We start from the raw sequence: 57,671 nt of genomic DNA on the forward strand, positions 1-57,671 counted from the left end.
TGAAAGTGGCGGACAGCAAAGTGCCGTTAACCCGCCGTGTCAACGACAAAGAGCTGGTCAATGACATTAAATTGGTGGCGGCTGATGTCGACGCCTACAACAAAGAAGAAACTTGCCAGCTTATTGATAATATTCATGGGCTAGTAAATTCTGCCAATAACAATGCTGATAGCAAAGTGCCAATGACTCGTACAGTAAATAATAAAGCACTGTTAACAGACATTACACTTACTGCATCTGATATAGATACCTATACTAGAGGAGAAATCGATCAACAAATTCATACAGTCAGGAAGTTAGCAAATGATGCCAATAATAATGTAAACGGCAAAGTTCCATTAACTCGTACAGTGAATAGTAAGGCACTATTAACAGATATTGTACTTACTGCATCCGATGTAGGCGCCTATAGCAAAAACGAAGTAGATTCTCGTATAGGGAAAGTAAACACGAATGCCAATAGTCGGTTGGCAAAAAATGAGAATGGAGCTGATATTCCAGACAAAAATGCTTTTGTAAGAAATCTTGGTTTAGCTAATCTGGTTGGATTAAATATTGAATCTCGTTTAATCGGACAAGACGCCACTGTCATCAGACTTGGTGATATTATCCAGATAAACGGGATTGCCGTAGCCAGTGGCTCAATTCAAGAAGTTAATATATCAGTTTTCGGTGGAATAACGTATTACACCAATTACTACAAGGTACAATTACCAATCAGCTTGTCAAATGGCATCATTTCATGTCATGCCAGTATTGTCGGAGATAATTTCGATAGCCAAAACCCTAGCTACCCGGCTGATGTTAAAATACAGCGCAATAATCCGGATGGAATGGGAATATCGAAAGATACCTTAACTATATCGGTCACTACTCCACAATTAGGCTGGACTCCACAATTTTATTATGAGGTTATGGGGTATTAACAGAAACAGGAGATGAAAAACCCATCTGTTATTTGAGCTATAAGTTGATAGTGGTGTAACACCACTATCAACCCGCTATCAATTTTTTCACCTGTTTACTTTATCAATTATCATAAATTCAACTAGTTATTCAGCAGTCTTTTTCTTACTTCACTATTATCGTCATTCTCAAGCCAGTTTTTGAGGGATTGTTTGACTTTTTGCTGTAATTCATCACGCAATATTGGTTCTACATTCAAGGTATATTGCAGATTGTCCCAATTACCATAAACCCGCAGTGGTATTTTTAGTTTTTCTAAACGACTAACTAATTCGCTTTCTTGCCCCCACCCACTGGTTAACTGAACCGCCAATGCAACATCGACATTCTGTTTCAATAAATTTGCCTCACCCTGCCCTTCAATTCTCGAAATACCAGATATTGCAGAAAGGTTATTAATTTTAATCTTACCTTTATTCAATTGAGCTTTTACTGATAGATTTTGTGCATCAGTAAAGTTCTGAATATTCGTCGGCTGTTGAATCAAATCAGTCATTCTCGAAAAAGATTGTTGAATAAGCAAAGGAATATTCAACCCGTCCAAACGTGCATTTCTCAGGCCAATATTTAGATCTCCCCGCCAGTAATGGGTGACTGCATATTCATCGTAGCCATCTCCCAAAAGATCTCCATCCAGAGTAAGTTGTCCACTAAACACCGATGGCAGAGCCAAAGCTTTCAGCAATGGTTGTAAGTCAATATCTCGCAGCAGAGGTTTCGCATGTAATTTAGCTGGATTAACTGTTGCATCAATGGTGGCAGGCAGTGCAAAACGACCACCAAATATGTTACCACTCAATTTCGAAATCTCTGTTATTCCCTCATCATTGACAGCTTTAAAGACAAAATTATCAATATCCATACCTTGATAAATAAATTTATTCGCCATGAATAACAGATGAGCATTAAGTTCTTTCAGAAAACTGAGATCATAGTTTGATAAAGGAGAAACAGATTTTGCAATCACAGGTTTTGCCGAATTATTCTCAGCCCGATAATCAAGTTTTGCCTGTAAACTATGCTGTGATAATTTATCCCATCCTAACAAATTATCTAAATCTAATTTTGGCGAAGACAGATTGATGGAATAGTGTGGTTTATCTTTCAGTTTAACCGCAACATTACCTGTCAATTCGCTGCCATTCATTGTCAGTGCTATTTTCTGCAACGAAACAGATGAGGAAAAAGCATCATATTTTACAGCGGCACTACCCGTTCCTGCTATACCTTCTGGCGGAAGACCAACACCCTGTAGCTGATATTTAAACGAACTGATATCACCAGTTAAATTGTGTGGATAATCAGAAATACCGAAAGAAGCTTTAACCCCAAAGGCAAATTCTTGCTGATTTTTATTGATCTTGCCATTGAGTTCGAAATTAACGTGGCTCTGATCCTGGCGTTTCATCAGCAAATCAATATCCCGCATATTTAACTGCGAATGGGTATCGATTTGCCAAATCAACAAGCTATCCTCTACTTTGATCTTATCAATGTCCAGTTTCCAACTGTGGGCATCGTTCGCTACGGGATAATGAAAATCACCTTCAGGCGCAATGGGGGTTTCTGGTTTTTTTTGTGGCTGACTATCCGGTGTAAACCGCAAAACAGCGCCTTTAAGCATCACTTCTTTGACAGAAAGTTGATGAGATAACAATGGCAGTAATTCAACATCCAGGCGCATATTTTCTGCCATAACTGCAGGCATTTTTGCATTGGGAGCCGTCAGTGATACCTGCCCGGTCAAAATACTCAATTTTGGCCAGGCATGCCAACGTAGATCATCCTGCAACACAAGCTGATAGCCACTCTTTTTTTGTACTTGTTTGACTATGTAACCACGAAAATCGTTTGGATTAATCAACACAACTAATGCTGTTAACCCCGTAACAACTACTACTAATAAAATAACGAGTGTCGTCAACAATCTTTTCATGACTTCCCCAGTCTCATGTTCACAAGATGACTATTTTCACCAGATGATTACTTTACCAGAAATTTTCACTAGGAAAGATTAATCTTCACTGATTCGGCTCCCCACTGCTCCTTTCTGATTTTTATATTTAGCATCCTGACGTCGGTTATAAGGGCGGTCAGCAACGCCTGAAAGCGGCTCAAAACTCAAAGCTCCAATGACCATGCCCGGACGCAAGGCTAACGGTAATTTTCCTGAATTATAGAATTCCAGAACAATTTGACCACGCCAGCCTGGATCAATCCGGTGAGCAGTGACATGGACCATCAAACCAAGACGAGCCAGAGATGAACGACCATCTAACCAACCAACCAGATTAGCAGGCAATGTGACAGATTCCAGTGTCACTGCCAGTGCCAGTTCGCCAGGATGCAAAAAAAAAGCCTCCCCATCCGGCAAACTAATTTCATCGCTCATGACACGATCAAGTGCCGCATTGACTTCGGCCTTAGGACCACTCAGGTCAATATAAGCAGCAGTATGACCACGAAAAACGCGAAACTGATTCCCAAGGCGAACATCAGCCGTTGCCCCATTAATACGTTCAACAGGAGGACGTGGGGTAATTTCCAGTTTACCTTCATCAAGCCATTTAATAATGTCACGGTCACAGAGTCGCATTACTTCCTCTCAAAATACGATGATACTTATGAATTCCTGAACATCAGGTTATTCGCAAAATTGGCCAATCTTAGCTTTCAATATGTCGATAGCCACACGGTTTTTACCACCACGGGGAACAATAATGTCTGCATATTGTTTTGATGGCTCGATGAATTGCAGGAACATCGGACGAACTGTTTTTTTATACTGTTCCATTACAGAATCCAGTGAACGCCCACGCTCATTGACATCGCGCTTGATGCGACGCATCAGACAGATATCCAATGGTGTATCAACAAAAATAGAAAAATCCAGTTCCTGACGCAAACGCTTATCCGTTAATAATAGGATACCTTCAAGGATAATAACTCGCTTCGGTTCAAAATGAATGGATTCTGGTTTGCGGGTATGAGCAACGTAGTCATATTGGGGCAATTCAACGGACTTCCCGGCTTTCAGTGCCTGAATATGTTCGAATAGTAAATTGTGATCCATTGAACTTGGGTGGTCATAATTGACTTTATAGCGTTCTTCCAGCGGGGTATCAGTTTGGTCTTTATAATAACAATCTTCTGGAATAACTCCGATATTGTGATCGCCAACCTGAACGCGTAATTCTCTATAAAGTGTGCTGGCAATAAGGCTTTTGCCCGAAGCGGAGGCACCTGAAATACCTACGATTGTACACTTATGTGCTTCATCAGCCATACTAGAAATAACCTGGTTAAAAAGAAAAAATAAAGTGGGAAAATAGCATTCTGTCACGCTATGTTTGGCGGATTATAGGGAGTTAGTAGCTTCTATGCCAGCGCAAACAAGATAAGTCTCGCTTTTTTCGATACGCTTCGCATAAAAATTCCGCAATCACAGGTCTGCAAATGGAAAAATAACTTAAAAGTAATGTTCAAAAACCAATACCAAAACGATTCCCAAAACCAATCTCAAGATTGTGTCCGAAATAGTTCCTTGAAGATATTCTGTTAAATTTCAGATGATAGGTATAGTAGATAAAATAGAAACCGCCAAGTGTAGAACAATTGCTCTGTACCAAAAGGCCTTGTAACAATAGAGCCATTGTTCTACTTTTTGATATTGCGTTATCCCTGTGCCATAAACCACAATTAAATGACAGCAGTATCAATGGAATAATCATTAATCTAGTCTATTAAATCTCTCAATAAAGCCGTTATATTCCTTTATCAGTTTACCTATAGGGCTGTGTATCATTTATTCAGAAGATGTACCTCAAGCAGTGTATTGCTATGCACTCTTGATCACTTAAATTGAATGATCACTTAAATCAAACTTCACGAAAAGAAATTTCAGTTGGGATTTTATCTCCTTGCCAGTACATCTGGGCAGAAATATTAGCGGCAATTTCACGATAAATACCCGCAAATTCGCTATCAGGTTGGCTGATAACCGTAGGCTCTCCGCGATCAAGATCTTCACGCAGTGAAATATGCAGAGGGATCTTACCCAATAATTGGCATTTGTATTTTTCCGCCAGTCTTTCTGCACCTCCCTCGCCAAAAATCGGCTCATGTTGGCCACAGTGACTACAGATATGTGTGCTCATGTTCTCAATAATACCTAATACAGGTACGTTGACTTTTTGGAACATGACAATGCCTTTTATAGCATCAATCAAGGCAATATCCTGCGGTGTTGTGACAACCAATGCACCAGTCACGGGAATATTCTGGGATAATGTTAACTGGATATCCCCAGTTCCCGGTGGCATATCGATTACCAAATAGTCCAGATCCGGCCACAATGTATCTTGTAGCATCTGCATAAGTGCCTTACTGGCCATCGGGCCACGCCATACCATTGCGTTATCATCGGTGACAAGATAACCAATGGAATTTGTCGCCATGCCATGTACCATAATGGGGGCCATGTGCTGACCATCAGGTGAAGTCGGCCGCTCTTTGGCTGTCCCAAGCATATTAGGAACCGATGGGCCGTAGATATCTGCATCCAGAATACCTACTTTTGCCCCTTCTTGAGCTAAAGCCAGTGCCAGATTCACTGCCGTGCTGGATTTACCCACCCCCCCTTTTCCTGAACTGATTGCCAGAATGTTACGTACGCCATTAACACCCGGTAAATTGTTAGCTCGGCGTAAAGTACAGATATCATGGGAAAGCCGCCATTCAACACTTTTTACACCTGTAGCAGCTTGTAAGAGATGAATTGTTTCTTCCTTCAGTGTTTCAAAAGCGCGTTTCCAAACGAAAGGCATCATTAATTCAATATGTAATATCCCATCCAGAACAGTACAACGATGTAATGCTTTCAGAGTCACTAAATCTTGTTCTAATGTCGGATGTTTGAACGCTGCCAATATTTTCGCAACGCTTTCTCTCAGCAGGTCAGGATTGGTCTGCTCGGTGGATCGTGAGTTCATCCCGGCTCCTTTTGATTTATCTTTTTCAACCTAAAACTGTTCGTCCATCATAGCAGAAGCAGATAGCTTACGATAAGTACAAAACAAAAGTGATGAAGTTCTCGCATTACCCTAGCGACAATGCTTCTTATCAGGTAACATCAAAAACCCTTTTCAATTTATGGAAGTCAGATCCTAACTATGTCTCAAGTCGCGAAAAAACTACTGGTGACCTGTGCGTTACCCTATGCTAACGGTCCAATTCATCTCGGTCACATCTTAGAACACATTCAGGCTGATATTTGGGTTCGTTATCATCGAATGCGCGGCAAAGAGGTGCACTTTGTCTGTGCTGACGATGCTCACGGTACACCAATCATGCTGAAAGCTCAGCAGGCAGGGATTTCGCCAGAAGAGATGATCGACAAAGTGCACCTGGAACATCAACAGGATTTTGCTGGTTTTGCTATCAGTTACGATAACTACCATTCTACGCACAGTGAAGAAAATAAAGCGCTTGCATCAGAAATTTATCTGAAACTGAAAAAAAACGGTTACATCAAGAACCGAACCATTTCTCAACTGTTCGATCCAGAAAAAAGCATGTTCCTGCCTGATCGTTTCGTCAAAGGTTCCTGTCCAAAATGTAAGGCAGAAGATCAGTACGGCGATAACTGCGAAGTGTGTGGAACGACCTATTCTCCAACAGAGTTGATCAACCCTCGTTCAGTTGTATCCGGTGCAACACCAGAAATGCGTAGCACAGAGCATTTCTTCTTCGACCTGCCAGCATTCAGCGATATGCTTCAACAATGGACCCGCTCTGGCACCTTGCAAGAGCAGGTAGCAAACAAAATGCAGGAGTGGTTCGAAGCCGGTCTGCAACAATGGGATATCACCCGCGATGCGCCTTATTTCGGTTTTGAGGTGCCTGATGAACCGGGTAAATATTTTTACGTCTGGCTGGATGCACCAATCGGCTATATGGGTTCATTCCAGAACCTGTGTGACAAACGTGATGACCTGAATTTCGACGAATTCTGGGCGAAAGACTCCAAAACAGATCTTTACCACTTTATTGGTAAAGATATCGTCTATTTCCATAGCCTGTTCTGGCCAGCTATGTTAGAAGGCAGCAATTACCGCAAACCAACCAATGTATTTGTTCACGGTTACATTACGGTCAACGGTACTAAGATGTCTAAGTCTCGTGGAACTTTCATCAAGGCAGAGACTTATCTGAAGCATCTGGATGCAGACTGCCTGCGTTATTACTACGCAGCGAAACTCTCTTCCCGTATTGATGATATCGACCTGAATCTGGAAGACTTCGTTCAGCGCGTAAACAGTGACATCGTCAATAAAGTTGTTAATCTGGCTTCACGTAACGCTGGTTTCATCAATAAGCGTTTTGCTGGCAAACTGGCAGATCAGCTCGCTGACCCTGCGCTGTACCAGAAATTTGTTGATGCCGCACAGGGAATTGCAGCAGATTTCACTCATCGTGAATTTGGCAAGGCTGTCCGTGAAATCATGGCATTGGCCGATCTCGCTAACCGTTATGTTGATGAACAAGCACCGTGGATTGTAGCGAAAGAAGAAGGCCGGGATACAGATCTTCAAGCTATCTGCTCAATGGGCATCAACCTGTTCCGCGTGCTGATGACTTACCTGAAACCTATTCTTCCGGGCCTCGCTGCCCGTACAGAAACCTTCCTGAATACCGAACTGACTTGGGATGGTATCCAACAACCTCTGCTGAATCATGATGTTTTGCCATTTAAGGCACTATTTAACCGTATCGATATGGCTAAAGTTGAAGCAATGGTAGACGACTCCAAAGAGAACATTGAGCCACAAAAAACCCAGACAGGTCCTCTGGCAGATGATCCCATTCAGGACACCATTACATTTGATGATTTTGCCAAAGTTGACCTACGTATCGCATTGATTAAGCAGGCTGATTTTGTTGAAGGCTCGGATAAGCTACTGAAATTGATCCTTGATCTTGGTGGTGAAACTCGTCAAGTCTTCTCCGGCATCCGCGCTGCTTACCCGGAGCCAAAAACATTAGAAAACCGCCTGACCGTTATGGTAGCTAATCTTGCTCCACGTAAAATGCGTTTTGGTATTTCAGAAGGCATGGTGATGGCAGCAGGCCCTGGAGGAAAAGAAATTTTCCTGTTAAGCCCGGACAGCGGTGCTCAACCTGGTATGCAGGTCAAATAGTCACCGGATACTCTGAAGCTAATGTTTTGAAAGACTGAGGTTTTGAAAGACTGATGCTCTGAAAAGATGACGATCTGAAAATAGTAAAGCGGGTTTTTTGAACCCGCTTTTTAATGTGACCTATAGCACATTAACAGTATTAATCGTATGATAACCCTCTTTGCATTGAGGAATTATACGTTATGTCTTTTCAAAACGTACTGATGGCAGGTTGGCGATATCTGCGTGCATTTGTGCTGCTCTACTTATGCCTCATTGTAGGGAATCTCATTTCAGTACATCTCCCCTTCTCTCTCCCCGGTAGTATTATTGGCTTGCTTCTTCTGTTTTGTTTACTGACGCTTCAGATTATTCCCGCTCATTGGGTAAAACCGGGCTGTAGCTTATTGATGAAAAACATGACATTACTCTTTTTACCCATCGGGGTCGGCGTCATGGAATATTATCCACAACTGAGCCAGCAGATACTCCCGATTGCTCTTTCCTGCATCATCAGTACCGTCATCGTTATGATTACCGTTGCTTACAGTTCTCATTATGTCCACCGCGAACGCACCATTATCAGCACTAATCATAAAAAACAATTATCAGAACAGAAATCATCACAACAGGAGGGAAAATAAAAATGCTAAACCATATCTGGTGGTCACTACCATTAACCCTGGCTGTCTTTTATGTAGCCAAAAAACTATCTGTCCGACTCAGATTTCCTGTTTTCAACCCCTTATTGATCTCAATGGCAGTTATTATTCCTCTGCTGCTGTTGACTCATACCTCTTATAAACACTATTTCGCCGGTAGCCGGATATTGAATGATTTGTTACAACCTGCTGTTGTTGCTCTAGCCTTTCCACTATACGAACAACTACATCAAATCCGTGCCCAATGGAAATCTATTATCAGTATCTGCTTCATCGGCAGTGTTACTGCTATGATCACAGGTACAGCTATTGCTTTATGGGCAGGCGCTACCCCTGAAATTGCGGCTTCCGTATTACCAAAATCAGTGACAACCCCTATCGCCATGGCAGTCGCTCATTCTATTGGAGGTATTCCAGCCATCAGTGCCGCCTGTGTCATTGCTGTCGGTATCTTAGGTGCGATTTTTGGCCATAACCTGTTTAATTTCTTGAAAATTAAAACTCAGGCTTCCAGAGGATTGGCGATGGGTACAGCTTCTCACGCCGTAGGAACTGCACGATGTGCTGAAATAGATCATGTCGAGGGTGCATATAGTTCGCTGGCACTGATGACTTGCGGCGTTATTACTTCATTGATTGCTCCTTTTTTATTTCCTGTGTTACTGCATCTTTTTGGCTAGTTATCCAAAAGTGAAAAAATCGCTCAAATGGTAAAAAATTTGATACAAGTTGTTAAAATAATATCTTTGTTACATAAATTTCATTAATTATATGGCATACATCACATTATAAACCTGACTGATCATCCTAGAATAACCTTCAATTAATTTGGAGATTATTCTATGCAAGCTCGTTTTCACGCTATCTGGTCAGAAATCACACCTAAATTGCAAAAGGCTCTATTGCCCTATATCGGTAATGATGATTTTCCGGCTATGCTGACAGCAGAGCAGGTGGAGTCGATTAAGCAGAGCTGCGGCTTTGATGATCATGCGCTAGCACTTGCCCTGTTGCCACTCGCTGCGGCCTGCTCCATTGCTCCCATCTCACACTTTCATGTCGGTGCCATTGCACAAGGAGAAAGTGGAAACTTCTATTTTGGTGCTAATATGGAATTTGTGGGTGTTCCGTTACAGCAAACTGTCCATGCCGAACAATCAGCCATTACTCATGCCTGGTTACGTGGTGAGAAAAAACTGCTATCCGTCACTGTTAATTGTTCTCCTTGCGGCCATTGCCGCCAATTTATGAATGAATTAAACAGTGGAACAAAATTGGAAATCTGTTTACCTGATCGCCCACGGTTAACTCTGGCTGACTATCTGCCAGAGGCATTCGGCCCACGTGATTTAGGAGATACACCCTTGTTGCTGGATAGCATTCATCATGGCTATCAGTTGGATACTAATGACGAACTCGTGCTGGCTGCGCTAGATGCTGCGAATCAGAGTCATTCGCCTTATAGCCAATCCCACTCAGGTATTGCTTTGATGGATGAGCAAAATCATGTTTATACCGGTCGCTATGCAGAAAATGCAGCATTTAATCCGAGCTTACCCCCTTTGCAGGCAGCGCTGATATTGATGAACTTGTCAGGCAGTGATTGCCGAACCATCAAACGGGCGATATTAGTAGAAGGACAAAACAATCATTTATCACAATGGAATGCGACTGAATCCACCTTAATTTCCCTCGGCTGTAAACAAGCGGAGTGCTATACATTCTGACAGTTTCATTGCTAAAAAATGGTCATTCTGGAAGAATTTTGGGCAAAAACGAGAAATTAAATAACATTTAATTAGCTAATTCTGTGTGTTATCTCTCATTTTTGCTCATGATAGACATATTTAAGTAACATTTACTGTACTTATTTTGTCTATCTTCTTAGGATCTATCGCTGATTTGCCGATTTTGTTATTGATTAGTCCAAAGAGTAAGCATCATGGAACTGGAACACGAAAGTAAACGTCCTCTCTATATTCCCTACGCTGGCCCCATCCTGTTGGAATTTCCCCTGCTGAATAAAGGCAGCGCCTTTACGGAAGAAGAACGCAGCAATTTTAATCTGCATGGCTTATTACCTCAAGCTGTTGAAACAATTGAAGAGCAGGCCGAACGTGCTTATCGCCAATATCGCGATTTCAAAAATGACGCGGATAAACATATTTATCTGAGAAATATTCAGGACACCAACGAAACTCTTTTCTACCGGCTCCTTGACGCCCATCTTAGCGAGATGATGCCTATTATTTACACGCCAACTGTCGGTGAAGCGTGTGAACATTTCTCTGACATTTACCGCCGTGCCCGTGGTTTGTTCATCTCTTACCCGAACCGGGCTTATATTGATGACATGCTGCAAAACGCGACTAAACAGAATGTTAAAGTCATCGTTGTCACCGATGGTGAACGTATCCTGGGTCTTGGCGATCAGGGGATTGGCGGAATGGGGATCCCTATCGGTAAATTATCTTTATATACCTCCTGTGGCGGGATCAGCCCTGCCTACACCCTGCCTGTCGTGTTGGATGTGGGGACTAATAACCCGCAACGCTTGAACGATCCCCTGTACATGGGCTGGCGCCATCCTCGGATTACAGGCAAAGAATACGATGATTTCGTAGATGAATTCATTCAGGCTGTAAAACGCCGCTGGCCGAATGTACTACTGCAATTTGAAGATTTTGCCCAACAAAATGCGATGCCATTATTGACTCGCTACCGCAATGATCTTTGCTGCTTTAATGACGATATTCAAGGTACAGCCGCGGTTGCTCTCGGCAGCCTGATTGCCGCCAGCCGTGCCGCAGGTCGTCAATTGAAAGACCAAATTGTTACCTTCCTCGGTGCGGGCTCCGCTGGTTGTGGTATTGCTGAGCAAATTATCGCCCAAATGAAATCGGAAGGTTTAAGTGATGAACAGGCCCGTGCCCGTGTATTCATGGTTGATCGCTTTGGGCTGCTCACTGATAAACAACCAAATCTGCTGGATTTTCAAAGTGCACTGGTTCAGAAAAGTAGCACACTGCAATCCTGGGATGTTAACAATGATAGCCTGTCGCTAATGGATGTTGTACGCAATGCCAAGCCTACTGTTTTGATTGGTGTTTCTGGTCAGTCCGGTCTGTTCACGGAAGAAATTATCCGTGAAATGCATCAACATTGTGAACGTCCAATTGTCATGCCGCTGTCCAACCCGACATCACGCGTCGAAGCCCGTCCTGAAGATATTATTAACTGGACAGAAGGTAAGGCACTGGTCGCAACTGGTAGTCCATTCTCACCAGTACAATATGAAGATCAAGAATTCCCAATTGCACAATGTAATAACTCTTATATCTTCCCTGGTATCGGGTTAGGTGTTATTGCTGCCGGAGCCAAACGCGTGACAGATGATATGCTGATGGCTGCCAGCCGCGCATTAGCAGATTGTTCACCACTGGCACATACGGGTTCTGGCCCGTTATTGCCATTGATCGATGATATTCAGAGCGTTTCCCGTAAGATCGCTAAAGAAGTCGCGAAAAAAGCCCAGATTCAGGGAGTAGCTACGGTTACTTCTGAAGATGCACTTGAAGAAGCTATTGAGCGTAACTTCTGGAAACCAGAATACCGCGTCTATAAACGCACATCATTCTGATATATTACCAATTGGCCTGCCGATAACATTGACAGGCCTTTTAGTAAAGGCCTTTAGTATAGGTACTGCCAATCTCTATAATCCAATAAACATGCTAATAATAAAGAGCATTCTATCCGATATGTTCATCCAATGCTTGCTTCGGTATATCAAGTAAAGTAGCCTTTGATCACTTGTTTATAATTATGTAAAAGGCAAAAAATAATGTGGAAGCGCCTGATTACCAGTCTGATTTTCATAATAGCTGTTTTTATGCTATCAGCCATTATGCTTGATCGCTGGATCAGTTGGAAAACCGCTCCCTATGTTTTTGACGATCTTAGACAGTTACCTGAACGGCAAGTTGGTATGGTATTGGGTACATCCAAATATTATAAAACTGGTGCGTATAACCAATATTATTTCTATCGAATTCAAGGCGCTGTTAACGCTTATAACAGCGGGAAAGTAAAATACCTGCTGCTGAGCGGAGATAATGCCCAACACAGTTATAATGAACCAAATACAATGCGAAAAGACCTGATCAAGGCAGGGATCCCAGCCTCAAAAATTGTGATGGATTTTGCTGGCTTTCGCACATTAGATTCGATTGTCAGAACCCGCAAAGTGTTTGATACCAATGACTTCACTATCATCACCCAGCGTTTCCACTGTGAACGCGCCCTGTTCATTGCAATGCACATGGGAATAGAAGCACAATGTTATGCGGTGTCTTCCCCCAAAAATATGATGACTATACGTATGCGGGAAGTGTTTGCTCGCCTCGGCGCTTTAGCTGACCTTTATATTTTGAAGCGTGAGCCGCGTTTTCTGGGTCCTCTGACACCAATTCCTATCCAGCAGGTCGCTCTTAGCGGAATTGAGGGCTACCCTGCCGTATCACCAAAAGAGTTACAGGAACTGGATAAAAAAACAGCCCAATAAATAAGAGCCTATTTTTCAAATAATAGGCTCTGCACGGTTTAAAATCTTTCTGCCAATTTTCCAGACAGACTCTGCCAAAGTGTTTCAACAGGCCCTTTTTGATGATACTTCAACCACCAGCAGGCAAATCCGATATTACACCCCCAGACGAAAGGAACAAATATTAACAATTCCAAACGGGTGAATTGATTAAATAACGCCCAATGATAAAAAAGTACGGTACAAATCAAAGTTTGCATTAAATAACAGGTTAACGGCATTCTGCCAACCTGCTGGAACCAGAAAATAACTCGACAACGGGAAATAACCGGCCAGAATCCATAAATCAGTGCCACATAAGCCAATGCCAGGAATGGTGTCGCTAATTCAGCGAGGGTATGACGCACAGTCAAGGCGATGAAATAACTGTACGGATATAAATACTGAACTAACAGAGCAACAGAGTGGATCACCAAACCAACGACAAACAGCCACAACGCCATCCGACGATAATGGTAACTACTGTATGCTCCTTTCAACCATCCATTACGTACTAACATTGCCCCACAAAGCATTGTCCCAACCATTTGCCAGCCATACTGTACCGCGGTGACTATCATTGCCCCACTGACCTGACGCAGACGATGCTCTATCGCCAATAGTCCGCCATGGGTTTTCCAGTAAACTTCATGAAAAACATCCTGTTCTAATGGACGCCAGAAAGTACTATTTTCTTCCACTGGAAATAATCCCAACAGATAAAACATCATCAAACCGAACAGGTAAAAAACAACCCCCTGGCCAAACAGATTGTGGCGGGTAACGAGCAAATGCAACGCAAAAATGCCAGCCAAACCATATGACAGCAAGATATCGCCATCCCACAGTAAAATCCCGTGCAATAAACCAATAACAGCCAGAATCAACAGCCTGTAAAGATTCCAGTTATGATCTCGTTGCCTCAATAACTCAAGTGACGCACCAAACAGCAGCGTTAGAACAAATAAAAATTTTCCCTGAGCAAAAGTACTCAAGGCAGACCATATTAATACATCAGAAAATGAGACATCCTCTTTATAAAAGAGATTCATATAAGCAGCATATGGCAACGCAAAACTAGAGATATTCAGTAATAATATGCCCAAAATGGCGAAACCACGCACACTATCAAGAGCCACAATCCTATGGCTCGTTACTCCACTATTTAACTGACGACTTGTCATGATAATAAAGATGGATCACGATAAGTGTAAGTGGCGAACGGCTCGCAAAAATTCCTGTCGTGTATTCTGACTGGACTTAAATAAACCGCCAAGAGAAGTCGTTGTTGTGGTACTGGTTGCATCGCGAATACCACGGGCTTTCACACAGTAATGAACAGCATCAATAGAGATGGCAACATTATTTGTCCCAAGCAAAGTTTGTAGCGCAATTAAAATTTGCTGTGTCAAACGTTCCTGCACCTGGGGGCGTTGCGCAAAAAATTGCACTATACGGTTAATTTTTGATAACCCGATAACTTTATCCTTAGGAATATAAGCTACAGTGGCCTTTCCATCGATAGTTACAAAATGGTGTTCACAAGTACTGGTCAGTGTGATATCTCTCACAGTCACCATCTCATCAACTTTCATTTTATTTTGTATCAAAGTGATTTTTGGAAAATTTCTGTAGTCTAAACCCGAAAATATTTCATCTACATACATTTTCGCAATCCGACCCGGCGTATCAGCCAAACTGTCATCACTCAAATCCAGGTTTAACAGTTTCATAATTTCTGTCATATGTTCCTCAATGCGTGCCTTACGCACTTCAGGCTCTAAAGTTTGTTCACGCAATGGGGTTTCAAGACCATGAGCGACCAGTGCCGAATGCACCAGCGCAGCTTCTGTACTTAAGGATGACATTGATTTCTCCAAGAGTAATACTTCCATTATATGATGGGTTATAGCTATACCAAATATTGAATAGCTATACCCGTCGCCCGTCGTCTTTCAAATCGCATTTTTGTCAGCGCATATTGAAATCCATTGGGTCAGGTTCATAACTATACCGTCACTGCATCAATGCACCAAATCAGGATTATTTCCGATAAATTCTGTTGCGATTAAATACCAACAATCCAGCAATAACCAAGCCAATAAATGCGATATATAAAGCAGGTTCCAGTTTACCAGTCAGCCATGTTGAAATAGCAGACAACATCGGCCCGACCAATTGCCCCACAGCATAACCTGTGGTCAATAATCCCGCCATATAATGAGTATGATTAGGTGCTAATTCACGTCCATACAGCAAGGCCAGTTGTACTACACACATAAAACCACCGCCAATCAACAATGCCCCAATGACAAGGCCGCTGATCCCCGGCATTACCTCGGCTATCAATATTCCGAGTGCCTGAAGCCAGAATGTGATCGCTAAACGAACCTGAGCCGTCGATACATGACTTAACAGGATCCCCAGTACAATACCAATGACAGAAGCGCCGCCAAATATCGGCCAGACAAATTGCGCAAATAGGCTGCCGGGAAAACGTTCAGAAGCCATTTGAGAAAGGAATGTGGCAGGCAAAATATAACCAAATCCCGCCAGACTGTAACTCCATAGCAACCGTTTAATTTCTGGAGTTAACGCCAGTTTTTGGGTAACTGTCTGTGGGCGATGTAATTCGCCACGACGCGGTAAATGACGACTAGCATAAATACTGCACAACAAGGCCAGAATGCCATAAATAAACCATGCCTGAGCAGCATTCATTCCCCACGACTGAATCCCCACCGCTAGTGCGCCACTGATCAAAATTCCAATTCCAGTACCTGCAAAGACAGCCGCACTTAGCCCCGGACGATTCAGTTTTGCCAGTACATCATTCGCCCATGCTGCCACTAATACCAATGTCCAACCACTCGCCCAACCAATAAAAAAGCGGGCAATACTGTGTAATACCGGGCCATTCAACAAGGCCGACAGAAGTGTAATAATTACCGCTCCCCACAGCCCGCCCCACAGACGATACTCTATAAACTGCCGTGCCCGCATTGCATCATAAGAGCCAGCAAAATAGCCAAGGTAATTAAACGCAGCAACAATTCCTGCTTCTGTCAGAGTGAATTGCGATTCTGCGATCATCAATGGAACTTGTGGAGTAAAAGTAAAGCGTCCTATTCCCATTGCAACAACTAAAGCAAGAAAACCGCTCAATGCAATCTGAATAGCTTGATAGTTACGGCTGCTTGGTGCGATGATTTGATTGCTCATAGTGATTATGTATTTATTCAATCAATTGTTTTAATTGCCATTATTTAGTTATAGCAAATCATGAATCTAATATACATCTTTTCTTAGTCACTAATCATACCCATTGAGCACTAGCAATTCCCCATTAAAAGGATATTTGCCATAATGCCCTCATGCCACTTGCCGCACATTGGGAGCTTACATGGATCATTGTTATACTTCAGGTTTAATTTCACTCGAACAGGCGCTGAAAAAGCTATTAACACAAGCCGCTCCTCTTACCGAGACAGAAACAATTAACCTGACACAATCAGCAGGCCGTATTACGGCTACAGATATTATCTCACCAATTAATGTTCCCCCTTTTGATAACTCAGCAATGGACGGCTATGCTATTCGCTTTACTGATCTGCACAATACTCAAGTTTTACCCGTAACAGGAAAAGCACTGGCTGGTATACCATTTCAAGGGGAATGGCCTTTAGGTACTTGCATCCGTATTATGACGGGCGCCCCGATCCCCGTAGGTACTGATGCTGTCGTTATGCAAGAGCAGGCAGAAGTTACTGAATCAGGCGTTCGGTTTACATACCCTGTCCATCAGGGACAAAACATTCGTACCATAGGCGAAGATATCGCTCAAAATACAGCAGTCCTGCCACAGGGTATGAAACTCGCTACCGCACAATTACCTCTGCTTGCTTCTCTGGGGATTGCGAAAGTTGATGTGATCCGCAAATTAAAAGTTGCAGTTTTTTCTACCGGTGATGAGCTACAAGCAATTGGTGAACCATTACAGGCGGGGCAAATTTATGATACCAACCGTTTTGCGGTTCGTCTGATGCTGGAAAAATTAGACTGTGACGTTATTGATTTCGGTGTCATCCCTGATGATCCTGACGCTCTACGTTACGTTTTTGTACAAGCCAATGAACTCGCAGATTTAGTTATCAGTAGTGGCGGGGTTTCCGTTGGTGAAGCTGATTACACTAAACAAATTTTGGATGAAATGGGTAAAATTAACTTCTGGAAATTGGCGATTAAACCCGGTAAACCTTTTGCTTTTGGTAAACTAAAAAACGCGTGGTTCTGTGGTTTACCGGGTAATCCGGTATCCGCTGTGCTGACTTTCTACCAATTAGTACAACCTTTGATTGCACACTTATCGGGTTTTACTGCATGGCAACCACCAATGAGGTTCAGCGCCAAGGTTATGACACCTTTGAAAAAATCCCCCGGCAGGCTGGATTTCCAGCGTGGGATCGCTGCACTCAATGAGCAAGGTGAGTTAGAAGTTCGAAGCACCGGGCATCAAGGTTCGCATATTTTCAGTTCATATAGCCTCGGAAATTGCTTTATCGTACTGGAGCAGGAACGAGGTTCCGTTGTGACCGGAGAAACCGTACAGATCGAATTTTTCAACCATTTGCTGAAAAATCAATAAATAAATGAAAACCAGTGATTAACTGAGAAAATGACTATCGAACTCACCGATGAAGAAATTCTACGCTACAACCGGCAGATTGTTCTACGTCACTTTGATTTTGACGGACAAGAAAAATTGAAATCATCCAAAGTGCTGATAGTCGGTTTGGGTGGACTTGGTTGTGCAGCCGCCCAATATTTAACATCAGCAGGTGTCGGAGCGATCACTTTATTAGATTTTGATACCGTTTCCCTCTCTAATTTACAACGTCAGATCCTTCACCGTGATGAACGCATTGGTATGGCTAAAGTGCATTCAGCAGCACTGACACTACAGGAAATCAATCCTCACATTGCTATCCATCCCATTGCAGAATTATTGGATGACTTGGCCTTAGATCAGCTAATTAGTCAGCATGATATTGTGCTGGATTGCACAGATAATGTTGCAATTCGTGAGAAACTCAACCGATTATGCTATGAGCATAAAACAGCCTTGGTTTCCGGTGCGGCTATTCGCATGGAAGGGCAATTATCAGTTTTTACCTATCAAACAGGAGAACCTTGCTACCGCTGCCTGAGCCGATTATTCGGTGAAAATAACCTGACTTGTGTTGAAACAGGTGTAATGGCACCACTCGTAGGTACAATTGGTTCATTGCAGGCAATGGAAGCGATTAAGTTGCTGACTCAATACGGTGAAGTTGCCAGAGGCAAAGTATTATTGTTCGATGCGATGATAATGCAGTTTCGTGAAATAAGATTGCTTAAAGATCCCCGGTGTGAGGTATGCCAGGACAGCGAGTAACAGGCCCCATTGTTAATCTACGGGGCCTGAAAAAACGGAGGAGTTACTCAACAATCCCCTGACTTCTCAGATACTCATCATAAGTACCTTTAAAATCAATAACCTTATCGGCTTTAATTTCCAGAATACGACTGGCCAATGAACTGACAAATGCGCGGTCATGGGACACAAAAATCAACGTACCTTGGTAAAGTTCCAACGCAAGGTTTAGTGATTCAATAGATTCCATATCCAGATGGTTAGTTGGCTCATCCATCACCAAAATATTTGGTTTATGTATCATTAGTTTGCCAAACAACATCCGGCCTTTTTCTCCACCAGACAATACGCCGACTTTTTTCCTGATATCATCCTGAGTGAACAGTAAACGTCCCAGTACACTACGTACTGCCTGTTCATCATCATTTTCACGCTTCCACTGACTCATCCATTCAAATACAGTCAGATCACCGTCAAAATCACTGGCGTGATCCTGTGCATAATAGCCAATGGTGCTATTTTCAGACCATTTAATCGTACCGCTGTTTGGTTCAGCTTCACCAATCAAAGTCTTCAGCAATGTTGTTTTACCAATACCGTTCTCACCAATCACCGCCATTTTTTCGCCAACTTCCATCAGCAAGTTCAGATTCTTAAACAGTGCCCCATTATCATAACCTTGAGTCAGACCTTCTAATTCCAGCGCATTACGGAACAGTTTTTTCTCCTGCTCAAAGCGAATATATGGATTCTGACGGCTGGAAGCTTTTACTTCTTCTAACTGAATTTTATCAATCTGACGGGCACGTGAAGTTGCCTGCTTAGATTTAGAAGCATTAGCACTAAAACGGCTGACAAATGCCTGTAATTCAGCAATCTGGGCTTTCTTCTTGGCATTATCTGCTAGCAGACGTTCACGTGCCTGAGTTGCCGCTACCATGTATTCATCGTAATTGCCGGGGAACAGACGCAATTGACCATAATCCAGATCAGCCATATGAGTACACACTGTGTTCAGGAAATGGCGGTCATGGGAAATGATAATCATCGTACTGTCGCGTTCGTTCAGTACTTGTTCCAACCAACGGATAGTATCGATATCCAGGTTGTTGGTTGGTTCATCAAGCAGCAAAACATCAGGATTAGAAAATAGCGCCTGTGCCAGCAAAACACGTAATTTCCAGCCCGGAGCAACTGCACTCATCAAGCCATAATGCTGTTCTACCGGAATACCGACGCCAAGCAATAATTCTCCGGCACGTGCTTCCGCGCTGTATCCATCCATTTCACCATAAGCGACTTCCAGATCCGCAACACGATAACCATCTTCTTCGCTCATTTCTGCCATGGCATAAATACGGTCACGTTCCTGCTTCACTTGCCACAATTCCGTATGCCCCATGATGACTGTATCCAATACAGTGCATTCTTCAAAGGCAAACTGATCCTGACGCAATTTACCTAAGCGTTCATTCGGATCAAGACTGACATTGCCGGAGGTCGGTGTTAGATCTCCCCCCAAGATTTTCATAAAAGTTGATTTACCTGCACCGTTGGCACCAATCAGGCCATAACGGTTACCGTGACCAAATTTGACAGAAATGTTTTCAAACAGAGGCTTACTGCCAAACTGCATAGTAATGTTGTTTGTACTTAACACAACGTTTGCTCTTATAGTGAATAAAAAAGGAATTTAGAAAAATCGATAGTTATCTATTATGCCACAACAAGCAAAAAGTATCGCCAGTATGCTTCCAGAGCTCCTTCAAACAGTCATTTCAAAACTCACATCATCAATGTCCTCCCCCCAGAAATCAGGAAAATAAATTTTTCTAATGTAAAAATATAAACTACCGGACGGGGAGCATAGAACAAAGTAAGGAGGTATTATAGACTGGAAAGGAATTTTACAATTTGAGATACCGGAAGAATAAAATGCAAAAAATCAGATGGGGTATTATTGGTTGTGGTAATGTAACAGAGGTAAAAAGTGGCCCGGCTTTTTATAAATTGGAAAATTCAGAATTAATTGCCGTTATGCGACGCAATGCAAATTTGGCTAAAGATTTCGCCAAAAGACATAATGTGCCCAAATGGTATTCTGATGCCAAAACTCTGGTTAATGATCCTGATATTGATGCAGTATACATTGCAACTCCCCCTTCTACTCATAAAGAATATACTTTATTGGCTGCTGAGGCTGGCAAAATAGTTTATGTAGAGAAACCAATGGCTCTGACATTTTCAGAATGCAATGAAATGATTGCGGCCTGCCAGTCCCATAATGTGCCACTATTCGTGGCTTATTATCGCAGAGCCTTGCCGAGATTTACCAAAATAAAATCGCTAATTGATTCCGGTGCAATTGGCACTCCACGTATTGTGATCTGTCAATTATTCAGAGAAATGGAATCTCGTTATCTGGATCCGGATAATCTTCCCTGGTTTGTCAAACCAGAAATATCCGGTGGTGGATTATTCGTTGATTTAGCTTGCCATACACTGGATATGTTGGATTTTCTTCTGGGAAAAATTATTTCAGTCAAAGGGCACTCTAATTCACAGGCAAAAGCCTATCCGGCAGAAGATTGTGTTTCAATGTCATTGATGTTTGAAAATCAGGTGCAGGGAGTAGGTATCTGGAATTTTGTTGCCAGCTCTCGTGAAGATAAAGTAGAAATCGTTGGTACAAAAGGCAAAATAACCTTTGCAACATTCGGTGATTCCCCAATTTCATATTACGATGAAAACAATACACTGCATCATTTCCATTTTGAAAATCCCACACATATTCAAATGCCATTAATCCAGACAATAGTGCATCAATTACAGGGAAAAGATATCTGCCCTTCTAATGGTATATCCGCTTCACGAACCAGTTGGGTTATTGATGAAGTTCTAAAAAAATATAGAGCTGAGCTACACTCTAAAACTAAATAATCATTATTCTATCCGGCATGACATAATCTAATTAAATCACGGAGCCATCAATATGAAAATATTAGTGATAGGAGCAACAGGAAATATAGGAAAGCACATTATCAGTAATATCAAAAAATATCATCCCTTGCTGACTGATAACCCTACAGATCTTGAAATTCTTCAAGCCAGTCGTCATTCATCTGAATACCCGCTTGATATTTTCGATACTCAACAATTAGATAATTTTTTATCTAAAAATAAGATGTTTGAAGCTATTGTCTGTGTATTCGGTAAAACCAACTGGACGAAACCAAAAAAGCTGAGTGACTATGAGGAAAGTCTCAGGAATAAAGCACTGGGTCAGATCAACGTTGCACTCCGTGCCTTGCAATACGTTAAACCCGGCGGCTCAATCACTTTAACATCCGGTATTGTTGGTAAAATAATGTCGCCTAATGGTTCACAAACGGCTGTAACCAATGGTGCTATTGATGCTTTTGTCCGCTCGGCAGCAACTGAAATCACCAATATCCGAATCAACGTAGTTAGCCCAAGATTACTGGATGAATCATTTACCCGTTATGCCAAGTTCTTCCCCGGACAGGAAACTTGTACAGGAGAACAAATAGCTAAAGGTTATATACGTAGTATTTATAGTAAAGAAACAGGAATGGTTATTGAAATATAAACTCTTTTCTATCTGTCGTCTTTCAAATTACAATTTTGTTGTCTGCATTTGCAATCCATAAAGTATATTATTAGCGGTTTTTATAACCGCTAATAATCAATACTATTTGAATCGATACTATTTGGCATCAAGCTTCTCATTTTTTCCAATTACTATCCCCAAAATTCCCTGTATCCCTAGTATAATGAAAAGCATCCACATAATGATATTCCATGAGGATGTTAAATCATGAATATAACCAGAAACAACCGGGCCACAAAACGCAATCAAATAGCCAATTGACTGTATCATTGAGTTTGCTCTTGTAACATTGGCGGTATGATTGAAACGCAACAACGGCAGTAAAAATGCAACTCCTGTACAAATACCAGCACCGATTCCCATGATCATAACTGCAACAGGAATTAAACTTTTCTGACCATACACGAATAGTACAATCCCCAACATACCAATAATTGGGTTAATGATGAACATTATTTCCTGTCTTTTTATTTTATAGATATAAAATGCCGTTAATGTTGCAAAAGGTATCGCAATTAATGAGAACAGAGCTGCGTAGGATGCAGACTCAGTCTGGCCTAAACCATAAGAACTGATAATTTCGGGGAACCAGGCAGTAATGATATAAAAATTAAGCGATAAAATAGAAAAATAAACAGCCATAACCCAACATGGAATACTTACCCACGGATTAATGACCTTATCCGGTTTATCATTATCATTACTAGGGGAATGCGGGCTACTGTCTGAGGACTGAGATTTCTTATCAGAAAATAATAAAATCAAGAACAATGAAAATATCGGGATTAAGATCCAAATCCATGATACTCCGTTCCAGGAAAGCCCGAAAACATGCTTAACAGGTAAAGTGAGACCTGTTGCCATTGCTGGCCCCAAATACAGAGAAGCCGTATAAGATGATGATAAAAGAGCGATCCTGTTACTCCCCAATCTCTTAAAAAATGAAGGTAATGCAATATTTCCCAATGCAATGGCAAACCCAAACATTACTGTAGAAGTCAACAGTAATATCAGAGAGCTGTTTAACCTTAAAAGATAAGCAGCAATAGCGACAATAAATGTCATCAATAAGGTTTTATATAAACCTATTTTACTTTCAAAATAAGGAGTTAAGGGAGAAAATAAGAAAAAACACAAGGGTGACAGCGATGTTATCAAACCAAACGTAGAATGACTTATTTTTAAATCGTCGATGATTTCCTGTGACATCGGTGGGATATAAGATATCGGCACTCTCAATCCCAAACCAGCAATCATAATAAACAATAGTAACTTAAGAATAAAGCTATTACTAAAGTGTTTCCCTATTTTCATTATTTCACCACAGAAATTTAGAGGTTTATCATATTTTGACTTAACGAGATTGAGGATACACCAAATAAACTTGTTGCCATATTTATTTTAAATTCTGGCAGACAAATATTCTTTTAGCAAGCTCCAGAATTATTAATTTACCTGTAATATTTGTTAACAACGTTAATCATATGGGAAATATCTTTTCTCTTTGATGAGTAGCTAAACTTCCTTTTTTACAATGAGCTCCGCTAACATTTCCTCATACTCATTACAATAACTCACTTCGGTAAAACCAAAATGCGGGTAGAATTTGTGGTGTCGTTCACTCGTTTCATCATAACAAACAGATATTTTATGACAATTTGTCTGTTGTTTCATTTCATCCAGCAATAATTGTATGACAACACTGCCGATTCCCTTATTTTGATACGATTTGTCGATCATCATGCGATAAAGATTATATTCATTAGGTCTTCCTTCATTCACACAACGTTCATACATAGCGAAACCGACAATTTTTTACCAAAATATATTACTCTTGGCCTGTAATATTGGTTGAATTTTGATTCAGCAATTGACTCCGAATTCGACGCAACGAATTTTTCTTGCCCTGGTTCAACTTCAAGAGACATAACATCTCGATAATTATCTTCATCCACTTCAACTAGCGAAATTTGCATCTGCTTTCCCTTGAATCACAATGTAATAGCCATTAATTTGCTAATTTCTTTATAACCTTCCCTTTCATAAAGTTTCGTCGCTGCAACATTTTTTGATAAAACATTGAGTTCCAAATGAGTATAGTTATTTTTCTTCGCCCACCTTTTCATTTCTGTTAATAATCGCTGACCAATGCCCTGACTTCTGACATCCTGACTGACAACTAAATCAATAATATAGCCATAATTTCTCGGTATCAGACAGTTAAATGGCGGTGTTTTATTTTCTTGTGCAATGCAGAAGCCTTTAATATCGCCATTATCATCTTCTGCAACTAATAAATAGAATTTATCATCATTTATACTGGAAATAATAAATTCTCTATCTTGTTCCACATCTCTCAATCGGTCTGGCTGCAATGCAGCCATTTCACTGAATAATATATTGTAGAGTGATGAAATAGCATCAAGATCCTGCATAGAGGCAGTTCTTATTATCATGCCTGCGCTCCTAATATCAGTATTAATTGTAAGTTTTTATTGAAGGCACTACATAATGTTCAAAACGGTCAAGTAACACAGTAGGATTTTTCTCAATAATCGCCATATTGCGATATTTTTCCTGCAAAAACCACTCGTCCGCCATTTTATTAATCATAGAGATAAGAGGATCATAAAAATTATTGATATTCAGAATACCACATGGTTTACTATTAAGGCCAATCATACTCCATGTAAAGACTTCACTAAATTCTTCCAATGTACCAAAACCACCAGGCAATGCAACAAAACCATCAGCAAGTTCAATCATTTTATTTTTACGCTGATGCATAGTTTCCACAATATGAAGTTCAGATAAATTCTTATGAGAAATTTCACGTTCTTCCAGCAATGCCGGAATGACACCAATAACTCTGCCTCCTTCGTGTAATACTGTATCTGCAACTGTTCCCATAATTCCTACACTGGCACCACCATACACCAAAGTAATACCACGTTTAACAAGCTCTTTTGCAAAAAGAATAGCATTCTCTTTATAAATTTCAGATGCTCCCAAACTTGAACCACAATAAACCGCAATGCTCTTTATTGCCTCATTTTTTTTTGATGAACTCTTCAATACAGTCTCTTTCATGTCTAAACTCCACATTATTATTTTTTTAATTTTTGATTATACGTTAGCTTAATGAACATACAACACATAATACAGTTGAGTTCTGATTATTTCGCTGCGAAGATAACCCTCCCTAAATAACATGTTGTAATTGAGGTTTTCTGCAAATGTCTCTTTCCAAACATCGGGCGGCATCTTTTCCTCTGCTTCCTATCATTTTATTGTTATTTTCAATGACATCAATTCAAGCTGGTGCATCATTAGCCAAAACAATATTTCATGTCATTGGTGCGCCCGGTGTAACAGCTCTGAGACTCGCATTGGGGACAATGATTTTATTCCTGATCTTTAAGCCCTGGCGTCTGAAATTTCAGCGGTCATCAATCATTCCTCTCCTTGCCTACGGTATTTCACTCGGTGGAATGAATTATCTGTTTTACATGGCACTTTCCAGAATTCCTCTTGGTATTGCCGTTGCGCTTGAATTTACTGGTCCTCTTGCTGTTGCCATGTTTTCCTCACGTCGTCCACTGGATTTTCTCTGGATCGCTTTGGTCATTGCCGGATTAGGTTTTCTGTTACCTATTGGGGACGATGTCAGCACACTTGATCCTATAGGTATTTTGTATGCATTAGGAGCCGGTTTTTTTTGGGCGCTCTATATTATCTTCGGTCAACGTGCTGGTGCAGGCTATGGTGCTGCAACAGTTTCTATTGGTTCATTAATTGCTGCCTTGATTTTCTTTCCAGTAGGATTAATCCAAACCGGCCCCGAACTCCTGTTTGATGTCTCATTACTGCCCGTTGCTTTAGGGATCGCCATTTTATCGACCGCATTTCCCTATACACTGGAAATGATTGCGCTTACCCGCTTACCTGCCAAAACATTTGGTACTTTAATGAGTCTGGAACCTGCATTAGGTGCCTTGTCAGGTATCATTTTCCTGAACGAGCACTTAACTACGACGCAATGGATTGCCCTTTTCTGCATTATCTGTGCCTCAATTGGTTCTACTTCCACCGTGAAACAGAAAACCAAAATCGAAAAGGTTGAATAAGTTGCTTTATCATATTACATAACTCATCAAGGCCGGATGAACTTAGTATTATCCGGTTTTGATTATTACCATTGTTGATTAATGATATTTTTATCAACTATCAATTTGATAGAATAAAGCAATATGACTTCTGATAAATGATCAGCTACTTTTAATATATCCAATAAAATAATTCATTATATCTTTTGGATTTCAAAATACAGCCAGCAGGGCTGAAACCTGAAAGACGATAAGTATAGTTCAAATTAAGGAAGCGTTACGATGAGTACAGCAAAATTTATCAGAAAAAATCCCTCTAAGCTGATTTACACCCGTAATAATATTGATGAGGGTATTAAGCAAAGTTCTATTTCTACCCTGAACCATATGGTGATCCAATTTATTGACTTGTCCCTGATGACCAAACAAGCTCACTGGAATATACGCGGCAAAAACTTTATTGCCATTCATCAAATGCTGGATGATTTCCGTACCACACTTGTTGAGCATCTCGATACTTTTGCAGAACGTGTAGTGCAGTTAGGCGGTACTGCTCTGGGAACAACTCAGGATGTTCATAAAGAGACTCGGTTAGAAAGTTATCCAACAGATATTCATGATGTGCAAGATCACTTAAAAGCACTGGCAGATCGCTATGCCATCGTTGCCAATGATGTCCGTCAGGCTATTGTTGATGCAAAAGATGAAGACACAGCAGATATGTTCACCGCCGCTTCCCGTGATCTCGACAAATTTTTATGGTTTATTGAAGCAAATATTGAGCAATAAGATATTAAAAGTATCCTTTCATGATTTTAAGGCCGTTACCACGGCCTTTTTTGTTATTAAAAATATCTAAAAATAGAAGTTTTAGCATAAAAAATCATACTAACCTTTAAAAAATTATTTTTCTCTCTATAATCCTGTCTGTTCTAAAAATAAACATAAGGATCATATACGATGGATATCGAAGTCAAAGATACTAATGGTGCACTACTGAATGAGGGTGATTCAGTCCAGGTCATTAAAGATCTGAAAGTCAAAGGAACCTCTAAGACATTGAAACGTGGCACATTAATTAAGAATATTCGCCTTACCAACCGGGAAGATGAAATTGAATGTAATGCCGATAAAATCAAAGGATTAGTATTAAAAACCTGCTTCCTGAAAAAAGTAGGATAAATAGCGGTTATCCATAAAATTCTGCTTAAAGGATAAATAATATTAACTCTTTTATTATTTATCCTTTTTCATCCGCACTAATTCTTCTTCCGAGAGTATTTTGGGCTGTTCAATCGGAAATACAGGCAACGCCTTCAGCAATCGGGAACCATAACGCTTGGTTAATAACCGTTTGTCGTAAATCACTACATCCCCATAACATTCATGGCTGCGTATCAATCTCCCCACTTGTTGGATCAAACTGAAAGAAGCACTCGGCAGACTTTGCACTTCAAATGGATAACGCTTCAAAGACTTAAGCCATTCACTTTCAGTAATAATGACGGGATTTGTAACAGGTGGAAAAGCAATTTTGTGGATATGCACTTGTGAAAGGTAATCGCCTTTTAGATCCAGCCCTTCCGCAAAAGATTGTAACCCAACCAGAACACTGGCCTGCCCTTCATCAATACGTTTGCAATGGGTTTCCACCAGTCGATATCGCGGCTGATCTCCTTGCACCAGTAACATCAATCGTAAGTCTTTTACGAAAATGAGAAAACCGTCCATTGCTCGTTGGCTGCTAAATAACACCAACATTCCCTGATGTTTACCCTGCAAAACTTGTGCACGAAAATAACGAGCCATCTCTTCAAGATGTTTCATTTCATTATGAATTGTGGGTTCTTCTGTCATCTGAGGAATAACCAGATGCCCTTGCCGCACATGCTCAAAAGGAGATGATAACGTAATAAAGCGATCATCATGATTTTCATGTAAACCCGTCAGCTCCTGAATACGGGAAAAACTATTCAGGGAACGTAATGTTGCCGATGTCACCACAACATGAGGAATATTCCGCCATAATAATTGAGTTAATTGCTCACTTACCCGAATGCCTGCGCAATGAAAGTAGAAATGTGACTGACTCTTCTCATAACGGCGTGTTAACCATTTTGATATCGGAGCATGGGAAGATTCCTCCTGTACAGCCAATCGCCATAGTTTTGTCATATTTTCGAAATAACCTAATGTCCGGCTAGTCTGCAAGATAGCACGGTGCAGCCTGACAATATCCTGTTTGGCTGTTTGCTCGGTAAGATCACTTAAAATCGCTTCAGATAAGCCACGTAATCCATCAGTAAGTTTAAAGAGTTGCTGGCAACACAACAGCAAATTATCCGGCAGTTTTCCCAATTCAAACAGATATTCTTCCACTTCACTGTTTTCAGGCAACAATACCTGTGTAATACCCGATAGTTCTTTAAAACATTCACGGATTTTTTCACAGTGTGTCTGCAAACGGGTAGTATTGGCCAAAGTGGGTGGTTTTGCCGGGCGAAACTGAAGCAAATACTGTTCTACATGACGAACAAATGAATCCAGTTGCCCATTTAACTGAAATAACGTGATTTCCCCTTCAACTTCCAGTGAATCTCTTGCAACATCGGGAACATGATGGCCTTCATCCAAAACCAACAGCAAATTTTTAGCTTCTGGTAAGACAGATTCACTTTCCAGTGCTGCCATAACCAAAGCATGATTGGCAACTACGACATCAGCATCTTCAATTTCCCTTCTGGCAAGAAAGAATGGGCAGCGATGGTAAAACTGACAGTTTCTCGCCAGACAGTTCATTTTATCCGTGCTGATCTTTGACCATAGCGTATCCGGCAATGCCAGTTTATGATGATCGCGTAAACCATCCCAGACAAAAGTGGTGTAATCATTGCGTAATCGGCGGCACAGCTCCCGTTCCTCACTATTAGCAATCGTTATCTGATCTTCCATCAGAAACATCAAATCAATTTGCTCTCCATCAGCAGCACAGATAGCCTCCAGATTACGCGGACAAACGTAACGCGCACGACCAAAAGCCCCGGTAAATTTCAAATCGGGAATAATCTTTCGCAATAATGGTAAGTCCTTACTGTAAATCTGATCTTGCAAGGCGACATTGGCTGTACTTACCACCAGTGGTTTTTTTTCCGCCCGACTGACAGCAATACCGGGGAGAAGATAAGACAGCGTTTTTCCCACACCTGTTGGTGCTTCTATCACTAAATGCCGCCCTTCTTCATCAGCCAATGTTTTTGCTACTTCGGCAATCATCTGACGCTGCGAAGCTCTTGGAACGAAACCATTGATATGAATGGATAGTGCCTTATACCATTGGCTGATTTGAGTTTTTATTGAATTGGAAAGTGCCATGAGTTTTGCTGCATAAAAATTGGAGTACTATTCTCCCACAGAGTTGTTATCAGATCAGCCTGATATCGTCATTATTGGAAACAGCTTTTGAAAAGTGGAGGGTATATCGCTTGTCTGGAATGCAGAAGACTATATACTGCTGACTTTCTATGTGACAAAGACCTTGTAACTAAAAAAACCTTGTAACTAAGAACGTTATTGAGAAACAAAGATGAAAAAAATCCTGCTTATTATTATCGTATTATTCACTCTTGGCTCCATTGGCGGCATTATTTTAGCAGGAATGAATATGTATAACCGTTCAACAGCATCAACAGAAGAACCTCAACAAACACAGCAAGAGCAAATACAGCAGGAAGTAGTACAACAGGAAACTACATCAACAGAACAACAATAGTAATCAATACACTTTCAAATTTATCGTCCCCCTGAACTTAACAGTATTTGCACTGAACAGCATAATGTATGCAATATCCGACATGCACATCAGATGAGGAAGCTTATGAACAATGAATATTTTGTGACTCCACAGTGGCTAAGCGAACATCTCAATGATGAGAATGTCGTCATTATTGATGCCAGTGCTCCTATGCCAACCCAAACTATCGACTATCATCAGAAGTGGGTGGAGAACCATATCCCAGGCAGCCAGTTTTTTGATCTTGATAAAATAGCTAATCTCCAAACCGAATTACCACATATGCTACCGGAGCCAGAAACTTTCCGGCTGGCTGCCAGCGCAATGGGAATAAGTGAAAGTCATTTGGTAGTGATTTACGATCAGGGGAATATGTTTTCTGCCCCTCGTGCGTGGTGGACGTTTAAGATTTTTGGTGCTCAGCATATCCGTATTCTGGAAGGTGGCTTACAAGGCTGGCAACAGGCGGGTTATCCAACAGAATCAGGAGCAGTCAACCGCCAGCCCCAGAAATTCAATATTCAATTTACGCCTGAATATGTTTTTTCCCAACAACAGATCCTTGATGCCCTGCAAGGCAATGCGCCGACACAGTTTATTGATGCCAGAGCGGAAGATCGTTTTCAGGCCAAAGTACCAGAGCCGCGTCCCGGTTTAAGAATGGGTCATATTCCTGGCGCCAAAAATGTCCCGTGGACAGCATTAATTGAGAATGGACGCTATAAATCACCAGATGAAATCGAACACATCTTTAAACATCAAAGCGTCGATTTAAACCGACCAATTATTACCAGTTGTGGCTCTGGTATGACAGCAGCCGTTTTAGTATTAGGACTTGATATAATCGGTCATAAAACAGCAGGGCTATATGATGGTTCCTGGGCGGAATGGGGAGCAGATGATATGCTTCCATTAGAAAAATAGTGATCTGTCTGATAAATTTTAAACACACCGAAATTTAAAAGGGCATTAAAGTATCATGCCCTTTTTCTAATACTTTTTTCTATCGATCATATGATATCAACCAAATTAAACCTATTAATTTTGCTAATCGATTAGTTAGAAACTTTATGGTATATAAACAGAACGATTAATGCGCCAATAACTGCAATAGCGAAACTCCCCAGGTTAAAACCATCTACTTTTCCCATACCCAAAAAAGTACTGATATAACCACCAACAACCGCACCAATGATCCCTAAAATCACCGTCATAATGATACCACTGCTATTATCTCCCGGCATAATCCACTTCGCTATGATTCCGGCAATTAAACCAAAGATAATCCATGACAAGATACCCATATCCAACCTCCTGAATTTATAGTTAAATAAGATTTATATTAGTTAAGAACTAAAAATAGCTATGGGGTGATCTTACTGAAAGTTTCTTAATTCCACGTCCTAATTTAAGACACTAAATAAAAGAATTGCAAATAGGAAAAGATAAGATATTTGTAAGTGATTAGTGATATTTATAGAATTCGCTGATATTAAAAATCTGCACTAATTAATTTAATATCAATATTAATTTTTCCAGATTAAGCATTACAATAAATTAGTCAAACCTAATTTTTATAAATAATAAGACTTGTAGATCGACTGAAAATTACCATAAATAATATTTATAAAAATCAGAATAAGATAAAAAAATCAAAAAATGGATTAATTAATATAAATAATCTTATTTATCTTCAGAACCCACATATTCTCATAACAGTATAAAAGCCTATCCAATTTAGGCTTTTATTCAAATAATATTGAAAATTATTTTGCTGCATCCAGTGCTTGTGCAAGATCGGCAATAATGTCATCAATATGTTCGATTCCGATAGATAGACGGATCAGATCACGTGACACTCCAGCTTTTACCAACTCTTCATCATTCAGTTGACGGTGAGTTGTGGATGCTGGATGACAAGCCAATGATTTTGCATCACCAATATTAACCAAACGTATAATCAATTGCAGGGTATCGATAAAGCGTATCGCTGCTTTTTCTCCTCCTCTGATGCCGAAAGAGATAATAGCAGACGATTTACCATCCATATATCGAACAGCCAAATCATATTCAGGGTGTGCCGGCAATCCTGCGTAATTAACCCAGGAAACCTGAGAATGTTGTTCCAGATACTGAGCAACTTTCAGGGCATTTTCAGTATGGCGCTCCATACGAAGAGCCAATGTTTCAAGACCTTGTAGGATCAAGAAGGCATTAAAAGGGGAAAGTGCCGCACCAGTGCTACGCAGTTGCCCGACACGGCAGCGAGCGATAAACGCCGCGGAACTAAAATGTTCGATGTAGTTTATTCCGTGATAGGAAGGATCCGGTGTATTTAAAACCGCAAAACGATCTTGATGTTCTGCCCAAGAAAATTTGCCTGAATCAACAATTATTCCACCAATAGAAGTTCCATGACCGCCGATATACTTGGTCAAAGAGTGAATGATAATATCCGCGCCATGTTCAAACGGGCGGCATAAATAAGGTGTTGCAACAGTATTATCGACAATAAGCGGAATGCCGTGCCGATGGGCAATATCAGCTAATGCCTGGATATCAACAATATTCCCGCTTGGATTAGTGATGGTTTCGCAAAAGACGGCTTTGGTTTTTTCGTCAATCATCGCTTCAAGGGTAGTAAAATCATTATGATCAACGAAACGAACTTCAATCCCAATATTCGGAAAATTGTGTGCCATTAAGTTATAAGTACCGCCATACAATTTTGCTACGGAGACAATATTATCTCCCAAGCCAGTAATTGTCTGGATGGCGTAGGTGATTGCCGCCATGCCAGAAGCAACTGCAAGCGCCCCAACTCCTCCTTCTAAAGCAGCGATACGTTTTTCCAATACATCATTAGTGGGGTTCATGATGCGGGTGTAAATGTTGCCTTCAACTTTTAAATCAAATAAATCAGCACCATGCTGGGAATCATCAAAAGAGTAGGACGTTGTTTGATAGATTGGGACTGCAACGGCTTTGGTTGTAGGGTCAGGTGAGTAACCGGCATGGATGGACAGTGTTTCTAATTTCATTGTCATTTCCTTCAGTGAATTACAGAGTAAGGTCATGTATTCAACCTGCTGATCGACCGCCAACATAATATGTTGTTTCGATAAAAGTACCAATGACTTTATCGTGCATTTTCAGTGATTCTGAATAACCTAATACTTTACTATTTAACCTTTAAATTCAGTTGAATAGTGCCATATTTTCACGTTCGATATGTAGTGTGAAGAAAGGTATATAATAAAAATTACACTGCCACTTTAATTAATTATACATACAAACCACTCTCTACGGCTAAAGAAATAACTTCAGATATAGCAGATGAAGTTTTCAATGCTCTGATTTGCATAAATAGTTCATCAGCTTCATCATATTCTTTACGTAGATAACCAAGCCATTGCTTGATACGTGTGACATGATATATGCCTGTATCTCCCTGCTTTTCCAGCCAGATATATTTTTGCAGGAGCTGGAGCACCTCATGCCATGCCATTTTCGGTTCATTATATTTAATAACTCGGCTTAGATTCGGCACGTGCAGCGCACCACGTCCAATCATTACCGAATCACATCCAGTAACTTCGATACACTCCTGTGAACTCTGCCAATCCCATATTTCACCATTAGCGACCACCGGAATAGTAAGGCGTCGGCGGATCTCGCCAATCGCCTGCCAATTTATGCATTCTGCTTTATAGCCATCTTCCTTAGTACGCCCATGCACAACCAATTCCGTTGCACCCGCTTGCTGAACAGCATCCGCAATTTCAAACTGACGGGCATCGGAATCCCACCCCAGACGTACTTTGACTGTAACCGGCAATTCTGCCGGTACAGCTTCTCGCATGGCTTTAGCACCACGATAGATAAGTTCAGGATCTTTCAGTAACGTGGCCCCTCCTCCACTACCATTAACTGTTTTGGAAGGACAACCACAATTTAAATCAACTCCCCACGATCCCAATTCCACCGCTCTGACCGCATTTTCAGCCAACCATTCAGGATATTGCCCCAAAAGTTGTATCCTGACCGGCGTACCCGATGGAGTCCTGCTCTGATGATGCAATTCAGGACATAAACGGTAAAAAGATTTCACTGGCAACAAGCGGTCCACTACACGCAAAAATTCGGTAATGCAAAGGTCATACTCATTGACCTCACTCAATAACACCCTAACCAATGAATCCAAAACCCCTTCCATCGGAGCCAGCAAAACACGCATGGAATTACTCTCCTGCTGCCACTTTGGCTGGCCTACGATGACGGCGCTGCTGTGATGATGCACCTTTGCCACGTGGGTTACGACTATCACGTGGGTTACGACTATGATGTTGCTGACTATCCTGTTTGTTACTGCTTCGCTGATCCTGACCACGGGATTGATTACTGCGCCCGTTGCGTCCATTCTGGATAGGCTCCGCTTTAATGGAGGGATCGGGTTCATAACCAGGAATCGCGATACGTGGAATTTCCCGTTTCAGCAAGCGTTCAATATCTTTTAATAGCTTATGCTCATCAACACACACTAGTGATATTGCCTGCCCTGTTGCTTCTGCGCGACCAGTGCGGCCAATACGGTGTACGTAATCTTCTGCAACATTAGGTAATTCATAGTTAACGACATGAGGCAATTGGTCGATATCCAATCCACGAGCAGCAATATCCGTCGCGACCAATGCACGTATCCGGCCTGCTTTAAAATCGGCCAATGCACGAGTTCTGGCTCCTTGACTCTTGTTGCCATGAATAGCCGCCGCAGCAACACCATCCTTATTAAGTTGTTCTGCCAGACGGTTCGCACCATGTTTAGTTCGGGTAAATACCAATACCTGCTGCCAGTTTTGGCTGCCAATCATATAAGAAAGCAATTCTCCCTTACGTTTCTTGTCCACAAAATGGACAGACTGATCGATCTGTTCAGAAGCCGAGTTACGACGAGCGACTTCCACACTAACCGGATCACGCAGCAATTTATTAGCAAGATTTTTGATTTCATCAGAGAATGTAGCTGAAAACAGTAAGTTCTGACGTTTAGCGGGTAGTTTGTTCAGTACCCGACGGATATCATGGATAAATCCCATATCCAGCATGCGGTCGGCTTCATCCAAAATCAGAATTTCCACATGGGATAAGTCCACGGCATTTTGATGTTCCAGATCCAGCAAACGGCCCGGTGTGGCGACCAAAATATCGACTCCACCACGTAATTTCATCATTTGTGGATTGATGCTAACACCACCAAATACTACAAATGAACGCAATCGGAGATATTTGCTGTAATTACGCACATTTTCACCAACTTGTGCGGCTAATTCACGGGTTGGTGTCAGGATTAATGCCCTGACCGGCCGACGCCCTTTGGATTGAATGGGAGATTCGCTCAATAACTGCAAGACAGGTAAAGTAAAGCCCGCCGTTTTCCCCGTTCCTGTCTGGGCACTAGCCAGGAGATCTTTACCAGATAGCACAACAGGAATTGCCTGTCGCTGAATAGGGGTAGGTTCTGCATAGCCTTGTTCTTCAATGGCACGCAAAATATCAGCCGACAAGCCGAGTGACTCAAAATTCATAAATAAGAAATACTCCAGACTTCACCATTCCTGATATCAATTCAGGGGCAGTTTTATGGGAAGAAAAAACAGACGCGATTAAATCGCAAAAGAAATTACACAAACTGCAATGCTCCATAAGGGTGCATTATAACAGATAAGTTTTTTCAATCAGCATGAGTACACAAGTAAATTTACATCAGCCTGTTTTATACTCTTTGTCGTTTGTCGTGCAAATTTAGCTTTGTTGACTGTATCTTGAAATCCAGTGGCTATAGCTTTAAAGTTAATCATACGATTGATATATTTATAACCATTTCAGCAATTTTTATCACAGGATATTTCTTAACATGGCAGCGAAAACGGCTCAGACTTCACGAGGTGAACAAGCTAAACAACAACTTCTTGAATCTGCATTAGAAATTTTTGGTAAATCAGGTCTGGAAGGTGCAACCACTCGTAATATTGCCCAACACGCAAAACAGAATATCGCTGCTATCGCTTATTATTTTGGCTCCAAAGAAGGGTTATACCTGGCTGTCGCACACCATATTGCAGAAAGACTAAAAGCTGAATTTTCTCTGCTGATTAAAACTATTGACCAATTTTTTATCACTACTCCTCAACCTTACTCACAAGACCAGATACTGGCATTTATTCATCAAGGCTTGATTAGCTATAACCGTCTTATTTTCGATAAAAGCAGTCTGAATCTCAGTCGCATTATGTCACATGAGCAATTGACACCGACAGAAGCTTATAGCGTCATCCATGAACAAGGGCTTGCCCCAATTTACTCTCGCTTGAATAAGTTGATCGCCTATTATATCGGTGCTGATGAAGGAAAAATTTCAACACAAATCCATACTCATGCCTTATTAGGCGAGATCCTCTCTTTCCGGCTGGCACGAGAAGCTCTATTACGCCAAACCGGTTGGGATAATATTGGCACCAAAGAGTACGAATTAATTAACCAGGTTTTGACTCAACACATTAATGTTTTGCTTAATGGGTTGCGAAAAAAATAACCAACAAACAGCGTAAGTTGAAAATTTAATAACGCATAAGGGATAGTAGTATGAACACTAAAAAGTTTGCTCTTGTCCTATTGGCGATCATCATGATTATCGGTGTTATTAGTCTTTATTATTATCAGGAGAAGAATGACAAAGAGTTAACCCTATATGGCAATGTTGATATCAGAACTGTCAACCTTGGCTTTCGGGTCAGTGGTAAATTAGAAAATCTGCTGGTGGATGAAGGAGATACCATCACCGCAGGACAACTCCTTGGTCAACTCGATAACTCCCCTTTTAATAATGCATTGAATCAAGCCAAAGCAAATCGCGATGCAATCAGGGCAAATCTTACCAAAACAGAAGCAGGTTATCGCTCTGAAGAAATTGCTCAGGTACGCGCCGAAGTTGCTCAGAAAGAGTCAGCATTCCGCTTTGCCGATAGTTTTCTGAAACGTCAACAGGAATTATGGCAACGTAAAATGATCTCAGCCAATGATCTGGAAAACGCCAGAACAGGGCAACGTCAGGCATTGGCCGCTTATCAAGCCGCAAAAGATAAATTACGTCAGTTTGAAACAGGATATCGCAAAGAAGAAATCGCCGCCGCTAAAGCACAACTCGCACAGGCCGAAGCAACCGTCGCACAAGCTGAACTCAATTTACAAGATACCCGCCTTATTTCACCATCCGCCGGAATTATTCTTACCAGAGCCATTGAACCAGGGGCAATTCTGGCCGCCGGAAATACAGTATTTACACTATCACTGACTAATCCGGTCTGGATCAGAGCATATATCAATGAACCTAACCTCGATCAGGCGGTGGCAGGACGCGATATCCTGATTTATACCGATGGGCGGAAAAACCAACCCTATCACGGTAAAATTGGCTTTGTTTCTCCGACCGCTGAATTTACCCCCAAAAATGTTGAAACCCCGGATTTAAGAACCGATCTGGTCTACCGATTGCGCATTATTGTCAGCGATCCCGATGAGGGGTTGAAACAAGGGATGCCTGTCACATTACGTTTTACTGAGCCACACAAGTAAGGCTGAAATATGACCAGTTCAGAATATACGATAAAACTGAACGGCGTGGAGAAAACTTTTCCAGGGTTAGAAAAACCCGCTGTATCCCATCTGAATGCAGAAATCTTCGGGGGTTCTGTAACGGGTCTTGTCGGCCCGGATGGAGCAGGAAAAACCACACTGATAAGAATGTTGGCAGGGTTATTAAAACCTGATAGTGGCAATATTGAAATCATGGGGCTGGATCCCATTAAAGACAGTATTGAAGTACGTTCTGAGCTTGGCTATATGCCGCAAAAGTTCGGTCTGTATGAAGATTTAACCGTATTAGAAAATCTCAATTTGTATGCTGATCTCCGCGGTGTACTCGGAGAAGAACGAAAAACCACCTTCCAAAAGTTACTGACCTTTACTGATTTAACACGTTTTACTGACAGGCTGGCAGGTAAACTCTCTGGCGGAATGAAACAAAAACTAGGGCTTGCCTGCACATTGGTCGGCAGCCCAAAAGTGTTATTGCTTGATGAACCCGGTGTCGGCGTAGATCCCATTGCCCGGCGGGAATTATGGCAGATGGTGCATGAACTCGCTTCCGATGGAATGTTGATTTTATGGAGCACCTCTTATTTGGATGAGGCTGAGTTATGCCCTGATGTTTTATTACTGAATCAGGGGGAATTACTCTATCGCGGCCAACCACAGAAATTAACCCAAAGTATTGTCGGACGCTCTTTTCTGCTTGATATCGAACCTGACTCACGCCGAAAAACACTGCAACATGCACTCACCTTGCCACAAGTGACTGATGGTGTGATCCAGGGCAGATATCTCCGTTTAATTTTAAAAGCGGATGCAGATAAAGATGAGTTACTTCAGCAACTAGGTTTACCCGATGTAGAAATGCTGGATGCCGAGCCACGTTTTGAAGACGCCTTTATCGACCTCTTAGGTGGTGGCCCTTCCCACCGCTCAGAGCTGGCAGAAATCATGCCTCAAATCCCACCGAATCCGACAGAAATCGTGATAGAAGCCCGTAACCTGACGAAAAAATTCGGGGATTTTGCGGCGACAGATCAGGTGAACTTTCAGGTGAAACGCGGGGAGATTTTCGGTTTACTGGGACCAAACGGAGCCGGGAAATCGACGACATTCAAAATGATGTGCGGATTAATGCTCCCTACTCACGGCAATGCGCTGGTACTGAACATGGATTTAAAAACCAGTTCAGATAAAGCTCGCCAGCGTCTCGGTTATATGGCACAAAAATTTTCACTCTATGGCAACTTAACTGTAGAGCAAAACCTGAAATTCTTTTCCGGTGTTTATGGTTTGAGTGGCCGCCATCAGCAGAAAAAAATGACAGATATGATCAGTGCTTTTAGTCTGAGACCCATTCTGCACCAAACTACCGACAGCCTGCCACTCGGCTTTAAACAGCGTCTTGCCCTCGCCTGCGCCCTGATGCATGAACCGGATATTCTGTTTTTAGATGAACCAACTTCGGGCGTTGATCCACTGACTCGTCGTGAATTCTGGCTGCATATCAACGGCATGGTGGATAAAGGTGTGACTGTGATGGTAACGACACATTTCATGGATGAAGCAGAGTATTGTGACCGTATCGGGCTGGTTTTTCGCGGAAAGTTAATTGCAGCAGGTACGCCTGATGAGCTGAAACAGCAAGTATCGGCCACTGACCGCCCTAATCCTTCAATGGAAGATGTTTTTATCGATCTCGTGGTGAATTATGATAAGGAGCCGCAATGAGTGACATTGAACAGAATCATCCTGCTTCTATTCCCTCTACTCAAAAAGCAGTCAGTTTTTCATGGCGGCGATTAAAAGCACTTTGTATTAAAGAGAGCAAACAGATTATCCGCGATCCCAGTAGTACCTTAATTGCTGTGGTTATTCCACTCATATTACTGTTTATTTTTGGTTATGGAATCAACCTTGATTCCAGCAAACTTCGCCTCGGAATTTTGATGGAGCAACAAAGCGAAGATGCCCGCGAGTTGGTGCACGCATTTATAGGATCGCCTTATATCGATGCCACAATCAGCAATGATCGCCAACTTTTAATCAATAAAATACAAGCGAGTGAAATCCGCGGCATTATTGTTATTCCGGTTAATTTCGATGCCCGGCTTGCTCGTGTCGGCGATCATGCTCCGATTCAGGTAATCACAGATGGTAGTGAACCCAATATCGCCAATTTTGTGCAAAGCTACGCTAAAGGTATCTGGCAAATCTGGTTACAGCAACAAAGTCAGGATCGTGGAGTTTCAACGACTCCATTGATTGATATGCAAGTTCGTTATTGGTTTAATCCTGCCGCTATCAGCCAACATTTCCTAATCCCCGGTGCTATTTCAATTATCATGACAGTCGTTGGCGCAATCCTTACTTCTCTGGTTGTCGCACGTGAATGGGAACGCGGCACCATGGAGGCCCTTCTGTCCACCCAAGTTACCCGAACCGAACTGTTGCTTTCTAAGTTATTGCCTTATCAGGTTCTGGGCTCTTTCGTTATGGTGCTTTGCATGGTATTCGCTGTGTTTATTATGGGCATTCCTTATCATGGTTCCCTCTGGGTACTCGCTTTGATTTCCAGCCTGTATCTTGCTACAGCTTTGGGAATGGGATTATTAATTTCAACGGTCACACGCAATCAGTTTAATGCCGCAATGATTTCCCTGAATACCGCCTTTTTGCCAGCAATTATGCTATCCGGCTTTGTGTTTGAAATTAACAGCATGCCAGCTTTGATTCAGGTATTCACTTATATCGTTCCTGCCCGTTATTTTGTCAGTAGCCTACAGACGCTATTTTTAGTAGGTAATGTCGGTACTGTTTTAATCACAAACTTATTGTTTCTGATTGCCAGTGCCATCGTGTTTATTAGCCTGACTGCATGGAAAACCCGCCGGCATCTGGATTAAAAGGAAAGAACATGTTTCATCGTCTATATACACTCGTCATGAAAGAATTGCAGTCTCTCCTGAGAGATCCTAAGACACGAGCCACGCTGATCTTACCCGTGATCTTCCAGATGAGCCTGTTTCCGTGGGCTGCTACGCTGGAAGTAAAAAACGCTACCATTGCAATTTATGATGAAGACAAAGGACGGGCTTCCATTGAATTAACCCAACGGCTGGCTAAATCGAAAGCCTTTCCTGATGTTATTATGTTGAACAGTTCACAAGAAATTCGTCCAACATTGGATAATCGTGATGCCCTGTTACTGGTCCGTTTCCCACAAAATTTCAGTGCCCATCTCGCCAGCCAAACCCCTACTTCAATTCAAGTCCTGCTGGATGGACGTAATTCAAACAGTGCACAAATTGCCGCTAATTACCTTCAACACATTGTAATGGATTACCAGAAAGAATTACTGGGTAATGCACCGGGACTCAATAACAGTGAGTTGATCATTCGTAACTGGTATAACGCCAATCTGGATTATAAATGGTTTGTCGTTCCATCTTTGGTTGCCATGATAACGACCATTGGTGTTCTTATCGTTACTGCCCTTTCCGTTGCCCGTGAAAGAGAACAGGGAACATTGGATCAATTACTGGTTTCCCCGCTGACTACCTGGCAGATTTTTATTGGCAAAGCCATTCCAGCGTTAGTCGTAGCAACGATTCAGGCAAGTATCGTTTTATTGATTGGAACATTGGGTTACCAGATCCCTTTCTCCGGTTCATTGTTATTATTTTATGGTTGTATTCTGGTTTATGGATTGTCGCTGGTTGGGTTTGGCCTCCTTATCTCCGCCATCTGTTCAACTCAACAACAGGCTTTTATCGGTGTGTTTGTGTTTATAATGCCAGCTATTTTGCTCTCTGGTTATATATCTCCCGTCGAAAATATGCCAGTCTGGCTGCAAAACATAACGTGGATAAACCCAATCCGGCATTTTACTGATATAACCAAGCAAATTTATTTAAAAAGTGCTGATTTTTCAGTTATCTGGCATAGTTTATGGCCATTATTGCTGATTATTGTCACTACAAATGGAATCGCTTATCGGTTATTTCGGAGTAAGATTGCCTAACGGCAGAGAAGTCGCCTAATAACCATTTTTCCATCCTATGAGTTGATACGCGGATTTTTTCTTCTACACTAAAAGAAGAGAGGTGAATATCTTCTTATTTTTCTTTTAGTAGAGTCTTTACTTTTCAAGTTGCCTTTTTGTTGGCAGTGATCGTTCACCCTAGCCACTGTAGATTCTATCTATGTTTCCAGGGATTCATTCCCTTTCTGCTGCAACGTAACTGTTTCCTCAGCTAAGTTACCAACGGCATAAGAACATAATTAACATATGATTAAAGGAGATTTATTTGTATTTCCATTTGTTATACAAGGATTTTAAACTAATTTATTATTACAAATAATAACACTATGATCTAAGAGGATAGTTTTATGGATAATATTAAAAATATTAATCAATCTTCTGATTGGCATGGATTAAATGATCTTAAAATAAAACTTTGTTATATAAAAGAAGGTAATAATGCTAATATATTTGCTAACTCAAGAAATATGGTTGCGGTCATCATCCAAGTACAACCAACTGATATTTCAGGTAATACTATATCCATTTCGAGCAAATTAATTTCAGAACATATTTATCTAGTTGACTATAATACAGAAGAGAAACTTATTTATAATGCACAAGAAGATGACAACTTTACTTGGTCATATACCAATGAACCCAACGAATTTACAGCAATATCAGAAAATTCATCTTGTATTAAACAATACCAACATGATAAATCAGAAAATAATGTAATTTTATATATATATTGTTCACCTAAAGTGGAGAATCAAGCTAAACAGATAGCTGTATCAGTTAATGCCCCAAAAGGTAAATACTCTACTGCTCATCAGGAAAAAGAGGGAGCATTTATCCAATTAACACCGAATAATGAAATATATTATCACATGTCCGATCTAGAAATAAATGAAGAACTTATCGCAACTCATAATGAACGGGAAGACTACTTCTTCTGGAATCAATTCAATACATATGTATCTCTTAAGCCAAAAGATCAATGTGGGGAACGGAATATTATAAAATTAAAAAATGTCGGCGGTGCACTCGATTCTGTTCATCAACTCTATCATATAAATGTCGGGTATTTTCGTTATTATGCACATTTTCTCTGGTCATTAGGCGAACATACGACCGTCTCCGTGGGCAATACTAAGTGGTTTAATTTAGATATTCCACATCCTATAGATATAGAAATTAGACAAAAAGCTAATGCTCTTTGTTTTACCGTCATTTTCATGGGATTCGATTCCATTGGTAAAACACAAGATACTTGGTACAACATGTATATAAGTATCTATGACCAATTCGGTAATAATGGCATGTTTGATGTCGTACCAAGGAATGATAACGACCACGAGAAAATTAAAATTCATCTTAGAGATCATGAATAATCATTAATTACCTTGTCTATAACAAAACAAAATTCGCTCACCAATTTCTTATATTAATCTCTTTGACAGATAATTAATTGTTTCAAACTCTCGGTATTCGTTGTAGTCCAAACTGAAGAAAAATCCTTATATTGAAAGCCAGTAGCAAAAGACCCTGCCAAACAGGGTCTTTAATATTTTAGGACAGAAATCGCAGTAATTAACGACGATCACCCAGAATACGCAGCAACATCAGGAACAGGTTGATAAAGTCCAGATACAGCGTTAGTGCACCAGTAATGGAGTATCTACGCAGGTTCTCTTTATCATTGACATCCAGTTCAGCACCCATTTCTTTCAGTTTCTGAGTATCGTAAGCAGTCAAACCAGCAAAGATCAGAACCCCAATATAGGTAATGGCCCACATCAGAGCCGGACTTTTTAGCCAGATATTGACCAGAGAAGCCAATACAATACCGATTAGCCCCATAAACAGGAAACTGCCTAAACCGCTCAAGCTACGCTTCGTGGTATAACCATAGACACTCAGTGCACCAAACATCGCTGCCGAAATAACAAAAGTGCTGGCAATAGAGCTACTGGTGTAAACGACAAAAATACTGGATAACGTCAGCCCGGTTAGCATGGAATAGAGCATAAACAGCCCTGTTGCCAGAGCACCACTCATTTTATGCACCAGACCAGACAGCACAAACACCAATGCAAGTTGTGCAATGATCAAGCCATAAAATACGATAGAGTTACTGAAGATGGCAGATAAAATTTCTGGCGTATTTGCCACATACCATGCAACAAATGCGGTTAACAACAGACCACAAGTCATCCAGCCATAGACTTGCGCCATATAAGTTTGTATACCTGAACCAGCTTGCTGGACAATCGAACCACTAGAACGTTGATATCGGTCCATGACGAGTACCTTTTATGACAATGTTTAAGGGTTAAGACTGTTAAAAATAAACAATCTATTTCAAATGCTATACATTAGCATAAAACATGAACAAAACCATCTGCCAATTAATGACAATTTTAGTGACATATTATTTCTTTACCCAGTTTTAGAGATAGTTCGCAAACTACTCCACTAATGTATTTTTTCTGACTTTATATCATTGAGTTAACCAACGACTGGCTGCTTCCCGATCGCTTTCCTTTGCTTCCACCCAACGCTCTCCATCAAAAAGGAGTTCTTTTTTCCAGAAAGGAGCCTGAGTCTTCAAATAATCCATCAAAAATTCAGCCGCAGCAAAAGCCATGCTGCGATGGACACTGGTTACGCCGACAAATACAATTTCATCCCCCGGATATAACTTTCCAATACGATGAATAATGTTGATACGTTGTAATGGCCAACGCTGGCGAGCTTCCTCAGCAATCTTCTGCAACATGTTTTCCGTCATGCCCGGATAATGTTCTAATATTAACGCCCGGACATTATCGCCAAGATTGTGGTTACGCACCTTGCCTGTAAAGGTCACGACCGCACCATCTTCATCACACTGTGCCAGCCATTGGTATTCTGCTCCAACATTAAATACCTCTTTCTGGACACAAATCCGTGTATTTTTCACGCTTATCCTCCTGTAACAGGTGGAAAAAATGCCACTTCATCACCATCACGCAGAGGATGTTCAGCATGAACAAAAGATTGATTCACAGCTACCAGCAATTTGCTTTCTTCCAATGCCAATTTCCAGCGCTCGCCTTTTTCAAGTAGTGCCTGACGAAGATGGGCCACCGTTGGATATTCACTGGACACTTCAAGATAATCGGTTCCCACCAACTCACGGATTTGAGCGAAAAACAGAACTTTTATCATTTTTCCACCTTAAAATTTCCCGATTTTCCACCACTTTTTTCCAGCAAACGTACAGACCCGATAACCATATCTTTTTGTACTGCCTTGCACATGTCGTAAATTGTCAGTGCTGCTACGGAAGCGGCTGTCAGAGCCTCCATTTCCACCCCGGTTTTGCCTGCCAGACGACAACAGGATTCAATTCTGACGCGGTTATGTTCTGTTTGTGCCTCTAATTGAACCTCAACTTTGCTGAGTAACAAAGGGTGACATAAGGGAATTAATTCCCAAGTCCGCTTCGCTGCCTGAATGCCCGCAATGCGGGCCGTTGCAAAAACATCCCCTTTGTGATGATCGCCGGCCATAATCATAGCCAGCGTTTCGGCCTGCATTTCAACAAAAGCTTCCGCTCTGGCCACACGCACAGTTTCTGCTTTGGCAGAAATATCCACCATATGAGCTTCACCCGCAGTATTGATATGAGTTAATTGGGACATGCTTGCTCCTGAAAATAAATTAAGCCGTTAAATTAACCGCCAATAAAAGAAAGGTTAGGGGTAATGCCACTGTTCCCCTGATGCAGAAAATGCGTTTCACGTTTATGACGCAACCCGCCCTGAATACGTAATTTCAAATCATTAAGTGATGTGTCATCGGATAATAAATCACGTAACGGGATCCCCTGCTCTCCAAACAGGCACAGGTGAAGATTGCCAATAGCGGAAACACGCAGGCGATTACAACTTTGGCAGAAATCTTTTTCATACGGCATGATCAAGCCGATTTCTCCCTGATAGTCTGCATGCCTGAACACCTGAGCTGGCCCGTCACTACGTGTTCGCGGCTGTTGCTGCCAACCTTGTTGAAGTAAACGATGCCGGATCACCTCACCAGAAAGATGATGGCGTTGGAAAGTTGCACTCCCTTCTCCCGTTTCCATCAATTCGATAAAACGCAATTGAATTGAACGGTGCTTTATCCAATCAAGAAAAGCTGGCAGGCTGGTATCATTGATATTTTTCATCAACACCGAATTAACTTTTACTGTGCTGAAACCCGCTTCAAAGGCCGCATCAATGCCACGCATAATCTGGAAAAATTTATCCTGTCCGGTAATAGCGTAAAATTGGCGGGGATCGAGACTATCTACACTCACATTGATTGCTGTAAGGCCGGCTTCTTTCCAGCGAGCAACTTCACGCTCCATACGGTAGCCATTAGTCGTGACAGCAATTTTTTTAATCTGCGGATTTTCATGCACCGTCGCAATAATATCGCAAAAATCACGGCGCATAGTAGGTTCTCCTCCGGTCAGACGAATCTTCTCTGTACCAAGCTCGGAAAACGCACGACTGATACGACGGATCTCCGGCAGGGTCAGAAATGATTTGTGTTCCCTGGAGGGAGAGCTGTTAGGTTGGTAACCGTCGGGCAGGCAATAGGTGCAACGAAAGTTACATACATCAGTAATCGATAACCTCAAATAGTAAAACTTGCGGGAGAACATATCTATGAGTTGTTCCACTATAACACCTTCCAATCATGGGGGATGCAGGCATTTCTGTCTTGCACCCTGGTGACTCAAGAGCCACGGCCAAAGCATCATATCGGTGTGGTATCCATTTGACAGGGCTATTTATGGTAGAACTAATTATTATGTAGAACTAATTAGTAAAAAATTACACAACAAAGACTTAGATGCAGAGGCTAGGGGTTAATTTCAAACTTGGTCATCATGTAAACTATTACGTGAATAACCAAGCCTTAGTGTGGATTCTAACGCTTAAATCAATAAAAAGCTAACTTCGACACCGATATATATCTTTATATACAAAGAGTTAATAAACATCATCAACATCAAACTGTTGTCGGCTATTCATTCTATTTATGTAGAAAAATAGTTGATAAAAATCGCATAAAATCATGGCAATTGCTCAAAACGTCATACTTTATGATAGATTACATAAAATTTATTCAATTGCATTTATTCAGTAACAGGAACCCTATGCGAAACCGAATATTAGCCGATTTGGATCGTGTTGTTGCCCTCGGAGGTGGTCACGGACTTGGGCGCGTCATGTCTTCCCTCTCATCTCTCAGTACCCGACTGACTGGTATTGTCACTACAACAGATAATGGTGGCTCAACCGGAAGAATAAGACGTTCCGAAGGAGGTATCGCTTGGGGAGATACCCGCAATTGCCTTAATCAGTTGATTACGGAACCTACTGTTGCTTCAGCTATGTTTGAGTATCGGTTTGGTGGTAATGGCGAGCTGGCAGGGCATAATCTGGGTAATTTGATGTTGAAAGCGTTGGATCATTTAAGTGTCCGGCCTCTTGAGGCGATTAATCTGATCCGCAATCTACTGAAAGTGAATGCTCATCTGATCCCTATGTCTGAACAATCTGTTGATTTAATGGCCGTAGATGATCAGGGAAATACAGTGTATGGTGAAGTGAATATTGACCAACTAAATTGTGTCCCGCGAGAGTTAATGCTTTACCCCCATGTTAACGCTACTAAAGAAGCACTGGAAGCAATTGAACAGGCTGATTTAATTCTAATCGGCCCCGGTAGTTTTTTCACCAGTCTGATGCCGGTATTACTGTTGGAAGATTTAACTCAATCCTTGCGTCGCAGCAATGCCAATATGATTTATATCGGTAACTTAGGGAAAGAACTCAGTCATGCTGCCGCTGATCTCTCATTGAAAGATAAACTCGCTATGATAGAGAATACGATTGGTCGCAAGATGATTAATGCAATCATTGTTGGCCCATGCACAGATACCAGCAATTTGAATGACAGGATTATCACACAACAAATTTTGGAAGCTCAGGATATTCCTTATCGTCATGATCGCGAATTATTACGACAAGCGATAGAAGAAACGTTGCAAAAACTGGGGTAATTCATTCGTTAGTAGCATATGTTACAGATTACATAGCTAAATTGCCGATGGAGAGTGATTATTTCACTCTCCATTTCAATTTAAGAATTGACAATAAACTGTGCTCTTAATGCCTGAACCTGATCACGCACGTTAGCCGCTTGTTCAAATTCAAGATCCCGGGCATATTGGTACATCTTTTCTTCCAATTCGCGGATTTTACTCTCCAATTCTTTCGTTGAGAGTTTTTGGTAATCATCCATCCCCAAATCTGCTTTACCTCTGCTTTTGCTCTTAGTTCTCCCTTTACCATTAACAGGTTGACCAAGTTGCAGAATATCACCGATTTTTTTATTCAACCCTTTTGGTGTAATACCGTGCTCTTCATTAAACGCCTGTTGTTTAGCACGACGACGTTCTGTTTCATTAATTGCTTTCGCCATGGAATCGGTAATTTTATCACCGTACAGAATCGCTTTGCCATGCAGGTTACGCGCTGCACGCCCAATTGTCTGGATCAAAGAACGTTCTGACCGAAGGAAACCCTCTTTATCGGCATCTAAAATTGCAACTAAAGAGACTTCCGGCATATCCAAACCTTCACGTAACAAGTTGATCCCAACCAGTACATCAAATTCTCCCAGGCGCAAATCACGGATGATTTCCACCCGCTCAACGGTATCAATATCAGAATGAAGATAACGCACCCGCTCGCCATGCTCCTCCAGATATTCTGTCAAATCCTCCGCCATACGCTTGGTCAGAGTGGTTACCAGCACACGTTCATTTTTTGCTGCACGGGCACGAATTTCAGATAATAAGTCATCAACCTGAGTCGCAACTGGACGAACTTCAACCTCTGGGTCAATAAGACCCGTTGGACGCACCACCTGTTCAACCACTTCATTACCGGATTTCTCCAGTTCATAGTGACCGGGTGTTGCCGATACATAAATGGTTTGTGGTGCCAGAGCTTCGAATTCTTCAAAGCGCATCGGACGGTTATCCAACGCTGATGGTAACCGGAAACCATATTCCACCAGTGTCTCCTTACGAGAACGATCCCCTCGATACATACCACCCAATTGTGGAATAGTGACGTGGGATTCATCCACAATCAACAAACCATCTGCTGACAGGTAATCGAATAAAGTCGGAGGCGGTTCCCCCGGAGCACGGCCGGACAGATAGCGGGAGTAGTTTTCAATCCCAGAGCAATAGCCCAGTTCATTCATCATTTCCAGATCAAATTGGGTTCTCTGGGTTATACGCTGTTCCTCCAGCAGCTTATCTGAAGCCAGAAGAACTTTACGTCTCTCATCCAGCTCAACTTTAATATATTCTATCGCCTGGAGGAGACGCTCACGTGGTGTTACATAGTGAGTTTTGGGATAAACAGTATAACGGGGAACATTATATTGCACCTGCCCTGTCAACGGATCAAACAAAGAAAGCCGTTCTACTTCATCGTCAAACAATTCAACACGCAACGCATGTTCATCTGATTCAGCAGGAAAAATATCAATCACTTCACCACGTACACGGAAAGTTCCTCGCTGGAATGCCTGATCATTACGCGTATATTGCAACTCTGCCAGACGACGCAGGATAGAGCGCTGATCTATTAACATCCCGTTAGTCAGATGCAGCATCATTTTCAGGTAACTATCGGGATCACCCAAACCATAAATTGCAGAAACAGAAGCAACCACAACAACATCCTTTCGCTCCAACAAGGCTTTTGTTGCAGACAAGCGCATCTGTTCAATATGCTCGTTCACAGATGCATCTTTTTCGATAAAAGTATCAGAGCTAGGCACATAAGCTTCTGGTTGGTAATAATCGTAGTAAGAAACGAAATACTCTACTGCATTCTCAGGAAAGAACTCCTTCATTTCGCTATAGAGCTGAGCCGCCAACGTTTTATTCGGAGCCAAAATCATCGTTGGTCGATTCATATTTGCAATAACATTGGCTATCGTGAATGTTTTGCCTGATCCCGTAACCCCCAATAACGTCTGATGGGCAAGACCATCTTCCAGCCCATCCTGTAATTTTCGGATAGCTTCTGGCTGATCCCCGCCAGGCTCGAAATCAGAACATAACTTGAATACTTTGCTCGTCTCTTTACTCATCTTCCACCCGATATCATTGCATGCCTATATACTCATCTTTCAAGTTACAACTTTACTGACTGCACGTTGAAATCCATCACGTATATATGCTAACCAAAACGCCCTTATAATACTGGATAAAAAACCAGCTTCAAGTAGATCAGCAAAATAATATTGTCCCCAATTCAAAAGTTGTACCCGACAGACGTTAACCAAGAGCAGAAACAACCGTAAGGTGATAATAACAATTAGTTAACATTAGTTGAGGCTATTTTTATCCCCAGATAGCGATTTTACTTTTTCCTATTTTCATTGTAGCTACTGAAATGATAAAGCAGAGAATGATCAAGAGGCGTTGAAAAGGATTGATTTTATATAACCAACTAATTTTAAACAAAAAAAATTCAAAGGAGAGAATAACAGCAAATCTTGTGCAAGCCGCGTATCATCTTGTGTCAGACTACTTTTCTAAACCTAATACACAAGGTTATCCACAGGAACAGTGGATAACTCAACAAATCCTATTAGCTATGGGAGGTTGCAGAGTTATCCTCTTCTGCGGATTTCTTCAATGGCGAAATGTTTTCATACTATTTTGAAATAGTTTCACGCTATTTTTTGTGCAAAAACAGGATAATAATTGTTAAAAGAAAGTGTATTTTATACCAACATCTCCACCAGAACCCACTTATTTAGTGGGCTATTTTAACTAACAGCAAATAAATAATTAGTTAACCAATAAATCAATATTTATATATTCTCCAATGTTATTTTTCTTATCTGAGTCGCTTAAATGGGGTATCACACCAAGTAAGGGTGCAGAAATCATCCGTTTTAATGTTGCTAAATACTCAGCCTGACGCTTGCCAGCGGGTTCTATTTCATTCGCAATCCAACCCACTAATTCCAAACCTGAACCTTGAATAACTTTTGCTGTTAAGACAGCATGGTTAATACAACCCAATTTAATCCCTACCGTCAAAATCACAGGCAGTTTTTCCTGAACCACCCAATCTGCGAAAGTGGTATTTTCAGATAACGGTGTGTACCAACCACCAGCCCCCTCAATTAACACCCAATTCGCTTTTACCGCCAATTCTTCCAGACCTTGTGATATCACAGTAAATTCGATCGGCTGATTGAGTTCAGCACTGATAATATGGGGAGAAGTAGGTTCCACAAATACTAATGGATTAACTTCCTGGTAAGACAGAGATACTGAACTGTTATACTGCAAAGCTAAAGCATCTCTATTACGTACCCCTTCCGAAGTGATTTCACTGCCTGATGCCACTGGTTTATAACCCGCAGTTTGATAGCCTTTTTTATTCGCCGCTTGTAACAAGGCACAACTGACAACCGTTTTACCCACTTCGGTATCAGTCCCGGTAAGAAAGTATTTATTTGTCACAATAAATGACTCCAAAAACAATTTGATAGCTTAATGGGTAACTTCCATTCTTTCTCGGATACACTTCTGAAAGAACATTCAGGCGTTTTTTCGTCATCAAACCCTGTTGACGGCCACGATGAAGGTGTGTAGCTCCGATACCTTTCAAGGAATTCAATAAAAGCAGCAACTGTGGATAATGCTGGCTATATTGCTTGTGTATGAATTGATGCCGGTACGGTTGACACGCATCAGCAATTGCCTGCAAAGACAGGAATTGATTAATGTGTCGATAAGCATCAACGCGCTCCCATGCTGCTTCCAGCTCACACAGTGAGCCCTGTGCAAGAGTGGAAAATAAAATAAGGCCTCCGGGACGGGTTACACGATGGAATTCCTGTAATGCACATGGCAGATCATTACACCACTGTACAGCCAAGTTACTGAAACAGATATCTACACTACTATCGGCCAGCCCTAAGTGCTCAATATCGCCTTGCAGGTAGTAGTCAGCAGCTTGCTGACTCTGAGCATGGTTTAACATGCCGGCAGCCAGATCCAATGCGATAACCTGTTTACCCCATTGTTTCCAGCGGTTACTAAAAAAACCGGTGCCACAACCAGCATCCAATACCCGCATACCGGTATCCTCTGCACGAGCCAATTCCATCAGGTATTCCCCGGTTTGTTGTTGCAGCTTTGCAACCATGTCATAGCATGAGGCTGCCCTGCCAAAAGCTCCCGCAATCGCCTGTTTATCAACACATTTAACAGCCAGAACCACGCAACACCTCCAGTAATGCATCAATATGTTGTCGGGTATGATTTGCTGTCAGTGTGATACGCAAGCGGGCACTATCCGGTGACACTGTCGGTGGAAGAATCGCTTTTACCCATAATTTTTGTTGCATAAGTGAGTGGGATAAAGCGATACAACGTTCATTATCACCAATGATCACAGGCTGAATAGCCGTTTCAGAATCCATCAGGGAAAAAGGTAAGTTTTGTGCCTCACGGCGAAAATATCGGATATTATTTTGCAATCGGTAGCGTAATTCATCTCCAGCCCGGATTTGCCGCACAGCTTCAGAAAGAGCTATAGCCTGAGCAGGTGGCATAGACGTGCTGTAAATCAAGTGTCGGGCATATTGAATCAGGTACTCTGCGGTCTGCTCATCACACAACACAGCCGCACCACTTAAACCAAATGCCTTACCAAATGTGACGATTAAAAGCTCTGGTTTCACATTCTGCAACCAACAACTACCCCGTCCTTCATCCCCACGAATACCGATACCATGAGCATCATCAACCAGTAACCAACTGCCCGTAGATTGTGTTTGCTGTGCAATCACATCAAGTGGCGCGCTATCTCCATCCATACTGAAAATGCCCTCAGTGACCACAAATGTTTTACCTGCACACTCTTTTGCCAGATGCTGTTTCAGAGAATCAGGATTATTGTGCAGAAAGCGTCGCAATTGAGCTGGAGATTGCATAGCGGCTTCCATCAATGAAGCATGGCTCAGGCGATCAGCAATAATACGATCCTCTTTTTCCATCAATGCCGCTATCACGCCTTGATTAGCGGCATAACCAGAAATGAACAGTAAAGCCCGGGAATAACCAAGCCATTCCGCCAGTTGTTGTTCCAGCATATGGTGAGCGGCGGTATAACCTGTAACATGCCCAGAACCACCACTGCCTACACCATACCGCTCCGCCCCTTGTTGCCAGGCAGCAATAATTTGCGGATGTTGGCTCAACCCAAGGTAGTCATTACTGGAAAAGTTCAGATACTGACCATCAGCAGTATCTAAGAGTTGCCCATCTGAACCCAAATGGACTTGCCTGCTACGCCATAAAGATGTGCCCCGGCGTTCAGCCAAACGCCGGGAGATAAAATCTGACCAATTCATCATATTGCCGCATTATAGAATTGTTCATTTTCAGCACTGTTTATGATCGCTTCTGCCAAGTGTTGCTGCTGCTGATTATCACCGAATGCTGTTTTTGTCTGCTGAGGATTGATGCCCAGTCTGCGGAACAGTTGCAGGTCTTTGTCTTCCTCCGGATTCGGAGTCGTCAGTAATTTACAGCCGTAAAAAATAGAGTTGGCCCCAGCCATAAAACACATAGCCTGAGTCTGTTCATTCATCTGTTCACGCCCTGCGGATAAGCGGACATGAGATTTCGGCATCATGATCCGAGCCACCGCAATGGTGCGAATAAAGTCAAATGGATCGACGTCTTCGTTACTTTCCAGTGGCGTTCCTTTAACTTTTACCAGCATGTTGATTGGCACACTTTCAGGCGGTTTCGGCAAGTTTGCCAGTTGTACCAACAATGCTGCCCGATCACGAATTTCCTCACCCAGACCGACAATACCGCCAGAACACACCTTAATGCCTACATCCCTGACATTTTCCAGTGTATCCAGCCTGTCCTGGTAACTGCGTGTGGTAATGATATTGCCGTAAAATTCCGGCGAGGTGTCCAGGTTATGGTTATAGTAGTCCAGACCCGCTTCTGCCAGACGCTGCGCCTGAGATGAGTTCAACATTCCCAGTGTCATACAAGTTTCCATACCCAATGCCTTAACTTCTTTAACCATCTTCTCCAGATAAGGCATATCCCGTTCGTGTGGGTTTTTCCATGCTGCCCCCATACAAAAACGGGTTGAACCTGCATTTTTGGCTTTGCGTGCAGATTCAATGACTTTTTCCACCTCCATCAGGCGTTCTTTTTCCAGACCCGTTTTATAACGGGAACTTTGTGGACAATACTTACAGTCTTCTGGACAGGCTCCGGTTTTTATTGAAAGAAGTGTGCTGACCTGTACTTGCTGTGGATCAAAATGTTCGCGGTGTATCTGCTGTGCCTGAAACAATAATTCAAAAAAAGGCTTATCAAATAGCGCCTGTGCCTGTTTGATAGTCCATTGTTGACGCTCACTCACAGTAATTTCTCCAGTGTGAAAAATGTTGTCAGTTTAAATAACGCCGCTATCATGTCAACTAAAACAAACACAAAATGGTTTACAATAAATTTATCATGAATCATTCAGATATTGAATTTGACCTGCGCCATATCTGGCATCCGTATACATCAATGAGCAATCCACTGCCGACTTATCCTGTTGTTTCAGCCAGTGGTGTTGAACTGGTATTGTCAGATGGTCGTAAGTTAATTGATGGCATGTCTTCATGGTGGGCTGCCATTCACGGCTATAATCACTCTGTGCTTAATGAAGCGGCAACGACTCAAATTGGCAAAATGTCTCATGTCATGTTTGGCGGTATTACCCATCTACCTGCTATTGAACTGTGTAAACAGCTAGTGGCAATGACTCCTGTGCCATTAGAGTGTGTTTTTCTGGCCGATTCCGGATCTGTTGCCGTGGAAGTTGCCATGAAAATGGCGCTGCAATATTGGCAAGCCAAAGAGAAAAAACAGGAAAAAAGACGCCAGAAATTTCTGACACTACGTCATGGTTATCATGGCGATACTTTTGGCGCAATGTCGGTCTGTGATCCCGATAATTCAATGCATAGCCTTTATAAAGGCTATCTCCCCAATCATCTGTTTGCGGATGCCCCTCAATCCCGTTTTGATGGTGAATGGCAACCAGAAGATATCGCTTCTTTCCGGCAATTAATGCAACAGCATCATGACGAAATCGCTGCTGTCATTCTGGAACCGATTGTTCAGGGAGCGGGCGGAATGCGAATTTATCATCCTGAGTATCTGCGTCGGGTCCGTCAGCTTTGTCATGAATACCAGATTTTGCTGATTGCGGATGAGATCGCTACCGGATTTGGCCGCACGGGTAAGTTATTTGCCTGTGAACATGCTGATATCGAACCAGATATTTTATGCTTAGGCAAAGCACTAACAGGCGGTTATATGACGTTATCTGCAACGTTAACAACTCGCCATGTAGCAGAAACCATCAGCCAGAGTAAGGCCGGCTGTTTTATGCATGGCCCAACTTTTATGGGCAATCCACTGGCTTGTGCCGTTGCCAGCGCCAGCCTGAAACTACTTACTGGAAGCCAGTGGCAACAACGTATTCAGTCAATTGAATCCCAGTTAAAAAGAGAGTTGCTGCCTCTGAAATCACATGAAATGGTTGAAGATGTACGGGTATTAGGTGCAATCGGCGTTGTAGAAATGAAACAGCCTGTTGATATGGCTTCTCTACAGCATCATTTCGTACAACAGGGGGTTTGGATAAGACCATTTGGACGCTTAATTTATTTAATGCCTCCTTATATTATTCAGCCTGAGCAATTGTCGAAACTGACAAATGCTATTACTGATGCAATAATTTAACAATTAAGGCCAGTACTATAATTATGCTGGCCTTATTTTTCTAATAATTTAATTATCTCTTCTATTTTTCAACTTATTCATTTATCGATTTATATCATTAAACTCGCCATATAATTATCCGATTTAACTTCAAAAATCAGTCACTGATAAATATTAGTAAATAATTAGCTATATTCTTCATCATTTAAAATAAATTTTCTGATATATTGCGTACACAGTCATATTTATTCTAACCAGAGAGGGATATATCATGAACCAAGAAAACTTAGTTGTTCCTTCTAAAGACGAGTTGGAAGCTATATTCACACAGTCCAACGATATGTATGCGCAAGAACAATTACATTATGAGGCAATAGCAAAAGAGAAACCTGAACTGGCTCATTTATTTGGTAAAAACCCTGGGGCAAATTCATTACCTCATCCTGGCTTAAATATAACAGAATATGTCAGTGGATATTTTAATATTAACACATACCTCCAATATGGAAGTTATCCGTTTATTCAAGTATCATCTTATCCTGTTTTAATTGGAACTGCTCCGAATACAAGAAGGAATGCTAATTTCAATGGGTATATTTATGGTGGATATAATATGCCACAATTGAATTTTAATAATCTCTACCTTGGTGGTGTGATACACCATACCAATACAATTATAAACACTCCGCTTAATTTCCAGCTTTTCATTTACCCGCAAAAAATATATCTGCGTCTATTTAAAGGAAGTGTTTATTTGGGAGATTTAATTTCTGTATATCAACATCATATATTGGTTACATATCCTATTGTTTTCTCAGGGGTTGGCACCTTTAGCCTTGCCTAAAAGACAGCCGGATATCAGCATAATTCTTCAGAAGAAAAATCAAATGCCGCGCTAAAAATTTGCGCGGCTTCTAATTACAATGCCAATATTGTTACCCACATAGGACCTTTACCAACCGGATAACGTGCCAATTGGGTCAGTTTTCCGCTGTATTTATCAATGCTGGATACTGAAATATGATCGGATTTCTGCCCTGAAGAGATTAAAAAGTTACCACTGTAATCTATGGCAAAACCACGAGGCTGACTTTCTGTCAGGTAATGTCCTGCTAACGTCAGATGATAGCCATCTTGTGAAACACGGAAATGACTAATCACACTTTCAGAACGCTCGCTGGTATAGAGATGACGGCCATCCGGTGTGATATGAATATCCGCAGACCAACGGACACTGGAAAAATCAGCAGGTAATGAATCAACAGATTGTACTATGCGGTATTTCTCCCATTTACGCAGCACATCTACGGTTGAATCGAGCTCATTAATGCAATAAATTGCCTCTTTTTCTGGATGAAAAGCCATATGGCGTGGGCCTGCACCAGCTTCTGTTGTAATTTCGTCGGTACGGCTTTCTGTCAGATATCCCTGCTCATTCAAATCAAAAATACGAATACGATCTTCTTTCAAACATGGAACCAATAATTGGCGATTCTCCCGATCAATATTGACCGAATGTGGCGCTTTCAACCCTTCTACAATTTGGATCGGTGCTTTGACCACACCATTTTTGTCAATAGGGTGAACACTTAAGTTGTTGAAGCTATAGGAAGCAGAAAATAAAAAACGCCCTGCTTTGTCCGTTGAAATATGAGTCGGGCTACCCGGTAATGGTGCAATGGCTTGCTGCTCCAATCGACCATCAGAGCCAATTTTATATGTTACGATGTTGAATTGGGGGCGTATCCCTACATATAAGTGTTGACCAT

General features: G+C 41.6%; 53 protein-coding genes, 2 pseudogenes and 1 riboswitch (1 of these 56 running past the window's edge). Of the genes and pseudogenes, 25 read left to right on the top strand and 30 right to left on the bottom strand.

The window, feature by feature from the left end; translation table 11 throughout:
* Positions 1-926, top strand: a pseudogene (locus AAC147_RS16230) (hypothetical protein); the annotation flags it as partial.
* Between the two features lie 122 nt (positions 927-1,048).
* Here the strand turns inward: AAC147_RS16230 and asmA are convergent.
* The 4 genes from asmA to apbC all read right to left on the bottom strand — a co-directional run bounded on the left by asmA (position 1,049) and on the right by apbC (position 5,957).
* Positions 1,049-2,902 carry an outer membrane assembly protein AsmA gene (asmA, locus tag AAC147_RS16235; RefSeq protein WP_047682915.1) on the bottom strand — a complete coding sequence of 618 codons (1,854 nt, stop codon included), beginning with the start codon at positions 2,900-2,902 and terminating at the stop codon, positions 1,049-1,051.
* Positions 2,903-2,980: 78 nt separating this feature from the next.
* The gene (gene dcd / locus AAC147_RS16240; RefSeq protein ID WP_047682917.1) at positions 2,981-3,562 is read right to left on the bottom strand and encodes a dCTP deaminase; all 582 of its coding nucleotides are present in this window, start codon (positions 3,560-3,562) and stop codon (positions 2,981-2,983) included.
* 48 nt (positions 3,563-3,610) lie between these two features.
* Positions 3,611-4,252, bottom strand: a complete 642-nt coding sequence (gene udk / locus AAC147_RS16245; RefSeq protein ID WP_047682919.1) for a uridine kinase — start codon at positions 4,250-4,252, stop codon at positions 3,611-3,613.
* A gap of 592 nt (positions 4,253-4,844) precedes the next feature.
* Positions 4,845-5,957: an iron-sulfur cluster carrier protein ApbC gene (apbC, locus tag AAC147_RS16250; protein WP_047682921.1), complete on the bottom strand. Its 1,113-nt coding sequence runs from the start codon at positions 5,955-5,957 to the stop codon at positions 4,845-4,847.
* A 180-nt stretch (positions 5,958-6,137) separates the two neighbouring features.
* Between apbC and metG the strand changes: the two genes are divergently transcribed.
* The 6 genes from metG (at position 6,138) to sanA (ending at position 13,370) form a co-directional block, all read left to right on the top strand.
* Positions 6,138-8,165, top strand: coding sequence for a methionine--tRNA ligase (gene metG / locus AAC147_RS16255; protein WP_047682923.1), 2,028 nt, complete (start codon positions 6,138-6,140; stop codon positions 8,163-8,165).
* 182 nt (positions 8,166-8,347) lie between these two features.
* Complete coding sequence (locus AAC147_RS16260) at positions 8,348-8,788, top strand: CidA/LrgA family protein (RefSeq protein WP_052189598.1); 441 nt, start codon at positions 8,348-8,350, stop codon at positions 8,786-8,788.
* A 2-nt stretch (positions 8,789-8,790) separates the two neighbouring features.
* Positions 8,791-9,486: a CidB/LrgB family autolysis modulator gene (locus AAC147_RS16265; protein WP_047682927.1), complete on the top strand. Its 696-nt coding sequence runs from the start codon at positions 8,791-8,793 to the stop codon at positions 9,484-9,486.
* A 162-nt stretch (positions 9,487-9,648) separates the two neighbouring features.
* Positions 9,649-10,533, top strand: a complete 885-nt coding sequence (gene cdd / locus AAC147_RS16270; RefSeq protein WP_047682929.1) for a cytidine deaminase — start codon at positions 9,649-9,651, stop codon at positions 10,531-10,533.
* 215 nt (positions 10,534-10,748) lie between these two features.
* Complete coding sequence (locus AAC147_RS16275) at positions 10,749-12,446, top strand: NAD-dependent malic enzyme (RefSeq protein ID WP_047682930.1); 1,698 nt, start codon at positions 10,749-10,751, stop codon at positions 12,444-12,446.
* A gap of 204 nt (positions 12,447-12,650) precedes the next feature.
* Positions 12,651-13,370: an outer membrane permeability protein SanA gene (gene sanA / locus AAC147_RS16280; RefSeq protein ID WP_047682931.1), complete on the top strand. Its 720-nt coding sequence runs from the start codon at positions 12,651-12,653 to the stop codon at positions 13,368-13,370.
* Between the two features lie 38 nt (positions 13,371-13,408).
* On the opposite strand, the gene yeiB is transcribed toward sanA, so the two are convergent.
* The 3 genes from yeiB to AAC147_RS16295 all read right to left on the bottom strand — a co-directional run bounded on the left by yeiB (position 13,409) and on the right by AAC147_RS16295 (position 16,610).
* On the bottom strand, positions 13,409-14,527 hold the full coding sequence (gene yeiB / locus AAC147_RS16285) for a DUF418 domain-containing protein YeiB (protein ID WP_231571453.1): 1,119 nt from the start codon (positions 14,525-14,527) through the stop codon (positions 13,409-13,411).
* 60 nt (positions 14,528-14,587) lie between these two features.
* The gene (gene folE, locus AAC147_RS16290) at positions 14,588-15,256 is read right to left on the bottom strand and encodes a GTP cyclohydrolase I FolE (protein ID WP_047682933.1); all 669 of its coding nucleotides are present in this window, start codon (positions 15,254-15,256) and stop codon (positions 14,588-14,590) included.
* A gap of 175 nt (positions 15,257-15,431) precedes the next feature.
* Positions 15,432-16,610, bottom strand: coding sequence for a YbfB/YjiJ family MFS transporter (locus AAC147_RS16295; protein WP_047682934.1), 1,179 nt, complete (start codon positions 16,608-16,610; stop codon positions 15,432-15,434).
* A gap of 181 nt (positions 16,611-16,791) precedes the next feature.
* Between AAC147_RS16295 and moeA the strand changes: the two genes are divergently transcribed.
* Together moeA and moeB are read left to right on the top strand one after the other, a co-directional pair.
* Positions 16,792-18,033 carry a molybdopterin molybdotransferase MoeA gene (moeA, locus tag AAC147_RS16300; protein WP_047682936.1) on the top strand — a complete coding sequence of 414 codons (1,242 nt, stop codon included), beginning with the start codon at positions 16,792-16,794 and terminating at the stop codon, positions 18,031-18,033.
* 30 nt (positions 18,034-18,063) lie between these two features.
* On the top strand, positions 18,064-18,822 hold the full coding sequence (moeB, locus tag AAC147_RS16305; RefSeq protein ID WP_047682938.1) for a molybdopterin-synthase adenylyltransferase MoeB: 759 nt from the start codon (positions 18,064-18,066) through the stop codon (positions 18,820-18,822).
* Between the two features lie 43 nt (positions 18,823-18,865).
* Here moeB and AAC147_RS16310 read toward each other — a convergent pair whose 3' ends face one another.
* Positions 18,866-20,461 (bottom strand): ABC-F family ATPase, encoded by a 1,596-nt coding sequence (locus AAC147_RS16310; RefSeq protein WP_047682940.1) that lies wholly within the window; start codon positions 20,459-20,461, stop codon positions 18,866-18,868.
* A 275-nt stretch (positions 20,462-20,736) separates the two neighbouring features.
* Here AAC147_RS16310 and AAC147_RS16315 point away from each other — a divergent pair, with 275 nt between their 5' ends.
* Together AAC147_RS16315 and AAC147_RS16320 are read left to right on the top strand one after the other, a co-directional pair.
* Positions 20,737-21,741, top strand: coding sequence for a Gfo/Idh/MocA family protein (locus AAC147_RS16315; protein WP_047682941.1), 1,005 nt, complete (start codon positions 20,737-20,739; stop codon positions 21,739-21,741).
* A 52-nt stretch (positions 21,742-21,793) separates the two neighbouring features.
* Entirely contained in the window at positions 21,794-22,411 is a 618-nt protein-coding gene (locus AAC147_RS16320) for a short chain dehydrogenase (RefSeq protein WP_047682942.1), read from the top strand.
* Positions 22,412-22,528: 117 nt separating this feature from the next.
* Here the strand turns inward: AAC147_RS16320 and AAC147_RS16325 are convergent, their stop codons facing one another.
* The 5 genes from AAC147_RS16325 to AAC147_RS16345 form a co-directional block, all read right to left on the bottom strand.
* Entirely contained in the window at positions 22,529-23,746 is a 1,218-nt protein-coding gene (locus AAC147_RS16325; RefSeq protein ID WP_047682944.1) for an MFS transporter, read from the bottom strand.
* Between the two features lie 201 nt (positions 23,747-23,947).
* Positions 23,948-24,214 carry a GNAT family N-acetyltransferase gene (locus tag AAC147_RS16330; RefSeq protein ID WP_231571454.1) on the bottom strand — a complete coding sequence of 89 codons (267 nt, stop codon included), beginning with the start codon at positions 24,212-24,214 and terminating at the stop codon, positions 23,948-23,950.
* Positions 24,211-24,408, bottom strand: coding sequence for a hypothetical protein (locus tag AAC147_RS16335; RefSeq protein WP_231571456.1), 198 nt, complete (start codon positions 24,406-24,408; stop codon positions 24,211-24,213). Before AAC147_RS16335 ends, AAC147_RS16330 begins: the two co-directional genes overlap by 4 nt.
* Positions 24,409-24,423: 15 nt before the next feature.
* On the bottom strand, positions 24,424-24,888 hold the full coding sequence (locus AAC147_RS16340) for a GNAT family N-acetyltransferase (RefSeq protein ID WP_047682946.1): 465 nt from the start codon (positions 24,886-24,888) through the stop codon (positions 24,424-24,426).
* A 22-nt stretch (positions 24,889-24,910) separates the two neighbouring features.
* Entirely contained in the window at positions 24,911-25,522 is a 612-nt protein-coding gene (locus tag AAC147_RS16345) for an LOG family protein (RefSeq protein ID WP_052189599.1), read from the bottom strand.
* A gap of 146 nt (positions 25,523-25,668) precedes the next feature.
* Between AAC147_RS16345 and rhtA the strand changes: the two genes are divergently transcribed.
* From rhtA to AAC147_RS16360, 3 genes are all read left to right on the top strand, one after another.
* Positions 25,669-26,559 (top strand): threonine/homoserine exporter RhtA, encoded by an 891-nt coding sequence (rhtA, locus tag AAC147_RS16350; RefSeq protein ID WP_047682948.1) that lies wholly within the window; start codon positions 25,669-25,671, stop codon positions 26,557-26,559.
* A 261-nt stretch (positions 26,560-26,820) separates the two neighbouring features.
* Positions 26,821-27,327 (top strand): DNA starvation/stationary phase protection protein Dps, encoded by a 507-nt coding sequence (dps, locus tag AAC147_RS16355; protein WP_047682949.1) that lies wholly within the window; start codon positions 26,821-26,823, stop codon positions 27,325-27,327.
* Positions 27,328-27,498: 171 nt separating this feature from the next.
* Positions 27,499-27,720, top strand: coding sequence for an alkylphosphonate utilization protein (locus AAC147_RS16360; protein ID WP_047682950.1), 222 nt, complete (start codon positions 27,499-27,501; stop codon positions 27,718-27,720).
* Positions 27,721-27,774: 54 nt separating this feature from the next.
* Here the strand turns inward: AAC147_RS16360 and dinG are convergent, their stop codons facing one another.
* Entirely contained in the window at positions 27,775-29,910 is a 2,136-nt protein-coding gene (gene dinG / locus AAC147_RS16365) for an ATP-dependent DNA helicase DinG (protein ID WP_047682952.1), read from the bottom strand.
* Positions 29,911-30,121: 211 nt separating this feature from the next.
* On the opposite strand from dinG, the gene AAC147_RS16370 reads away from it, so the two are divergent.
* Together AAC147_RS16370 and sseA are read left to right on the top strand one after the other, a co-directional pair.
* A complete protein-coding gene (locus AAC147_RS16370; RefSeq protein ID WP_047682954.1) occupies positions 30,122-30,307 on the top strand; it encodes a hypothetical protein in 186 nt (61 codons plus the stop codon).
* A gap of 105 nt (positions 30,308-30,412) precedes the next feature.
* The gene (gene sseA, locus AAC147_RS16375) at positions 30,413-31,252 is read left to right on the top strand and encodes a 3-mercaptopyruvate sulfurtransferase (protein ID WP_047682956.1); all 840 of its coding nucleotides are present in this window, start codon (positions 30,413-30,415) and stop codon (positions 31,250-31,252) included.
* A 131-nt stretch (positions 31,253-31,383) separates the two neighbouring features.
* Here sseA and AAC147_RS16380 read toward each other — a convergent pair whose 3' ends face one another.
* From AAC147_RS16380 to rhlE, 5 genes and pseudogenes are all read right to left on the bottom strand, one after another.
* Entirely contained in the window at positions 31,384-31,632 is a 249-nt protein-coding gene (locus AAC147_RS16380; RefSeq protein ID WP_047682958.1) for a GlsB/YeaQ/YmgE family stress response membrane protein, read from the bottom strand.
* Positions 31,633-32,094: 462 nt separating this feature from the next.
* Complete coding sequence (locus AAC147_RS16385) at positions 32,095-33,369, bottom strand: bifunctional O-acetylhomoserine aminocarboxypropyltransferase/cysteine synthase (protein ID WP_047682959.1); 1,275 nt, start codon at positions 33,367-33,369, stop codon at positions 32,095-32,097.
* Between the two features lie 40 nt (positions 33,370-33,409).
* A pseudogene (locus AAC147_RS16390) lies at positions 33,410-33,520 on the bottom strand (IS1 family transposase); the annotation flags it as partial.
* A gap of 91 nt (positions 33,521-33,611) precedes the next feature.
* On the bottom strand, positions 33,612-34,565 hold the full coding sequence (gene dusC, locus AAC147_RS16395) for a tRNA dihydrouridine(16) synthase DusC (RefSeq protein ID WP_047682961.1): 954 nt from the start codon (positions 34,563-34,565) through the stop codon (positions 33,612-33,614).
* A 4-nt stretch (positions 34,566-34,569) separates the two neighbouring features.
* Entirely contained in the window at positions 34,570-35,913 is a 1,344-nt protein-coding gene (gene rhlE / locus AAC147_RS16400) for an ATP-dependent RNA helicase RhlE (RefSeq protein WP_047682962.1), read from the bottom strand.
* 329 nt (positions 35,914-36,242) lie between these two features.
* Between rhlE and cecR the strand changes: the two genes are divergently transcribed.
* The 6 genes from cecR to AAC147_RS16430 all read left to right on the top strand — a co-directional run bounded on the left by cecR (position 36,243) and on the right by AAC147_RS16430 (position 43,393).
* Positions 36,243-36,920 (top strand): transcriptional regulator CecR, encoded by a 678-nt coding sequence (gene cecR / locus AAC147_RS16405; protein ID WP_047682964.1) that lies wholly within the window; start codon positions 36,243-36,245, stop codon positions 36,918-36,920.
* Positions 36,921-36,970: 50 nt separating this feature from the next.
* Positions 36,971-37,960, top strand: a complete 990-nt coding sequence (gene hlyD / locus AAC147_RS16410) for a secretion protein HlyD (protein WP_047682966.1) — start codon at positions 36,971-36,973, stop codon at positions 37,958-37,960.
* 9 nt (positions 37,961-37,969) lie between these two features.
* Positions 37,970-39,706: an ATP-binding cassette domain-containing protein gene (locus tag AAC147_RS16415; protein ID WP_047682968.1), complete on the top strand. Its 1,737-nt coding sequence runs from the start codon at positions 37,970-37,972 to the stop codon at positions 39,704-39,706.
* On the top strand, positions 39,703-40,881 hold the full coding sequence (locus AAC147_RS16420) for an ABC transporter permease (RefSeq protein WP_052189600.1): 1,179 nt from the start codon (positions 39,703-39,705) through the stop codon (positions 40,879-40,881). Before AAC147_RS16415 ends, AAC147_RS16420 begins: the two co-directional genes overlap by 4 nt.
* 11 nt (positions 40,882-40,892) lie before the next feature.
* Positions 40,893-41,999: an ABC transporter permease gene (locus AAC147_RS16425; RefSeq protein ID WP_047682970.1), complete on the top strand. Its 1,107-nt coding sequence runs from the start codon at positions 40,893-40,895 to the stop codon at positions 41,997-41,999.
* A gap of 368 nt (positions 42,000-42,367) precedes the next feature.
* Positions 42,368-43,393: a hypothetical protein gene (locus AAC147_RS16430; RefSeq protein WP_047682972.1), complete on the top strand. Its 1,026-nt coding sequence runs from the start codon at positions 42,368-42,370 to the stop codon at positions 43,391-43,393.
* Positions 43,394-43,592: 199 nt separating this feature from the next.
* Here AAC147_RS16430 and AAC147_RS16435 read toward each other — a convergent pair whose 3' ends face one another.
* The 5 genes from AAC147_RS16435 to moaA all read right to left on the bottom strand — a co-directional run bounded on the left by AAC147_RS16435 (position 43,593) and on the right by moaA (position 46,719).
* Positions 43,593-44,303 (bottom strand): Bax inhibitor-1/YccA family protein, encoded by a 711-nt coding sequence (locus AAC147_RS16435; RefSeq protein ID WP_047682973.1) that lies wholly within the window; start codon positions 44,301-44,303, stop codon positions 43,593-43,595.
* Positions 44,304-44,502: 199 nt separating this feature from the next.
* A complete protein-coding gene (gene moaE / locus AAC147_RS16440) occupies positions 44,503-44,964 on the bottom strand; it encodes a molybdopterin synthase catalytic subunit MoaE (RefSeq protein ID WP_047682976.1) in 462 nt (153 codons plus the stop codon).
* 2 nt (positions 44,965-44,966) lie between these two features.
* Entirely contained in the window at positions 44,967-45,212 is a 246-nt protein-coding gene (gene moaD, locus AAC147_RS16445; RefSeq protein ID WP_047682978.1) for a molybdopterin synthase sulfur carrier subunit, read from the bottom strand.
* The gene (moaC, locus tag AAC147_RS16450) at positions 45,209-45,688 is read right to left on the bottom strand and encodes a cyclic pyranopterin monophosphate synthase MoaC (RefSeq protein WP_047682982.1); all 480 of its coding nucleotides are present in this window, start codon (positions 45,686-45,688) and stop codon (positions 45,209-45,211) included. The genes moaD and moaC overlap by 4 nt, the downstream gene beginning before the upstream one ends.
* A 32-nt stretch (positions 45,689-45,720) precedes the next feature.
* Entirely contained in the window at positions 45,721-46,719 is a 999-nt protein-coding gene (gene moaA / locus AAC147_RS16455; protein WP_187650359.1) for a GTP 3',8-cyclase MoaA, read from the bottom strand.
* Positions 46,706-46,917, bottom strand: a riboswitch (molybdenum cofactor riboswitch). (Overlaps the previous gene by 14 nt.)
* Positions 46,918-47,196: 279 nt before the next feature.
* Between moaA and AAC147_RS16460 the strand changes: the two genes are divergently transcribed.
* Complete coding sequence (locus tag AAC147_RS16460; RefSeq protein ID WP_047682985.1) at positions 47,197-48,105, top strand: gluconeogenesis factor YvcK family protein; 909 nt, start codon at positions 47,197-47,199, stop codon at positions 48,103-48,105.
* 80 nt (positions 48,106-48,185) lie between these two features.
* On the opposite strand, the gene uvrB is transcribed toward AAC147_RS16460, so the two are convergent.
* The 5 genes from uvrB to bioB all read right to left on the bottom strand — a co-directional run bounded on the left by uvrB (position 48,186) and on the right by bioB (position 54,547).
* Positions 48,186-50,219, bottom strand: coding sequence for an excinuclease ABC subunit UvrB (gene uvrB, locus AAC147_RS16465; protein WP_047682987.1), 2,034 nt, complete (start codon positions 50,217-50,219; stop codon positions 48,186-48,188).
* A 706-nt stretch (positions 50,220-50,925) separates the two neighbouring features.
* A complete protein-coding gene (bioD, locus tag AAC147_RS16470; protein WP_047682989.1) occupies positions 50,926-51,609 on the bottom strand; it encodes a dethiobiotin synthase in 684 nt (227 codons plus the stop codon).
* A complete protein-coding gene (gene bioC, locus AAC147_RS16475; protein WP_047682990.1) occupies positions 51,599-52,372 on the bottom strand; it encodes a malonyl-ACP O-methyltransferase BioC in 774 nt (257 codons plus the stop codon). The genes bioD and bioC overlap by 11 nt, the downstream gene beginning before the upstream one ends.
* Complete coding sequence (gene bioF / locus AAC147_RS16480) at positions 52,356-53,507, bottom strand: 8-amino-7-oxononanoate synthase (RefSeq protein ID WP_047682992.1); 1,152 nt, start codon at positions 53,505-53,507, stop codon at positions 52,356-52,358. Before bioF ends, bioC begins: the two co-directional genes overlap by 17 nt.
* Positions 53,507-54,547 carry a biotin synthase BioB gene (bioB, locus tag AAC147_RS16485; RefSeq protein ID WP_047682994.1) on the bottom strand — a complete coding sequence of 347 codons (1,041 nt, stop codon included), beginning with the start codon at positions 54,545-54,547 and terminating at the stop codon, positions 53,507-53,509. The genes bioF and bioB overlap by 1 nt, the downstream gene beginning before the upstream one ends.
* A 95-nt stretch (positions 54,548-54,642) precedes the next feature.
* Here bioB and bioA point away from each other — a divergent pair, with 95 nt between their 5' ends.
* Together bioA and AAC147_RS16495 are read left to right on the top strand one after the other, a co-directional pair.
* Complete coding sequence (gene bioA, locus AAC147_RS16490; RefSeq protein WP_047682996.1) at positions 54,643-55,923, top strand: adenosylmethionine--8-amino-7-oxononanoate transaminase; 1,281 nt, start codon at positions 54,643-54,645, stop codon at positions 55,921-55,923.
* Between the two features lie 250 nt (positions 55,924-56,173).
* Positions 56,174-56,746 carry a hypothetical protein gene (locus tag AAC147_RS16495; protein ID WP_047682998.1) on the top strand — a complete coding sequence of 191 codons (573 nt, stop codon included), beginning with the start codon at positions 56,174-56,176 and terminating at the stop codon, positions 56,744-56,746.
* A gap of 74 nt (positions 56,747-56,820) precedes the next feature.
* Here AAC147_RS16495 and pgl read toward each other — a convergent pair whose 3' ends face one another.
* Positions 56,821-57,671: the 3' portion of a 6-phosphogluconolactonase gene (gene pgl, locus AAC147_RS16500; RefSeq protein ID WP_047683000.1), read on the bottom strand. 136 nt of this gene lie beyond the right edge of the window; the window shows 851 of its 987 coding nt (coding positions 137-987); the start codon falls outside the window, past its right edge; the stop codon is at positions 56,821-56,823.

Source organism: Xenorhabdus sp. NBAII XenSa04 (assembly GCF_963866145.1).
Taxonomy (GTDB): domain Bacteria; phylum Pseudomonadota; class Gammaproteobacteria; order Enterobacterales; family Enterobacteriaceae; genus Xenorhabdus; species Xenorhabdus indica.

Coding starts and splice junctions, on each gene's coding strand:
- asmA (WP_047682915.1), bottom strand. CDS start 2,902: ATGAAAAGATTGTTGACGACACTCGTTATTTTATTAGTAGTAGTTGTT.
- dcd (WP_047682917.1), bottom strand. CDS start 3,562: ATGCGACTCTGTGACCGTGACATTATTAAATGGCTTGATGAAGGTAAA.
- udk (WP_047682919.1), bottom strand. CDS start 4,252: ATGGCTGATGAAGCACATAAGTGTACAATCGTAGGTATTTCAGGTGCC.
- apbC (WP_047682921.1), bottom strand. CDS start 5,957: ATGAACTCACGATCCACCGAGCAGACCAATCCTGACCTGCTGAGAGAA.
- metG (WP_047682923.1), top strand. CDS start 6,138: ATGTCTCAAGTCGCGAAAAAACTACTGGTGACCTGTGCGTTACCCTAT.
- AAC147_RS16260 (WP_052189598.1), top strand. CDS start 8,348: ATGTCTTTTCAAAACGTACTGATGGCAGGTTGGCGATATCTGCGTGCA.
- AAC147_RS16265 (WP_047682927.1), top strand. CDS start 8,791: ATGCTAAACCATATCTGGTGGTCACTACCATTAACCCTGGCTGTCTTT.
- cdd (WP_047682929.1), top strand. CDS start 9,649: ATGCAAGCTCGTTTTCACGCTATCTGGTCAGAAATCACACCTAAATTG.
- AAC147_RS16275 (WP_047682930.1), top strand. CDS start 10,749: ATGGAACTGGAACACGAAAGTAAACGTCCTCTCTATATTCCCTACGCT.
- sanA (WP_047682931.1), top strand. CDS start 12,651: ATGTGGAAGCGCCTGATTACCAGTCTGATTTTCATAATAGCTGTTTTT.
- folE (WP_047682933.1), bottom strand. CDS start 15,256: ATGTCATCCTTAAGTACAGAAGCTGCGCTGGTGCATTCGGCACTGGTC.
- AAC147_RS16295 (WP_047682934.1), bottom strand. CDS start 16,610: ATGAGCAATCAAATCATCGCACCAAGCAGCCGTAACTATCAAGCTATT.
- moeA (WP_047682936.1), top strand. CDS start 16,792: ATGGATCATTGTTATACTTCAGGTTTAATTTCACTCGAACAGGCGCTG.
- moeB (WP_047682938.1), top strand. CDS start 18,064: ATGACTATCGAACTCACCGATGAAGAAATTCTACGCTACAACCGGCAG.
- AAC147_RS16315 (WP_047682941.1), top strand. CDS start 20,737: ATGCAAAAAATCAGATGGGGTATTATTGGTTGTGGTAATGTAACAGAG.
- AAC147_RS16320 (WP_047682942.1), top strand. CDS start 21,794: ATGAAAATATTAGTGATAGGAGCAACAGGAAATATAGGAAAGCACATT.
- AAC147_RS16325 (WP_047682944.1), bottom strand. CDS start 23,746: ATGAAAATAGGGAAACACTTTAGTAATAGCTTTATTCTTAAGTTACTA.
- AAC147_RS16335 (WP_231571456.1), bottom strand. CDS start 24,408: ATGCAAATTTCGCTAGTTGAAGTGGATGAAGATAATTATCGAGATGTT.
- AAC147_RS16340 (WP_047682946.1), bottom strand. CDS start 24,888: ATGATAATAAGAACTGCCTCTATGCAGGATCTTGATGCTATTTCATCA.
- AAC147_RS16345 (WP_052189599.1), bottom strand. CDS start 25,522: ATGAAAGAGACTGTATTGAAGAGTTCATCAAAAAAAAATGAGGCAATA.
- rhtA (WP_047682948.1), top strand. CDS start 25,669: ATGTCTCTTTCCAAACATCGGGCGGCATCTTTTCCTCTGCTTCCTATC.
- dps (WP_047682949.1), top strand. CDS start 26,821: ATGAGTACAGCAAAATTTATCAGAAAAAATCCCTCTAAGCTGATTTAC.
- AAC147_RS16360 (WP_047682950.1), top strand. CDS start 27,499: ATGGATATCGAAGTCAAAGATACTAATGGTGCACTACTGAATGAGGGT.
- dinG (WP_047682952.1), bottom strand. CDS start 29,910: ATGGCACTTTCCAATTCAATAAAAACTCAAATCAGCCAATGGTATAAG.
- AAC147_RS16370 (WP_047682954.1), top strand. CDS start 30,122: ATGAAAAAAATCCTGCTTATTATTATCGTATTATTCACTCTTGGCTCC.
- sseA (WP_047682956.1), top strand. CDS start 30,413: ATGAACAATGAATATTTTGTGACTCCACAGTGGCTAAGCGAACATCTC.
- AAC147_RS16380 (WP_047682958.1), bottom strand. CDS start 31,632: ATGGGTATCTTGTCATGGATTATCTTTGGTTTAATTGCCGGAATCATA.
- AAC147_RS16385 (WP_047682959.1), bottom strand. CDS start 33,369: ATGAAATTAGAAACACTGTCCATCCATGCCGGTTACTCACCTGACCCT.
- dusC (WP_047682961.1), bottom strand. CDS start 34,565: ATGCGTGTTTTGCTGGCTCCGATGGAAGGGGTTTTGGATTCATTGGTT.
- rhlE (WP_047682962.1), bottom strand. CDS start 35,913: ATGAATTTTGAGTCACTCGGCTTGTCGGCTGATATTTTGCGTGCCATT.
- cecR (WP_047682964.1), top strand. CDS start 36,243: ATGGCAGCGAAAACGGCTCAGACTTCACGAGGTGAACAAGCTAAACAA.
- hlyD (WP_047682966.1), top strand. CDS start 36,971: ATGAACACTAAAAAGTTTGCTCTTGTCCTATTGGCGATCATCATGATT.
- AAC147_RS16415 (WP_047682968.1), top strand. CDS start 37,970: ATGACCAGTTCAGAATATACGATAAAACTGAACGGCGTGGAGAAAACT.
- AAC147_RS16420 (WP_052189600.1), top strand. CDS start 39,703: ATGAGTGACATTGAACAGAATCATCCTGCTTCTATTCCCTCTACTCAA.
- AAC147_RS16425 (WP_047682970.1), top strand. CDS start 40,893: ATGTTTCATCGTCTATATACACTCGTCATGAAAGAATTGCAGTCTCTC.
- AAC147_RS16430 (WP_047682972.1), top strand. CDS start 42,368: ATGGATAATATTAAAAATATTAATCAATCTTCTGATTGGCATGGATTA.
- AAC147_RS16435 (WP_047682973.1), bottom strand. CDS start 44,303: ATGGACCGATATCAACGTTCTAGTGGTTCGATTGTCCAGCAAGCTGGT.
- moaD (WP_047682978.1), bottom strand. CDS start 45,212: ATGATAAAAGTTCTGTTTTTCGCTCAAATCCGTGAGTTGGTGGGAACC.
- moaC (WP_047682982.1), bottom strand. CDS start 45,688: ATGTCCCAATTAACTCATATCAATACTGCGGGTGAAGCTCATATGGTG.
- AAC147_RS16460 (WP_047682985.1), top strand. CDS start 47,197: ATGCGAAACCGAATATTAGCCGATTTGGATCGTGTTGTTGCCCTCGGA.
- uvrB (WP_047682987.1), bottom strand. CDS start 50,219: ATGAGTAAAGAGACGAGCAAAGTATTCAAGTTATGTTCTGATTTCGAG.
- bioF (WP_047682992.1), bottom strand. CDS start 53,507: ATGAATTGGTCAGATTTTATCTCCCGGCGTTTGGCTGAACGCCGGGGC.
- bioA (WP_047682996.1), top strand. CDS start 54,643: ATGAATCATTCAGATATTGAATTTGACCTGCGCCATATCTGGCATCCG.
- AAC147_RS16495 (WP_047682998.1), top strand. CDS start 56,174: ATGAACCAAGAAAACTTAGTTGTTCCTTCTAAAGACGAGTTGGAAGCT.